The organism is Micromonospora sp. NPDC050397 (assembly GCF_044901685.1).
Lineage (GTDB): Bacteria > Actinomycetota > Actinomycetes > Mycobacteriales > Micromonosporaceae > Micromonospora_G.
In genome coordinates, this window is sequence record NZ_JBJDPS010000001.1 from 1,362,544 (window position 1) to 1,416,930 (window position 54,387).

At 71.4% G+C, this 54,387-nt stretch carries 60 protein-coding genes (1 of these 60 only partly in view); 28 read left to right on the forward strand and 32 right to left on the reverse strand.

The features are described 5' to 3' along the window. A protein-coding gene (locus tag ACI2K4_RS05445) for an NAD(P)/FAD-dependent oxidoreductase (protein ID WP_404508984.1) crosses the window boundary here: on the forward strand, positions 1–892 show its 3' portion. Its footprint begins 416 nt before the window's first position; only the last 892 of its 1,308 coding nucleotides appear in the window; its start codon lies beyond the left edge, outside the window; the stop codon is at positions 890–892. Positions 893–955: 63 nt separating this feature from the next. Here the strand turns inward: ACI2K4_RS05445 and ACI2K4_RS05450 are convergent, their stop codons facing one another. After that, on the reverse strand, positions 956–1,774 hold the full coding sequence (locus tag ACI2K4_RS05450) for a spermidine synthase (protein WP_404509202.1): 819 nt from the start codon (positions 1,772–1,774) through the stop codon (positions 956–958). A gap of 231 nt (positions 1,775–2,005) precedes the next feature. On the opposite strand from ACI2K4_RS05450, the gene ACI2K4_RS05455 reads away from it, so the two are divergent. Both ACI2K4_RS05455 and ACI2K4_RS05460 read left to right on the forward strand, forming a co-directional pair. Continuing rightward, a complete protein-coding gene (locus ACI2K4_RS05455) occupies positions 2,006–3,301 on the forward strand; it encodes an ROK family protein (RefSeq protein WP_404508986.1) in 1,296 nt (431 codons plus the stop codon). A 176-nt stretch (positions 3,302–3,477) separates the two neighbouring features. After that, the gene (locus ACI2K4_RS05460; RefSeq protein WP_404508987.1) at positions 3,478–4,656 is read left to right on the forward strand and encodes a ThuA domain-containing protein; all 1,179 of its coding nucleotides are present in this window, start codon (positions 3,478–3,480) and stop codon (positions 4,654–4,656) included. A gap of 47 nt (positions 4,657–4,703) precedes the next feature. On the opposite strand, the gene ACI2K4_RS05465 is transcribed toward ACI2K4_RS05460, so the two are convergent. Beyond that, on the reverse strand, positions 4,704–5,690 hold the full coding sequence (locus ACI2K4_RS05465; RefSeq protein WP_404508988.1) for a DUF2267 domain-containing protein: 987 nt from the start codon (positions 5,688–5,690) through the stop codon (positions 4,704–4,706). 166 nt (positions 5,691–5,856) lie between these two features. Between ACI2K4_RS05465 and ACI2K4_RS05470 the strand changes: the two genes are divergently transcribed. The 3 genes from ACI2K4_RS05470 (at position 5,857) to ACI2K4_RS05480 (ending at position 7,383) form a co-directional block, all read left to right on the forward strand. Continuing rightward, a complete protein-coding gene (locus tag ACI2K4_RS05470) occupies positions 5,857–6,174 on the forward strand; it encodes a hypothetical protein (RefSeq protein ID WP_404508989.1) in 318 nt (105 codons plus the stop codon). Positions 6,175–6,337: 163 nt separating this feature from the next. Continuing rightward, on the forward strand, positions 6,338–6,784 hold the full coding sequence (locus ACI2K4_RS05475; protein WP_404508990.1) for a response regulator: 447 nt from the start codon (positions 6,338–6,340) through the stop codon (positions 6,782–6,784). Positions 6,785–6,921: 137 nt separating this feature from the next. Continuing rightward, a complete protein-coding gene (locus tag ACI2K4_RS05480) occupies positions 6,922–7,383 on the forward strand; it encodes an ATPase (RefSeq protein ID WP_404508991.1) in 462 nt (153 codons plus the stop codon). Positions 7,384–7,413: 30 nt separating this feature from the next. Here the strand turns inward: ACI2K4_RS05480 and ACI2K4_RS05485 are convergent, their stop codons facing one another. The 3 genes from ACI2K4_RS05485 to ACI2K4_RS05495 form a co-directional block, all read right to left on the reverse strand. Beyond that, positions 7,414–8,328, reverse strand: a complete 915-nt coding sequence (locus tag ACI2K4_RS05485) for a hypothetical protein (RefSeq protein WP_404508992.1) — start codon at positions 8,326–8,328, stop codon at positions 7,414–7,416. A gap of 270 nt (positions 8,329–8,598) precedes the next feature. Then, a complete protein-coding gene (locus ACI2K4_RS05490) occupies positions 8,599–9,915 on the reverse strand; it encodes an MFS transporter (RefSeq protein WP_404508993.1) in 1,317 nt (438 codons plus the stop codon). After that, positions 9,912–10,637: a Clp protease N-terminal domain-containing protein gene (locus tag ACI2K4_RS05495; protein WP_404508995.1), complete on the reverse strand. Its 726-nt coding sequence runs from the start codon at positions 10,635–10,637 to the stop codon at positions 9,912–9,914. Before ACI2K4_RS05495 ends, ACI2K4_RS05490 begins: the two co-directional genes overlap by 4 nt. A gap of 106 nt (positions 10,638–10,743) precedes the next feature. Between ACI2K4_RS05495 and ACI2K4_RS05500 the strand changes: the two genes are divergently transcribed. Then, a complete protein-coding gene (locus ACI2K4_RS05500; RefSeq protein WP_404508997.1) occupies positions 10,744–11,694 on the forward strand; it encodes an endonuclease/exonuclease/phosphatase family protein in 951 nt (316 codons plus the stop codon). Positions 11,695–11,813: 119 nt separating this feature from the next. On the opposite strand, the gene ACI2K4_RS05505 is transcribed toward ACI2K4_RS05500, so the two are convergent. Further along, entirely contained in the window at positions 11,814–12,233 is a 420-nt protein-coding gene (locus tag ACI2K4_RS05505; RefSeq protein ID WP_404508999.1) for an OsmC family protein, read from the reverse strand. A 142-nt stretch (positions 12,234–12,375) separates the two neighbouring features. Between ACI2K4_RS05505 and ACI2K4_RS05510 the strand changes: the two genes are divergently transcribed. From ACI2K4_RS05510 to ACI2K4_RS05540, 7 genes are all read left to right on the forward strand, one after another. Next, the gene (locus tag ACI2K4_RS05510) at positions 12,376–13,032 is read left to right on the forward strand and encodes a copper resistance CopC family protein (RefSeq protein WP_404509001.1); all 657 of its coding nucleotides are present in this window, start codon (positions 12,376–12,378) and stop codon (positions 13,030–13,032) included. A 288-nt stretch (positions 13,033–13,320) separates the two neighbouring features. Then, on the forward strand, positions 13,321–13,410 hold the full coding sequence (gene kdpF / locus ACI2K4_RS05515; RefSeq protein ID WP_404509002.1) for a K(+)-transporting ATPase subunit F: 90 nt from the start codon (positions 13,321–13,323) through the stop codon (positions 13,408–13,410). Next, entirely contained in the window at positions 13,411–15,066 is a 1,656-nt protein-coding gene (kdpA, locus tag ACI2K4_RS05520) for a potassium-transporting ATPase subunit KdpA (protein ID WP_404509003.1), read from the forward strand. It abuts the gene before it with no gap. 131 nt (positions 15,067–15,197) lie between these two features. Next, positions 15,198–17,288 carry a potassium-transporting ATPase subunit KdpB gene (kdpB, locus tag ACI2K4_RS05525; protein WP_404509204.1) on the forward strand — a complete coding sequence of 697 codons (2,091 nt, stop codon included), beginning with the start codon at positions 15,198–15,200 and terminating at the stop codon, positions 17,286–17,288. Then, complete coding sequence (locus ACI2K4_RS05530) at positions 17,288–18,169, forward strand: potassium-transporting ATPase subunit C (protein WP_404509004.1); 882 nt, start codon at positions 17,288–17,290, stop codon at positions 18,167–18,169. Before kdpB ends, ACI2K4_RS05530 begins: the two co-directional genes overlap by 1 nt. Positions 18,170–18,215: 46 nt before the next feature. Next, positions 18,216–20,759, forward strand: coding sequence for a DUF4118 domain-containing protein (locus tag ACI2K4_RS05535; RefSeq protein ID WP_404509005.1), 2,544 nt, complete (start codon positions 18,216–18,218; stop codon positions 20,757–20,759). A 49-nt stretch (positions 20,760–20,808) separates the two neighbouring features. After that, on the forward strand, positions 20,809–21,492 hold the full coding sequence (locus ACI2K4_RS05540) for a response regulator (RefSeq protein ID WP_404509007.1): 684 nt from the start codon (positions 20,809–20,811) through the stop codon (positions 21,490–21,492). A gap of 54 nt (positions 21,493–21,546) precedes the next feature. Here the strand turns inward: ACI2K4_RS05540 and ACI2K4_RS05545 are convergent, their stop codons facing one another. The 8 genes from ACI2K4_RS05545 to ACI2K4_RS05580 all read right to left on the reverse strand — a co-directional run bounded on the left by ACI2K4_RS05545 (position 21,547) and on the right by ACI2K4_RS05580 (position 27,879). Then, entirely contained in the window at positions 21,547–22,152 is a 606-nt protein-coding gene (locus ACI2K4_RS05545) for a hypothetical protein (RefSeq protein WP_404509009.1), read from the reverse strand. Further along, positions 22,149–22,673 carry a DUF6286 domain-containing protein gene (locus ACI2K4_RS05550; protein ID WP_404509011.1) on the reverse strand — a complete coding sequence of 175 codons (525 nt, stop codon included), beginning with the start codon at positions 22,671–22,673 and terminating at the stop codon, positions 22,149–22,151. Before ACI2K4_RS05550 ends, ACI2K4_RS05545 begins: the two co-directional genes overlap by 4 nt. Positions 22,674–22,677: 4 nt before the next feature. Further along, positions 22,678–23,157 (reverse strand): hypothetical protein, encoded by a 480-nt coding sequence (locus ACI2K4_RS05555; RefSeq protein WP_404509013.1) that lies wholly within the window; start codon positions 23,155–23,157, stop codon positions 22,678–22,680. Further along, positions 23,154–23,657: an Asp23/Gls24 family envelope stress response protein gene (locus ACI2K4_RS05560; RefSeq protein WP_404509014.1), complete on the reverse strand. Its 504-nt coding sequence runs from the start codon at positions 23,655–23,657 to the stop codon at positions 23,154–23,156. Before ACI2K4_RS05560 ends, ACI2K4_RS05555 begins: the two co-directional genes overlap by 4 nt. Positions 23,658–23,772: 115 nt before the next feature. Then, the gene (locus ACI2K4_RS05565) at positions 23,773–23,973 is read right to left on the reverse strand and encodes a hypothetical protein (protein ID WP_404509015.1); all 201 of its coding nucleotides are present in this window, start codon (positions 23,971–23,973) and stop codon (positions 23,773–23,775) included. A 124-nt stretch (positions 23,974–24,097) separates the two neighbouring features. Continuing rightward, positions 24,098–25,543 carry an MFS transporter gene (locus ACI2K4_RS05570; protein WP_404509205.1) on the reverse strand — a complete coding sequence of 482 codons (1,446 nt, stop codon included), beginning with the start codon at positions 25,541–25,543 and terminating at the stop codon, positions 24,098–24,100. Next, positions 25,530–25,766 carry a hypothetical protein gene (locus ACI2K4_RS05575; protein ID WP_404509016.1) on the reverse strand — a complete coding sequence of 79 codons (237 nt, stop codon included), beginning with the start codon at positions 25,764–25,766 and terminating at the stop codon, positions 25,530–25,532. Before ACI2K4_RS05575 ends, ACI2K4_RS05570 begins: the two co-directional genes overlap by 14 nt. A gap of 238 nt (positions 25,767–26,004) precedes the next feature. Continuing rightward, the gene (locus ACI2K4_RS05580; RefSeq protein WP_404509018.1) at positions 26,005–27,879 is read right to left on the reverse strand and encodes a S8 family peptidase; all 1,875 of its coding nucleotides are present in this window, start codon (positions 27,877–27,879) and stop codon (positions 26,005–26,007) included. Between the two features lie 452 nt (positions 27,880–28,331). Between ACI2K4_RS05580 and ACI2K4_RS05585 the strand changes: the two genes are divergently transcribed. Beyond that, positions 28,332–29,447 (forward strand): geranylgeranyl reductase family protein, encoded by a 1,116-nt coding sequence (locus tag ACI2K4_RS05585; RefSeq protein WP_404509019.1) that lies wholly within the window; start codon positions 28,332–28,334, stop codon positions 29,445–29,447. Positions 29,448–29,572: 125 nt separating this feature from the next. Next, entirely contained in the window at positions 29,573–29,770 is a 198-nt protein-coding gene (locus ACI2K4_RS05590; RefSeq protein WP_404509021.1) for a hypothetical protein, read from the forward strand. Between the two features lie 24 nt (positions 29,771–29,794). Here ACI2K4_RS05590 and ACI2K4_RS05595 read toward each other — a convergent pair whose 3' ends face one another. Next, positions 29,795–30,571 (reverse strand): alpha/beta fold hydrolase, encoded by a 777-nt coding sequence (locus ACI2K4_RS05595; RefSeq protein ID WP_404509022.1) that lies wholly within the window; start codon positions 30,569–30,571, stop codon positions 29,795–29,797. Between the two features lie 105 nt (positions 30,572–30,676). Further along, positions 30,677–32,476, reverse strand: a complete 1,800-nt coding sequence (locus ACI2K4_RS05600; protein WP_404509023.1) for a bifunctional metallophosphatase/5'-nucleotidase — start codon at positions 32,474–32,476, stop codon at positions 30,677–30,679. Positions 32,477–32,671: 195 nt separating this feature from the next. On the opposite strand from ACI2K4_RS05600, the gene ACI2K4_RS05605 reads away from it, so the two are divergent. The 3 genes from ACI2K4_RS05605 to ACI2K4_RS05615 all read left to right on the forward strand — a co-directional run bounded on the left by ACI2K4_RS05605 (position 32,672) and on the right by ACI2K4_RS05615 (position 35,301). Continuing rightward, positions 32,672–33,259 (forward strand): biotin/lipoyl-containing protein, encoded by a 588-nt coding sequence (locus tag ACI2K4_RS05605; protein WP_404509024.1) that lies wholly within the window; start codon positions 32,672–32,674, stop codon positions 33,257–33,259. A 249-nt stretch (positions 33,260–33,508) separates the two neighbouring features. After that, positions 33,509–34,138 carry a hypothetical protein gene (locus tag ACI2K4_RS05610; protein WP_404509206.1) on the forward strand — a complete coding sequence of 210 codons (630 nt, stop codon included), beginning with the start codon at positions 33,509–33,511 and terminating at the stop codon, positions 34,136–34,138. 176 nt (positions 34,139–34,314) lie between these two features. Then, positions 34,315–35,301 (forward strand): HIRAN domain-containing protein, encoded by a 987-nt coding sequence (locus ACI2K4_RS05615; protein ID WP_404509025.1) that lies wholly within the window; start codon positions 34,315–34,317, stop codon positions 35,299–35,301. 198 nt (positions 35,302–35,499) lie between these two features. On the opposite strand, the gene ACI2K4_RS05620 is transcribed toward ACI2K4_RS05615, so the two are convergent. After that, positions 35,500–36,117, reverse strand: a complete 618-nt coding sequence (locus ACI2K4_RS05620) for an SRPBCC domain-containing protein (protein WP_404509026.1) — start codon at positions 36,115–36,117, stop codon at positions 35,500–35,502. 145 nt (positions 36,118–36,262) lie between these two features. After that, positions 36,263–36,772 carry an LURP-one-related/scramblase family protein gene (locus tag ACI2K4_RS05625; RefSeq protein ID WP_404509027.1) on the reverse strand — a complete coding sequence of 170 codons (510 nt, stop codon included), beginning with the start codon at positions 36,770–36,772 and terminating at the stop codon, positions 36,263–36,265. A 343-nt stretch (positions 36,773–37,115) separates the two neighbouring features. Between ACI2K4_RS05625 and ACI2K4_RS05630 the strand changes: the two genes are divergently transcribed. Further along, entirely contained in the window at positions 37,116–37,745 is a 630-nt protein-coding gene (locus ACI2K4_RS05630; protein ID WP_404509207.1) for a hypothetical protein, read from the forward strand. A 68-nt stretch (positions 37,746–37,813) separates the two neighbouring features. On the opposite strand, the gene ACI2K4_RS05635 is transcribed toward ACI2K4_RS05630, so the two are convergent. Together ACI2K4_RS05635 and ACI2K4_RS05640 are read right to left on the reverse strand one after the other, a co-directional pair. Continuing rightward, positions 37,814–38,473 (reverse strand): nucleotidyl transferase AbiEii/AbiGii toxin family protein, encoded by a 660-nt coding sequence (locus tag ACI2K4_RS05635; RefSeq protein ID WP_404509028.1) that lies wholly within the window; start codon positions 38,471–38,473, stop codon positions 37,814–37,816. Beyond that, positions 38,470–38,814, reverse strand: coding sequence for a hypothetical protein (locus tag ACI2K4_RS05640; RefSeq protein WP_404509029.1), 345 nt, complete (start codon positions 38,812–38,814; stop codon positions 38,470–38,472). The genes ACI2K4_RS05635 and ACI2K4_RS05640 overlap by 4 nt, the downstream gene beginning before the upstream one ends. A gap of 293 nt (positions 38,815–39,107) precedes the next feature. Here ACI2K4_RS05640 and ACI2K4_RS05645 point away from each other — a divergent pair, with 293 nt between their 5' ends. Then, positions 39,108–40,040 carry a hypothetical protein gene (locus ACI2K4_RS05645; RefSeq protein ID WP_404509030.1) on the forward strand — a complete coding sequence of 311 codons (933 nt, stop codon included), beginning with the start codon at positions 39,108–39,110 and terminating at the stop codon, positions 40,038–40,040. A 64-nt stretch (positions 40,041–40,104) separates the two neighbouring features. Here the strand turns inward: ACI2K4_RS05645 and ACI2K4_RS05650 are convergent, their stop codons facing one another. Genes ACI2K4_RS05650 through ACI2K4_RS05660 form a run of 3 tightly spaced genes read right to left on the reverse strand, consistent with a single transcriptional unit; the run spans position 40,105 to position 42,007 of the window. Next, positions 40,105–41,082, reverse strand: coding sequence for a magnesium transporter CorA family protein (locus ACI2K4_RS05650; protein WP_404509031.1), 978 nt, complete (start codon positions 41,080–41,082; stop codon positions 40,105–40,107). Continuing rightward, positions 41,079–41,234, reverse strand: a complete 156-nt coding sequence (locus tag ACI2K4_RS05655) for a hypothetical protein (protein ID WP_404509032.1) — start codon at positions 41,232–41,234, stop codon at positions 41,079–41,081. The genes ACI2K4_RS05650 and ACI2K4_RS05655 overlap by 4 nt, the downstream gene beginning before the upstream one ends. Then, positions 41,231–42,007, reverse strand: coding sequence for a DUF2064 domain-containing protein (locus ACI2K4_RS05660; RefSeq protein ID WP_404509034.1), 777 nt, complete (start codon positions 42,005–42,007; stop codon positions 41,231–41,233). The genes ACI2K4_RS05655 and ACI2K4_RS05660 overlap by 4 nt, the downstream gene beginning before the upstream one ends. 353 nt (positions 42,008–42,360) lie before the next feature. Between ACI2K4_RS05660 and ACI2K4_RS05665 the strand changes: the two genes are divergently transcribed. Both ACI2K4_RS05665 and ACI2K4_RS05670 read left to right on the forward strand, forming a co-directional pair. Beyond that, complete coding sequence (locus tag ACI2K4_RS05665; RefSeq protein WP_404509036.1) at positions 42,361–42,987, forward strand: carbonic anhydrase; 627 nt, start codon at positions 42,361–42,363, stop codon at positions 42,985–42,987. 6 nt (positions 42,988–42,993) lie between these two features. Further along, positions 42,994–43,191, forward strand: a complete 198-nt coding sequence (locus ACI2K4_RS05670; protein WP_404509038.1) for a hypothetical protein — start codon at positions 42,994–42,996, stop codon at positions 43,189–43,191. Between the two features lie 90 nt (positions 43,192–43,281). On the opposite strand, the gene ACI2K4_RS05675 is transcribed toward ACI2K4_RS05670, so the two are convergent. Beyond that, positions 43,282–44,427, reverse strand: coding sequence for an SRPBCC domain-containing protein (locus ACI2K4_RS05675; RefSeq protein WP_404509039.1), 1,146 nt, complete (start codon positions 44,425–44,427; stop codon positions 43,282–43,284). Between the two features lie 196 nt (positions 44,428–44,623). Here ACI2K4_RS05675 and ACI2K4_RS05680 point away from each other — a divergent pair, with 196 nt between their 5' ends. Continuing rightward, positions 44,624–44,779 carry an amidophosphoribosyltransferase gene (locus ACI2K4_RS05680; protein WP_404509208.1) on the forward strand — a complete coding sequence of 52 codons (156 nt, stop codon included), beginning with the start codon at positions 44,624–44,626 and terminating at the stop codon, positions 44,777–44,779. 54 nt (positions 44,780–44,833) lie between these two features. Here ACI2K4_RS05680 and ACI2K4_RS05685 read toward each other — a convergent pair whose 3' ends face one another. Next, positions 44,834–45,505, reverse strand: coding sequence for a hypothetical protein (locus ACI2K4_RS05685; protein ID WP_404509040.1), 672 nt, complete (start codon positions 45,503–45,505; stop codon positions 44,834–44,836). Between the two features lie 133 nt (positions 45,506–45,638). Between ACI2K4_RS05685 and ACI2K4_RS05690 the strand changes: the two genes are divergently transcribed. Continuing rightward, positions 45,639–45,836, forward strand: a complete 198-nt coding sequence (locus tag ACI2K4_RS05690) for a hypothetical protein (protein WP_404509042.1) — start codon at positions 45,639–45,641, stop codon at positions 45,834–45,836. A gap of 57 nt (positions 45,837–45,893) precedes the next feature. Here the strand turns inward: ACI2K4_RS05690 and ACI2K4_RS05695 are convergent, their stop codons facing one another. From ACI2K4_RS05695 to ACI2K4_RS05710, 4 genes are all read right to left on the reverse strand, one after another. Next, positions 45,894–46,394 carry a hypothetical protein gene (locus tag ACI2K4_RS05695; RefSeq protein ID WP_404509043.1) on the reverse strand — a complete coding sequence of 167 codons (501 nt, stop codon included), beginning with the start codon at positions 46,392–46,394 and terminating at the stop codon, positions 45,894–45,896. A gap of 2 nt (positions 46,395–46,396) precedes the next feature. Next, positions 46,397–46,606, reverse strand: coding sequence for a phosphatidylethanolamine-binding protein (locus ACI2K4_RS05700; protein WP_404509044.1), 210 nt, complete (start codon positions 46,604–46,606; stop codon positions 46,397–46,399). A 112-nt stretch (positions 46,607–46,718) separates the two neighbouring features. After that, a complete protein-coding gene (locus ACI2K4_RS05705; protein ID WP_404509045.1) occupies positions 46,719–47,663 on the reverse strand; it encodes a universal stress protein in 945 nt (314 codons plus the stop codon). A gap of 121 nt (positions 47,664–47,784) precedes the next feature. Next, positions 47,785–48,678, reverse strand: coding sequence for an alpha/beta hydrolase family esterase (locus tag ACI2K4_RS05710; RefSeq protein WP_404509047.1), 894 nt, complete (start codon positions 48,676–48,678; stop codon positions 47,785–47,787). Positions 48,679–48,887: 209 nt separating this feature from the next. Here ACI2K4_RS05710 and ACI2K4_RS05715 point away from each other — a divergent pair, with 209 nt between their 5' ends. The 3 genes from ACI2K4_RS05715 to ACI2K4_RS05725 all read left to right on the forward strand — a co-directional run bounded on the left by ACI2K4_RS05715 (position 48,888) and on the right by ACI2K4_RS05725 (position 50,744). Beyond that, positions 48,888–49,178, forward strand: a complete 291-nt coding sequence (locus tag ACI2K4_RS05715) for a hypothetical protein (protein ID WP_404509048.1) — start codon at positions 48,888–48,890, stop codon at positions 49,176–49,178. A gap of 150 nt (positions 49,179–49,328) precedes the next feature. Beyond that, positions 49,329–50,069 (forward strand): SAM-dependent methyltransferase, encoded by a 741-nt coding sequence (locus ACI2K4_RS05720; RefSeq protein ID WP_404509049.1) that lies wholly within the window; start codon positions 49,329–49,331, stop codon positions 50,067–50,069. A 108-nt stretch (positions 50,070–50,177) separates the two neighbouring features. Then, positions 50,178–50,744 carry a GNAT family N-acetyltransferase gene (locus ACI2K4_RS05725; RefSeq protein WP_404509050.1) on the forward strand — a complete coding sequence of 189 codons (567 nt, stop codon included), beginning with the start codon at positions 50,178–50,180 and terminating at the stop codon, positions 50,742–50,744. A gap of 53 nt (positions 50,745–50,797) precedes the next feature. Here ACI2K4_RS05725 and ACI2K4_RS05730 read toward each other — a convergent pair whose 3' ends face one another. From ACI2K4_RS05730 to ACI2K4_RS05740, 3 genes are all read right to left on the reverse strand, one after another. Continuing rightward, the gene (locus ACI2K4_RS05730; RefSeq protein WP_404509052.1) at positions 50,798–53,188 is read right to left on the reverse strand and encodes an ATP-binding cassette domain-containing protein; all 2,391 of its coding nucleotides are present in this window, start codon (positions 53,186–53,188) and stop codon (positions 50,798–50,800) included. Between the two features lie 146 nt (positions 53,189–53,334). Continuing rightward, the gene (locus tag ACI2K4_RS05735; RefSeq protein ID WP_404509053.1) at positions 53,335–53,745 is read right to left on the reverse strand and encodes a VOC family protein; all 411 of its coding nucleotides are present in this window, start codon (positions 53,743–53,745) and stop codon (positions 53,335–53,337) included. A gap of 5 nt (positions 53,746–53,750) precedes the next feature. After that, positions 53,751–54,200 carry a helix-turn-helix transcriptional regulator gene (locus tag ACI2K4_RS05740; RefSeq protein WP_404509054.1) on the reverse strand — a complete coding sequence of 150 codons (450 nt, stop codon included), beginning with the start codon at positions 54,198–54,200 and terminating at the stop codon, positions 53,751–53,753. Between the last annotated feature and the right edge of the window lie 187 nt (positions 54,201–54,387).

Genomic DNA, 54,387 nt, shown 5'->3' on the forward strand with positions numbered 1-54,387 from the left:
CCACGTGGTCCGCCAGGTCGAACTGGCCGACACCGCCACCGACCAGCGGGAACGGGCGGCTCGCAGCACCTTCGTGGTGGTCGGTGCCGGCTACACCGGCACCGAGGTCGCCGCCCACGGACAGCTCTTCACCGACCGGCTGGCCGCCCAACGCCCGGGGTTCGACATCCGTCCGCGCTGGATGCTGCTCGACGTCGCCGACCGGGTCCTGCCCGAACTAGCCGAGCGGATGTCCGTGACCGCGCAACGGGTGCTCGACGAACGCGGGGTCGACGTCCGGATGGGCACCTCGGTCAAGGAGGCGACCGCCGACGGCGTCCGCCTCAGCGACGGCGAGTACGTGCCCACCCGGTCGTTGATCTGGTGCGTCGGGGTACGCCCCGACCCGCTCGTCGCCGACCTCGGCCTGCCCACCGAGCGGGGCCGGCTCACCGTGGACGAGTTCCTCGGCGTACCGGGCTTTCCCGAGGTGTACGCCTGCGGCGACGCCGCCGCCGTGCCGGACCTGACCCGGCCCGGTCAGGTGACGCCGATGACCGCCCAGCACGCCGAGCGCCAGGGCAAGCTCGTCGCGCACAACATCGCCGCCTCGTACGGGCAGGGCCGACGCCGGCCGTACCGGCACCACGACCTCGGGTTCGTGGTGGACCTCGGCGGCCGGGACGCGGCGGCGAACCCGCTCCAGGTGCCGCTGTCCGGGCTGCTGGCGAAGGCGGTCACCCGCGGCTACCACCTGTTCGCGCTGCCGAGCAACCGGGCCCGGGTGGGGGTCGACTGGCTGCTCGACGCGGTGCTGTCCCGCCCGGCGGTGCAACTCGGCCTGGTCCCGGCCAACGCGGTGCCGCTGGAGAGCGAGTCGCCGGAGGTGCCCACCCGGGTCGGCGTCCGCTGACCCGGTCACCGGCCGCGACGCGGTCCCGCCCCGGTCGCTCACCGCGTCGGCCGTCGACGCGGCTCAGCCCCGGTCGGTCACCGCGCCGGTCGTCGGTTCGCCGTCCCGGCCACGCGCCGGGTCGGTCGCCGGTCTGCTGTCGGCGACGAAGCGGTCCAGTGCCGCGCCGTGCAGCACGGCGCCCGGGACCTTGTCCCTGGCCGCCAGGTTCACCAGCCGGGACACCGGCAGTCGCCGTGGCGCGCGGGCGGCGGCCAGCACGACGTTGCCGTAGCGCCGGCCGCGTAGCATCGCCCGGCTGGCGACCACCACCACCTCGGCGAAGCTCGCCCGCAGGGTCGCCGCCTGGACCCGGGAGAACGCCAGCAGCGGCAGGTCGGTCAGATTGAGCACGTACACCCCGTCCGGCCGGAGCACCCGGGCCGCCTCGGCGGCGAACTCCACACTGGCGACGTGTTCGGGCATCCGCGCCGCCTGGTAGACGTCGGCGAGCACCAGGTCGTAGGCGCCGTCCGGCTCGGACTCCAGGGCCGCCCGCGCGTCGGCGACCCGTACCTCGATGTCGTCGGTGGGTAGCGGCAACTCCCGCCGGACCAGGGTGACCAGGGCGGCGTCGCGCTCCACCACGGTCTGGGTCGACCCGGGACGGGTGGCGGCCACGTAGCGGGGCAGGGTGAAGCCGCCGCCGCCCAGGTGCAGTACGCGCAGCGCGGCCCCCCTGGGCGCCGCCGCGTCCACCACCGAGGCCATCCGCCGTACGTAGTCGAAGTGCAGGTACGTCGGGTCGCCCAGGTCGACGTACGACTGCGGCACCCCCTCGACCAGCAGGATCCGGCCGCTCGGACGGAACCGGTCGATCAGGAGTTCCGTCGTCCCGGCCAGGGAACCGCCCCGGGGGCGGGCCCCGGTGTCGGCCGGTGTCGGAGGTCGCGTCGCCACCGCTGCACGCTAACCGGTGGCCGCCCCGGGACTCGCGCCGACGCCGGTGAGGTCCCCCGGACGACTGGTTGTCGCCGGGTTTCGAAATAGTGGGGAATCCATGTCGTCCCCCCTTGATATCGATCTATGTCGCATGGTTGGTTAGTCGGACCAACCGACGAATCAGGGGGCGCGATGTCCACCTCGCCGCGCTCCGGTCAGGTCCGACCGGCGAACGCACCCACCGACCAACTGTCGTTGCGCCGCGCCAACCTGTCCCGAACCCTCGGCCACCTGCGGGTACACGGCCCCCGCTCGCGTGCCGCCATCGCCGCCGGCACCGGTCTGCACAAGGCGACGGTCTCCAGCCTGGTCGACGAGCTGCTGGCCCGGGAACTGGTCCGGGAGACCGGACTCGAATACTCGGGCAGCGCCGGCCGACCGGGCCGGGCGGTGGCGCTGCACGGGGCCGGCGTGGGTGCCCTCGGAGTGGCGATCAACGTCGACTACATCGGCGTACACGGGACCGACCTGGCCGGTCGGGTGCTGGTCGAGCGACGGATCCCGTTCGACGCCACCGAGGGCGGTCCGGACCGGTGCGTCGACGCGCTGACCGAGGTGATCCGGCGGGCACTGGACGACCTGGGAGACGCCGGCGCCGTGCCGGTCGGGGTGACCGTCGCGGTGCCGGGCCTCGTCGACATCGCCCGTGGCACGGTCGTGCTCGCGCCCAACCTCGGCTGGCACGACCTGTCGCTCGGGCCACGGCTGACCGCGGCCCTCCCGGCCGGGCTGCGCGTCGTGGTCGACAACGACGCCAACCTCGCCGCGCTGGCCGAGCACACCTACGGCGTCGCCGCCGGCAGCCGCGACCTGGTCTACCTGACCGGCGAGGTGGGTGTCGGCGGCGGGGTGATCTCCGACGGCCGGCTGCTGCGCGGCAACGACGGCTTCTCCGGCGAGGTGGGCCACCTCCCCGTCGACCCGGCCGGTCGGCGCTGCGGCTGCGGCCGTACCGGCTGCTGGGAGACGAAGGTCGGGCTCGCCGAGCTGATCCGCGCGGTCACCCCCGACCGGGCGTACGGGCTCGACCCGGAACCGCTGCGGGTGCCCGAGGAGCGGGTCGCCGAACTGCGCCGACGGCTGGACGACGGCGACCCGGTCGTCTCCGCCGCCGTGGCCGAGGTCGGCCGGTGGCTCGGACTCGGCGGCGCCATCCTGGTCAACCTGGTCAACCCCCGGGTGATCGTGCTCGGCGGCTACTTCGCCACGCTGGCGCAGTGGCTGGTCCCGGCCGCCCGACCCGAACTGGACCGGCTGGTCGTCGCCGGCCGGGCCGCGCACTGCCGGTTCGTCGCCTCCGACCTCGGCTTCACCGCCGCCGCCCGGGGGGCGGCGGGCGTGGTCGTCGACCGGGTGATCGCCGACCCCACGTCGGTGGGTAACCCCACCCACGCGGTCCTGCCCACCACCCCGGCGGGCAGCCCCTGAACCCTCCCCACCCGTCCCCGATCCCTGCGACCCACCCGTCCACCCGACAGGCGGTCCATCGGCAACCGACCTGACCCGACCCCCCCACCGCATCGCCCGACCGGGCGGTCAACGCGGCGGCGCGCGCCCCGCCCGGTCGTACCCACCCCACCCCGTTCCGACCAGAAAGGCCGATCATGAAACTCCCGATCCGTCGCGCGCTGGCGGTCGCCGCCTCCGGCGTGCTGCTCGCCGGTACGGCCGTCGCCGCCACCGCCGGCCCGGCCCAGGCCGACGACCCGTACCAGGTGCTGGTCTTCTCCAAGACCGCCGGGTTCCGGCACGACGCCATCCCGGTCGGCATCCAGGCGATTCGTGACCTCGGCGCGGCGAACAACTTCACCGTCACCGCGACCGAGGACGCCGCCCAGTTCACCACCACCAGCCTGGCCCGGTTCCGTACCGTGGTCTTCCTCAACACCACCGGCGACGTGCTCAACGCCAGCCAGCAGACGGCCTTCGAGACGTACGTCAACGGCGGCGGCGGCTTCGTCGGGGTGCACTCGGCCGCCGACACCGAGTACGACTGGCCCTACTACGGCCGGCTCGTCGGCGCCTGGTTCGCCTCGCACCCGGCGATCCAGCAGGCCACCGTCAACGTCGAGGACCGTACCCACGCCGCCACCGCGCACCTGGCGGCGACCTGGACCCGGACCGACGAGTGGTACAACTACCGGACCAACCCGCGCTCCCAGGTGCGGGTGCTGGCCAGCCTCAACGAGTCCAGCTACTCCGGCGGCAGCATGGGCGACCACCCGATCGCCTGGTGCCACCCGCAGTCCAGCGGCCGGGCGTTCTACACCGGCTTCGGGCACACTCAGGCCTCCTACGCCGACCCCGCGTTCCGCGCCCACCTGCTCGGCGGCATCCGGTACGCGGCCGGCTGGGCCCCGGCCGCCTGCACTCCCGGCGGTGGCGGCGGCGGTGGTTCGGTGACCGTGGAGGCCGAGTCGTACAGCTCGCAGTCCGGGGTGCAGATCGTCGGCAAGGGCGCGGCGAGCGGCGGGGCGACCGTCGGCTACATCGAGAACAACGACTGGACCGGGTACGCCTCGGTGAGCACCGCCGGGCGTACCGGCTTCTCGGCCCGGATCTCCTCGGCCGGTGCCGGTGGCACCATCCAGATCCGCGCCGGCTCCGCCACCGGGACACTGCTCGGTTCCGCCGCGGTGCCCAACACCGGCGGGTGGGAGACGTTCCGTACCGTCACCACCACCCTGACCGGTACCGCCTCCGGGTCGTTGTTCCTGCGTTACACCGGCGGCTCCGGTTCACTGTTCGACGTGGACACGGTGACCCTCACCGGCGGTAGCTGACCATCCGGTCCGGTTGGCCGGTCGGCTCGACCAGCCAACCGGACCGCTCAGCTCAGGCCCGCGCCGGCCTGCTCGATCGCGTCGTCGACCTGCCGGGCGAGGTCGATGTCGAGCGCCGTGACCGCGTCGACCCGGGCCGTGCGCACCTCGATCAGCGCGGTGTCCGGGCTCGGCCGACCGATCCGTGGCCCCCGGCCGTTGCGTGGTCGCAGCGTCGCCAGCAGTCCGAGCACCCGGTCGAGATTCTCCGGCGGCAGCTCGATGGTCCGGGTCAGCGACCGCCGGTCACCGGACCAGTAGGGCAGGTCGGCCAGGGCGGCGCGCAGTTCCTCCTCGGTGAGCGGGGCGGTCTCGCCCTGTGCGCTGACCACCCCGCCGCCGGCCGGCGGCGGACCGAGCAGGTCACGCAGGTCGATCGGCAGGTCCAGGGAGTCGACCAGTTCCCGGTCCCGGTCGGCCAGCGCGCTCAACGTCGCCTGGGCCTGGTAGCGCGCCTGCTCCGGGGTGCGTCGGCTGATCCGGGCGACCTCCGCGAGGAACCCGCCGAGGTCGAGTCGGCGGGCCGCCGTGCCGGACGCCCCGTTGTGCAACTCGTTCGGCAGCGCGGCCAGCAGCCGTTCGCGGTCGGCGTCGCCCAGTGCCTCGGCCAGCGCCAGTACCGTCGCCTCGGCGGCGGCACGGGCCTGGTCGAAGTCGACCCCGGCCCGACGTCCGACGTCGCTCACCAGGTCCCGGTACCGGATGACGGCGACACCCGTACCGGTGTCCGCGCCACCCTGGTCCGGGTCGGGCAGCGGCCAGGCCGGTGGTGCCGGCGACGGCACCGAGGCGGGTTCCAGCCCGGCCCGGTCGGCGGCCGGTTTGCGCGGGCCCGCCTCCGGCGGACCGTCCCGGCGGGCCTGGTCCAGGCTCTCGAGCTGCTTGGAGGAGCCGAGCGTGGCGCCGGCGCCACTCGGCCGCTGCCCGCGCTGGCGCGCCTGCCGGGCCAGGGCGCGGCGCCGCTGGTTGTCACCCTCCATCTGCTTTCCGCTCATGCCCTGCGCCTTCCCGGCGCGCGGACCGCACAAACGAGTCCGCGTGGGGGCCGCTCGGTCCGGCCCGCTCGCCTCACCCGGGCGGGGTGAGGGGGCCTCACCCGATGCCGGCCCATGATCGAGCTGGACCGTCAGACTTCCGAACGCTCGCGGAAGGAAGGTCGTCATGAAGCGGATCATCGAGATCGTCCCCGCCCGTCCCGGATGGTATTCCCGCTGGCGGGTGGCCCCGGACGTCACGCGTTCCTATCCGGTCACCGTCTGGGCTCTGGTGGAGGATGCGGACGAGGCGAGCCGGGAGGTGATCGGTGTCGACTCGGTGGGGCAGTGGCCGGGCGCGGACGACAACGAGGCCGGTGCCGACTTCGTCCGCTATCTCTTCCAACCGCCGGACAGCGGTGAGCCGGACGACGCGGACCAGGCGCGCAGCACCTCGGGTAGCGGGGTACCGGCCGAGTTGCTCCAGCCCGCCACCTCCGGCTGAGCATGGCCTTCGCCCGACCCGTGTTCCAGTGACCGGAACCGGGTCGGGCGAAAGCGCTTTTCCCGTCTTCGACGCGTACGCTGACCGGAAGGGCAGATCGTCCGATGCTCGAGGGGCGGCGGCACAAGCCCCACCCCTCCCGCCAACCCCGAGGCAGGTACGCATGGACGCTGATTCCTCCGCTCCGGTCCGTATTCTCGTCGTGGACGACGACCCCGGCGACGTGCTGATGATCGAAGAGGCCCTCGGCGACTCCGACGTGCACAAGGCCATCGACGTGGTCAGCGACGGGCAGGAGGCGATGGAGTTCCTGCGTCAGCAGGGTCGGCACGCCACCGCCGTACGACCGGACGTCATCCTGCTCGACCTGAACATGCCGAGAATGGACGGCCGCCAGGTGCTCAGCGCGGTCAAGGGCGACGACGACCTGCGTACGATCCCGGTCGTGGTGCTGACCACGTCCAACGCGGACACCGACATCATCGGCAGCTACACCCTCCAGGCCAACGCGTACGTCGCGAAACCGATCGACCTGGACGACTTCAACGACGCGGTGCGCCGCATCGACCAGTTCTTCGGTCGGGTCGCGGTGCTGCCCCGGCGGCACTGAACCGTCGACCCCGTCGACCCGTCGCCACCGCCCCCGGGCTCGCCGGATGGTGAATAATTTTGCGATTCCGCTTCGTGTGGTCGGGCCGCTGACGAGGATTCAGGTGGGGAGAGGACACGCTGCCTGGGGGGCAAGGCATGGACTTCACCATCGCGGAGATGGGCTATGACCGTGACCAGGTCGACTCGTGCCTGGCGGAGCTGCGCGAGGGGCTGGCCCGGTTGGCGACGCCGGCCGAGGCCGCGTCCGCGCCGGACGACGAACTCCTCCGGGTACGCCGGGAGGCGGCCCGGCTGCACCTCGTGCTGACCGGGGGATCGGTGGCCGAACGGGCGCCGGAACGGATGCGCGAGCTGCTCGCGGTCGTCGAGCGGGAGGCGGCCCAACTCCTCGCCCGGGCGCGGGGGGAACTGACCGCGGCCAAGGAAGAGGCGCGGCAGGTGCGCGACCGGGCCTACGCCGAGGCGCTCCAGGCCCGGCGTGACTTCGAGGCCGCCCTGCACGCCCGACGGGTGCGCGAGCAGCGGGTGGACCACATCCTGCGGGACGTGACCGTGGGCAGCGCCCCGGTCGACGGCCGGGACCGGGCCCAGGTCTGACGGCAGCGCCCGCCCCGACCCGGGTGCTGGTCAGACCAGCGCGGCGACGATCGTGGTGGCCCGCTCCTCGTGCTGGGCGTACGCGTCGGGGAACGCCGAGACCTGGACCGCCTGGGCGGCTCCGCTGATGCTCATCTGCTCCCAGCCGGGGATCTGCACCAGCGCGTCGAAGAACGCCTCGGCGGCGTACGCCGGACGCATCAGGTCCGTGACCGCACCCCAGCCGCTGCTGGTGCGCTGCTGGAACAGTCCGACCGAGTCGAAGTCGTACCCGGTGCCCTGGTTGGGCAGCTCCAGCGACTCCGGCAGGGCGGGGTTGGCCAGGTTGTAGAGGTTGCTCTCCTGCATCGCGGTCGCGATGGCGACGATCAGGCCGCGCCGGGGGATGCCGAGTCTGATCCCGACCTTGACGATGGCGGCGGCGTTGTCCATCTGGGCCTGGTCGAGGCCGGCGACCGGCTTGGGCTTCGGCGGCTTGGTCGGCTTCCGGGTGGCCTTGGGCGACGCCTTCTTCGACGGCGAGGCACTCGGCGTCGGGCTGGCCGGGGTGGTCGGGACCGCGACCCGTTCGAACGCCCGTGAGGCGGCCTGCTCCTGAGCCAGCACGTCGCGCTCGCTCAGCGCGGTCGAGTCGGCCAGCACGGCACGTACGGGTTCGCCGGGTGTGGTCGCCGCCTGCGACTCGGTGAACGCGACAAATCCCAGGCAGCAGGTGACCCCGGTGGCGAGGGAGAGGCGTACCGGGGTGGAGGTGAGCAGGGACCGGATCGGGGACTGCCGCGCCGCCCGACGGCCGGCACCGCGGGTTGCCGCCCCGAGCAGCCTGACCCGTCGGTCCGGGGAGCGGTGGCGTCCGGTCACCTGGCCGCCCGATGGCGGCTCAGCCGAACGGATAGGTCCGGTGTTGCTGGCTGACTCACGCTTCACCTCGTCGTTGGGATGCACCCGCCGAGGCTAGGTAATGCCGGAGCGTCATGGGAAGCTCCAGGCGGTGGCATGGGACACAGTTTTGCCTGGTCAGCCGGTCATCGGGCGGCAGCGGGGTGCGCCCGTGCGTCGATGTCTCGAATCCGTAATATCCGAAATGCCAGGCCCAGTGGGCTGACCGTACGCATCCTCCCGCCCGCGCCCGACCCGCGACGCCGGCCGAGCCGACTCGGGCGAACGGGGGAGCCGCCCGCGGCCGTTCGCCCCACCGGGGCGGGCCCGTCCGGGTCAGTCGACCGCGGTGGCGGTGACGTCGGCCGGCCGTCGCGCCGCCGAGCCACCGGCCCACCGCCCGGCCCGACCGATCGGCGAGAAGAGCGCGCTCGCGGCCACCAGCAGACAACCACCGCCGATGATCAGAAAGACCACGGGCGCACCCCAGCGGGCGGCCGTGGCGGTGAGCAGCGCCGCGCCGAGCGGACCCGGCGCGGTGTGGATGGTCCAGAACGCCGAGGTGACCCGGCCCAGCAGCGGATCCGGGGTGATCTCCTGCCGCAGCGACACCGAGCAGATGCCGGCCACGCTCGTGCCGAACACCACCAGCGCGGCGAGTGCCGCCACCGTACCGGCGTCGCCGGCCGCGCCGAGCAGCGCGATCGCCGTCCCGGCCAGCGTGAACGAGCCGATCCAGCAGACGCCGAAGCCGAGCCGCCGCCGGGCCGGTGCGACCAGCAACGAGGCCACGACGGTGCCCAGCGTGGCGGCGGCCAGCACGTGGCCCACCGTCGCCTCGGACCCGCCGAGGCCGTGCCTCAGGTGGTAGACGTACAGGTCGGTCAGGCCGAAGGTGAGGAAGGTGAGCAGCGCCAACCGGCCGGTCAGCGCCCGCAGCAGCGGCTGCCGCCCGAGGAACCGGGCGCCGACCAGCAACTCCGTCGGGACGAGTCGAGCCCACCGCCCCCGCGACCTCGACGCTACGGGTGTTGGCTCCGGCGCGGGCACCCGCTCGCCGGCGCGGGGACGGAGCCGGACCAGGCACAGCCCGGCGGCGGAGACCGCGAAGGTGACCGCGTCGACCCCGATCGCGACCGCCGGGCCGAGCAGGGCGCAGAGGCCGCCGGCGAGCATCGGCCCGACCACCCCGGCGGCGGCGTAGCTGGCGTAGAGCCGGCCGTTGGCCTGGGTTATCCGGTCGGCCGGCACCAGGCTGGGCAGCACGCTGACGTACCCGACCTGGAACACCATCGCCAGCGCGCTGCCCAGCGGCATCACCAGGTACAGCAGCCACAGTCGCGGGGAGGCCAGCCACACCAGCGGGACCAGCGCGTAGAGCAGCGCGCGGACGGCGTCGCACCAGATCAGCAGCGCCCGCCGGTCGACCCGGTCGACCAGCACCCCGGCGAAGACCCCCGCGACCAGCGCACCGACCCCGGAGGCGCCGGTGATCAGGCCCATCTGGCCGACCGACCCGGTCACGTCGAGGACCAGCAGCGGGATGGCCACGTACGAGAACGAGGCACCGCCCACGGAGAGGGTCTGCACCGCCCAGAAGATGGCGAAGTCCCGCCCGGACGGAGCTGACCCGGGCGGTGCGGTGCGGTTCACCCCTCCGCGCCGGCCCGGTCGTACGCCTCGACCACCCACGCCTCGACCGTGTCCCGGTCGAGTCCGAGTGCCACCAGCACCCGGGCGCCCGGCTCCTCCGGGTGCCGCAGCAGCCCGAGCAGCAGGTGTTCGGTGCCGACGTAGTTGTGTCCCAGGCGCAGCGCCTCCTGGAAGGTCAGGTCCCGGACCCGGCGGGCACCGGGGGAGAGGGCGAGCGGCCCGGGGTGGGGCTCCCGGGGCGGGTCGAGCGTGGCCCGGGTCGCCGCCCGTACGGTCTCCGGCGCCGCGCCCAGACCCACCAGCGCCCGTACGGCCAGGCCGTCGGGTTCGTGCAGCAGCCCGAGGAGCAGGTGTCCACCGTTGACCTCGTCGTGCCCGGCCCGGCGCGCCTCCTCCTCCGCCCGCCGGACCACGTTGCGGGCGCGGTCGGTGAACCGGGCGAGGACCCCCGGCGGCAGGATCTCCCCGGTCTCCGCCCGGCGGGCCACAAAACGTTTCTGCACCGCTTGCTTGCTCACGCCGAGTCGCTGACCGATCTCGGCCCAGGAGGCCCCGTCCCGGCGCGCCTGGTCGACGAAGTGACCGACGAGGTGGTCGGCGACCTCGCCGAGGTATTCGGCGAGCAGGCTGGCGTCGGCCAGTCGCCCCAGTGCCGGCCCGTCGGCGTGCCGACCGTCGACGTACGCGACCAGGTCGTCGAGTCGTACCGGAGGTCCCACCATGCCGTCAACCTTAGGTTGACCCTGGCTCCCTGGTCAACCTGAAGTTGACGACCGCATCCGTGGAGTGGTTGATCCGCCAGGAGCCGGCGGCGATACGATACGCACGGTGACCGCGAGCGAGACCAACCCCGCCGACCCGGGACCGGCCCGGCCGGCGCGCGGCCGGCGTGGCCTGCTCGTCGCCATCGCCGCGCTCGTGCTGGCGGCGATCATCGCCGGTCACCGGCTGATACCCAACGTGGCCGGTATCGGCAGCATGGTCGACAGCGGCGTCCCCTTCCTCGGCGTCGGCATCCCGCTGCTGGCGCTCGCCGCCCTGCTGCGCCGGTCCCGGCTGGCACTGCTCGCCGTGCTGGTACCGACGCTGGTCTGGGCCGGCCTGTTCGGCACCGCCTGGCTCCCCTCCGGTGCCGGCGGCGACCCCACGTTCCGGGTCGCCAGCCAGAACCTCCGGGTCGACAACCCAGCCCCGGTCGCCACGGTCACCACGCTTGCCGGCACCGACCCCGACCTGATCGGGTTGCAGGAGGTCGGCGGGGACAGCCGGGAGTCGGTCGCCAGGGCACTGCGGGACCGGTACCCGTACCAGGTGGCCGAGTCGACGGTCGCGCTCTGGAGCCGGTTTCCGGTCCGGGAGCACGTCGGCGTCGACACCGGCCTGGGCTGGAACCGGGCCCTGCGCGCGGTGGTGGAGACCCCTCGGGGGGACGTCGCCGTCTACGTCGTACACCTCGGCTCGGCTCGGGCCGGTGACACCGCCACCCGTGACCGTACGGTCGCGGCGCTCGCCGCCACGCTGCGGCGGGAGCCGGCACCCCGGCTGATCGTGCTCGGCGACCTCAACACCGCCAGTACGGACCGGGCCATGGCGCCCCTGACCGACCTGCTCTCCGACGCCCAGGCCGACGCCGGACGGGGGCTCGGTTTCACCTGGCCGGCGTCGATGCCGGTGACCCGACCCGACCACGTGCTGTACCGGGGGCTCACCGCGGCGTCGGCCAACGTGCTGCGTACCCCGGCCAGCGACCACCGCGCGGTGACCGCCGGATTCCGCTGACCCCTCCGGCGCCGCCGACCAACCACCCCATCAAACCTAGCGTCCTAGGATGCGGTAGAGCGTGTGGCGCCCGCACCACACAAGAAGCAAGGCGAGGGGACCGAGCGACCGCGTCCGGATCAGCGGTCGCCGGAGTTCGCTGGGGTGACGGTGAACGTGTGCCGTCCGCCGCCGTTGCTGGAGAAGGGCCAGAGCCGGTCGGCCGAGTCCGCCAGCCTCGCCAACTGCTGCCGGGTCAACCCCACCGCGGCGATGCTGGCCCGTACGTCCGCGTGGTAGCACCCGTCCGGGTCGCGGCCGAGCCGTGCCTCGGCCCGGACCTGGACCGTGTGCGCCTCGTCGCTGACCGTCGTCGCCGCCTCGACGGCGGCGTGGTGCAGGCAGGCGGCGAAGGCGGCGGCCAGCAACTGCTCCGGCGACAGGCCGTCGCAGTGCGGCGCCAACGGCGAGGCGAGCGTCGTCGACAGCTCCCCGTCACCGGTACGCAGTCGTCCGCCCGCCGCGGTGGCGGTGGCCTCACGGACCCACGAATCCGGCATCGCGTACCCCCTGTCGCTCCTGGCCGGGCTACCCGGCCGACCCGCCGTGAAACACCGACCGCCGCAAACGCCGGGCGGCTGGTCACCGGCGGCCGGATTTCCGCACTGGCTCCGGCATCGGTGGATGACTATGGTGTGGCGCATGCGCAGCACGCCCGCGCGGCTGTCGGCCGCCCTCGCCGCGACCCTGCTCGGGTTGACTCTGTCGTTGCTCGGCACGGCACCGGCCGGGGCGGCGCGGGCGGCGACGCTGCGGGAGAGCGATCCCGGGGCGAACCAGACGGTGGAACGGCTGCCCGAGGTGATCACCCTGGTCTTCGACGAGTCGCCGGCCTCGACGAGGATCTCCGTGAAGGGGCCGGACGGCACCGACGTGGTGTCGTCCCCGCCGAACATCCGGGGCGTCGGCGTACGTCAGCCGGTCCGCCCCGGCGCCGCCGGCACCTACACCGTCAGCTACGAGATGTCGCCGGTCACCGGTCCGCCCGCCGTGGGCAGCTTCAGCTTCACCGTGCGCCAGGCCGGTCCGGCCCCCGCGCCCTCCGGTGCCGCCCCGCCCACCGCCCCGTCCGTCCCGGTCGGCTCTCCCAGCGGTGGCGGTGTGACGCCGCCCGCCACTCCCGCCGCGAGCGGCACCGCCGGCACCGACCCGGCCGGCTCGACTCCGTCCGCCCGTGCCGGCCGTGACTCCGCCGAGGGCGGGTCCGGGCCGTTGGTGGCCGTCCTGGTCCTGCTCGGCCTGGCCTCGGTCGCGACCGTGGTGGTGCTGGTGCTCCGGGCGCGGCGCGGCACCGCCTGACCCGAACCCTCGCCCCTTTTCCGGGGCCGTACCTCTTCGCCACCCGTTCCCGGCCGCTCGGCGGTGCCCGCGTCAAGGGAGTGTCAAGAAGGCCGGGCGGGGCGTAGCGGGGCCGTCAGAGACGGCCGTCCCTCGGCGCGGACCGCGCTTCGATGGTTCGGTGCGGCCACCGATGGCCGCGATGAACCCGCGATGGAGGAGACGTTCGGTGATCGACGTCGTGTTCGTGCTGCTGACAGTGGGACTGTTCGCGGCCCTTGCCCTGGTGGTCCGGGCGGTGGAGCGGCTGTGAACGCCGTCAACCTCGTCGGTCTGATCCTGTCGGCCGCGCTGGCTGTCTTCCTGGTGATTGCCCTCCTGTTCCCGGAGCGTTTCTAGATGAGTACGACAACCGCGGGCGTGATCTTCATCGTCGTGCTCGCCGCCGCACTGGTCGTGGCCTACCGCCCGTTCGGCGACTACCTGTACAACGTGGTCGCCGGCACCAGGCACTCGCGGGTGGAGCGGGGCATCTACCGGCTGATCGGCGCCGATCGGCGGGCCGAGCAGTCCTGGGGCGTGTACGCCCGCAGCGTGCTCGCCTTCTCGCTGGTCTCGCTGCTGTTCCTGTACGCGTTCCTGCGTCTGCAGGACAAGCTCTGGCTCTCGCTCGGCCTCGACCCGGTGACCGACCACGTCGCCTGGAACACCGCGGTCTCGTTTGTCACGAACACGAACTGGCAGGCGTACTCGGGTGAGTCGACCATGGGTCACCTGGTGCAGATGGCCGGCCTCGCGGTGCAGAACTTCGTCTCCGCCTCGGTGGGCATCGCGGTGGCGGTCGCGCTGGTACGCGGCTTCGCCCGCAGCCGCACCGACAAGCTGGGCAACTTCTGGATCGACCTGACCCGGATCACGCTGCGGGTGCTGCTGCCGATCGCGGTGCTCGGCTCGATCGTCTTCATCGCGGCCGGCATGGTGCAGAACCTGCACGGCGGCACCGACGTGACCACCCTGACCGGCGGCACGCAGACGATCACCGGCGGCCCGGTGGCCAGCCAGGAGGTGATCAAGGAGCTCGGCACCAACGGTGGTGGCTTCTACAACACCAACAGCGCCCACCCGTTCGAGAACCCGACCACTTGGACCAACTGGCTGGAACTCTTCCTGATCTTCCTGATTCCGTTCAGCCTGCCCCGGGTCTTCGGCCGGCTGGTCGGCCAGAACCGGCAGGGGTACGCGATCGTGGCGGTGATGGCGATCCTCGCCATCGCCAGCATCGCGCTGACCAACGCGTTCGAACTGGCCGGTGACGGCACCGTGCCGCAGGCGGTCGGTGCGGCGATGGAGGGCAAGGACGTCCGGTTCGGCATCTCGAACTCGGCCACCTTCGCGGCCGGCACCACGCTCACCTCGACCGGCGCGGTGAACTCGTTCCACGACTCCTTCACGGCGCTCGGCGGGATGATGCCGATGGTCAACATGATGCTCGGCGAGGTCGCGCCGGGTGGGGTCGGCGCCGGCCTGTACGGGCTGCTGATCCTCGCCGTGATCACGGTCTTCGTGGCCGGTCTGATGGTCGGCCGGACGCCGGAGTACCTGGGCAAGAAGATCGGTGCCCGCGAGATCAAGTTCGCCTCGCTCTACTTCCTGGTCACGCCGACGCTGGTGCTGGCCGGCACCGCGCTGGCCTTCGGTACGGGCAACAACTCCACCGCGCTCAACGTGGGCCCGCACGGTCTTTCCGAGGTCCTGTACGCCTTCACCTCGGCGGCGAACAACAACGGGTCGGCGTTCGGCGGCATCACCGTCAACACCGGCTGGTGGGACACCGCGCTCGGGTTGGCGATGCTGCTCGGCCGCTTCCTGCCGATCGTCTTCGTGCTCGGCCTGGCCGGGTCGTTGGCCCGGCAGAAACCCGTACCCGCTTCCGAGGGCACGCTGCCGACCCACCGCCCGCTCTTCGTCGGCATGGTTGTCGGCGTGACGGTGATCCTCGTGGCGCTGACCTTCCTGCCCGCGCTCGCGCTCGGCCCGCTGGCCGAGGGCCTGTGACCGACATGCTGAGGAAAGAGAACATGACTACCACTCCGCTGGCTCCCGCCCCGTCGGGTGGGCGCCCCCCGTCGGGCGGGTCCGGCGATCCGAGCAGTCGGATCGGCGGTGGCCTGCTGGACCCGAGGCAGATGATCCGTTCGCTGCCGGAGGCCGTACGCAAGCTCAATCCGGGCACGCTGTGGCGCAACCCGGTGATGTTGATCGTCGAGGTCGGCGCCGTGTTCACCACGGTGCTCGCGATCGCCGACCCGACGGTCTTCGCCTGGCTCATCACCGGTTGGCTCTGGCTGACCGTGCTCTTCGCCAACGTGGCCGAGGCGGTCGCCGAGGGGCGGGGCAAGGCGCAGGCCGCGACCCTGCGGCAGGCGAAGCGGGACACCGTCGCCACCCGGCTCGTCGGCTGGTCGCCGAACACCCCGGTCAGCCGGTACCGGGAGGAGGCGGTCGCCGCCACCGAGCTGCGCCTGGGCGACGTGGTGCTGGTCGACGCCGGGCAGATCATTCCCGGTGACGGCGACGTGGTGGAGGGGATCGCCAGCGTCGACGAGTCGGCGATCACCGGTGAGTCGGCGCCGGTGATCCGGGAGTCCGGTGGTGACCGCAGCGCGGTGACCGGCGGTACGAAGGTCCTCTCCGACCGGATCGTCGTGCGGATCACGCAGAAGCCGGGGGAGAGCTTCGTCGACCGGATGATCGCCCTGGTCGAGGGGGCGAACCGGCAGAAGACGCCGAACGAGATCGCGCTCAACATCCTGCTCTCCGCGCTGACCGTCATCTTCCTGCTCTCGGTGGTCACGCTTCAGCCGTTGGCGATCTTCTCCAAGGCGTTCCAGGGCGCGGCGCCGGACACCGCGGCGGTCGACGCCCACGGTGTCACCGGCATCGTGCTGGTGTCGCTGCTGGTCTGTCTGATCCCGACCACGATCGGGGCGCTGCTCTCCGCGATCGGTATCGCCGGGATGGACCGGCTGGTGCAGCGCAACGTGTTGGCGATGAGTGGCCGGGCGGTCGAGGCGGCCGGCGACGTGGACACCCTGCTGCTGGACAAGACCGGCACGATCACGCTGGGCAACCGGCAGGCGGCCGAGTTCCTGCCGGTCGAGGGGGTGTCGGCGGAGCAGGTGGCGGATGCCGCGCAGTTGTCGAGTCTGGCCGACGAGACGCCGGAGGGGCGTTCGGTGGTCGTCCTGGCGAAGAACGAGTACGGCCTGCGGGAGCGGGAGGCCGGCGTCGTACCGCACGCCACCTTCGTGCCGTTCACGGCACAGACCCGGATGAGCGGTGTCGACCTGGGTGCCGAGGGCGGCGTCGACGGTGGGGTCCGGCGGATCCGCAAGGGTGCCGCCGCGGCGGTGATGAAATGGGTACGCGACAACGGTGGTCACCCGACCGAGCAGGTCGGGGAGATCGTCGACGGGATCAGCGGCAGCGGCGGGACCCCGCTGGTGGTCGCCGAACTCGTCGAGGGGCAGCCGGCCCGGGCGCTCGGGGTGATCCACCTGAAGGACGTGGTCAAGAGCGGTATGCGGGAGCGGTTCGACGAGATGCGTCGGATGGGCATCCGGACCGTGATGATCACCGGTGACAACCCGCGTACGGCGAAGGCGATCGCGGACGAGGCCGGGGTGGACGACTTCCTGGCCGAGGCGACGCCGGAGGAGAAGCTCGCGTTGATCAAGCGGGAGCAGGAGGGTGGTCGGCTGGTCGCGATGACCGGTGACGGCACCAACGACGCCCCGGCGCTGGCCCAGGCGGATGTCGGTGTGGCGATGAACACCGGCACGTCGGCCGCGAAGGAGGCCGGCAACATGGTCGACCTCGACTCGGACCCGACCAAGCTGATCGAGATCGTGGAGATCGGCAAGCAGTTGCTGATCACGCGGGGCGCGTTGACCACGTTCTCCATCGCCAACGACATCGCGAAGTACTTCGCGATCATTCCGGCCATGTTCGCCGGGATCTACCCCAGCCTGGACACCCTCAACATCATGCGGCTGTCCAGTCCGACCTCGGCGATCCTCGCCGCGGTCATCTTCAACGCGATCGTCATCATCGCCCTGGTGCCGCTGGCGCTGCGCGGGGTGCGTTACCGGCCGAGCAGCGCCTCGGCCCTGCTCGCCCGCAACCTGTGGCTGTACGGACTCGGTGGGATCGTGGCCCCGTTCGTCGGTATCAAGATCATCGACCTCGTCATCCAGTTCATCCCGGGGATTTCGTGATGCGCCTACCTTCCTGGATCGCCCAACACCTCGCCGCGTTCCGCGCGGTGCTGGTCTTCACCGCCCTGCTCGGGCTCGCCTACCCGCTCGCCATGGTCGGGGTCGGGCAGCTTCCCGGCCTGCGTGACCGGGCCGAGGGCTCGCTGGTCCGGACCGCCGACGGCAACCCGGTCGGCAGCCGCCTGATCGGGCAGCTCTTCACCGACGCCGACGGCAACCCGGTGGCCCGTTACTTCCAGAGCCGCCCGTCGGCCGCCGGTGACGGCTACGACCCGACCTCCACCAGCGCCAGCAACCTCGGCCCGGAGAGCGTCGTCGACACCCTCGCCGACAACCCGGACGACGCATCGCCGAGCCTGCTCACCCAGGTCTGTGAGCGCAGCCGGGCGATCGGCGACTTCGAGGGGGTGAGCGGCGCCCGGCCGTACTGCACCGCCGACGGCGTCGGAGCCGTCCTGGTGGTCTTCCACCGGGACGGGCTGACCGGGCCGGTGACCCGGGCGGTCAGCGTCAACCAGGCCTGCCCGGCCACCCCGTTCGTCACCACCTACCAGGGGGTGACCGTGGAGTGCGCCCAGATCGGCCAGGACTACAGCGGCGGGATCGTCACCCCGGTCCGGGGCACCGCCCCGGCCGACCCGGTGGTGCCGGCCGACGCCGTCACCGCCAGCGGCAGCGGCCTCGATCCGCACATCAGCGAGGCGTACGCCCGGCTCCAGGCGCCCCGGGTGGCGCGGGAGCGGGGCACCGACGTCGCCACGGTACGGGGCCTGATCGGGAAGTACACCACCGAACGGGCCCTGGGCTTCATGGGCGAGCCGGCGGTGAACGTACTCGAACTCAACCTCGCCCTGGACCGGCAGTTCCCCGGCAACCGCTGACCCCCAACGTGGGCGGCCCCGAACAGAGATGCGGCAGGATCGACTGGTGGCACGTGGACAACTGCGCATCCATCTCGGGGCCGCCCCCGGAGTGGGCAAGACGTACGCGATGTTGGAGGAGGCGCACCGCCGGGCCGAGCGGGGCACCGACGTGGTGGTCGGTTTCGCCGAGACCCACGGGCGCAAGCACACCGCGGCGATGCTCGGTGACCTGGAGATCGTGCCGCGCCGGACGATGACCTACCGGGGTGTCGAGTTCACCGAGATGGACGTCGACGCGGTGCTCGCCCGCCGGCCGGAGATCGCCGTGGTCGACGAGCTCGCCCACACCAACGTTCCCGGCTCGCGCAACGCCAAGCGTTGGCAGGACGTCCAGGAGCTGCTCGACGCCGGCATCGACGTGCTCTCCACGGTGAACATCCAGCACCTGGAGTCGCTCAACGACGTGGTCGAGCAGATCACCGGGATCACCCAGCGGGAGACCCTGCCCGACGACGTGGTCCGCTCGGCGGAGCAGGTCGAGCTGGTCGACATGACCCCGGAGGCGCTGCGTCGCCGGATGGCGCACGGCAACATCTACCGCGCCGACAAGATCGACGCCGCGCTCGGCAACTACTTCCGGGTCGGCAACCTCACCGCGCTGCGCGAGCTGGCGCTGCTCTGGCTCGCCGACAAGGTCGACGACCAACTCGACCGCTACCGGGCCGAGAACCACATCGGGGCCCGGTGGGAGGCGCGTGAACGGGTGGTGGTCGCGCTCACCGGCGGCCCCGAGGGTGAAACCCTGATCCGCCGCGCCGCCCGGGTCGCCGCCCGTACGCCGACCGGCGCCGACCTGCTCGCCGTACACGTCAGCCGCAGCGACGGGCTGACCGGTGTCGACCCGACCCAGCTCGCCCGGCAGCGAGTGCTGGTAGAGAGCCTCGGCGGCACCTACCACCAGGTGGTGGGGTCCGAGATCGCGACAGCGCTGCTGGACTTCGCCCGGGGCGTCAACGCCAGCCAGATCGTGCTCGGCGCCAGCCGACGCGGACGGCTGGCGCAGATCTTCTCCCGGGGCGTCGGGGTCACCACCGTCGCGCTCTCCGGCTCGATCGACGTACACCTGGTCACCCACGAACAGATCGGGCACGGCCGGCGGGTGCCCTCGGTGACCAGCGCCCTGTCCCGGCGTCGTCGGCTGGCCGGGTTCGGGCTGGCCGCGATCGGCATCCCGGTGCTGACCGTGCTGCTCCGGCTGGTGGCCGATGACCTCTCCCTGGCCAGTGACATCCTGCTCTTCCTCGGGCTGGTGATCGCGGTGGCCCTGGTCGGCGGGCTCTGGCCGGCGACCCTCGCCGCGCTCGCCGCCTCACTGGTGATCAACTTCTTCTTCACCCCGCCGCTGCACGCGTTCACCATCTCGCAACGGGAGAACCTGCTCGCCCTGGTGGTGTTCCTGCTGGTCGCGGCGGCGGTCAGCGCGGTGGTCGACCTGGCCGCCCGGCGGACCCGGGAGGCGGCCCGGGCCAGCACCGACGCCCAGACCCTCGCCATGGTCGCCGGCAGCGTGCTGCGCGGTGCCCGGCCACTGACCGCGCTGCTGGAACGGCTGCGGGAGACCTTCAGCCTGACCTCGGTCACCCTGCTCGAACGCGCGCCGGAGGTGGCCGCCGGTCCGGACCGGCAGCGCGACCCGCGTGCCTGGCAGGTCGCGGCGACCGTCGGCGCCACCCCGTGTCTCACCCCGGCCGGTGGGGACGTCGAGGTGCGGGCGGCCGAGAACCTCTCGCTGGTGCTCTGCGGCCGGGTGCTCGACGCGGCCGACCGTCGGGTGGTGGAGGCGTTCGCCGCGCAGGCCGCGCTCGCGCTGCGCCAGGAGCGGCTGGCCGAGGAGGCGGCGACGGCCAAGCCGCTGGCCGAGGCCGACCGGATGCGTACGGCACTGCTCGCCGCGGTCAGCCACGACCTGCGTACGCCGCTGGCGTCGGCGAAGGCGGCGGTGAACAGCCTGCGCAGTTCCGAGGTCGAGTTCGACCAGTCCGACCGGGAGGAACTGCTCGCCACCGCCGACGAGTCGCTGGACCGGCTGACCCGCCTGGTGACGAACCTGCTGGACATGAGCCGGTTGCAGGCCGGGGTGCTCGGGCTGTCGCTGGCCCCGATCGGGCTCGAGGACGCCGTCCCGCCGGTGCTGGACGAGATGGGGGAGCCGGCCCGGCGGGTCGGGGTGAGCCTGCCCGCCCACCTGCCGGCCGTCCGGGCCGACCCGGGCCTGTTGGAACGGGTCCTGGTGAACCTGGTCGCCAACGCGCTGCGGTTCAGCCCGGCCGACCGGCCACCGTCGATCTCGGCCAGCGAGCACGGCGGGCTGGTCGAGCTACGGGTCGCCGACTACGGACCCGGGCTGCCGCACGACCAGTGGGAGCAGGCGTTCCTGCCCTTCCAGCGGCACGGTGACCGGGACAACCACGCGGGCGTCGGGCTCGGTCTGGCCCTGTCCCGTGGTCTGGCCGAGGCGATGGGCGGCACACTTGTCCCGGAGGACACCCCGGGTGGAGGGCTGACCATGGTGCTCAGCCTGCCGGCGGCCGAAGGAGAACGCGGATGACCCAACCAGCCGGCGGACGGCCCGCCACACCCCGCCGGGACGGCCGCTCGTGACCCGGGTCCTGGTCGTCGACGACGAGCCGCAGATCCTGCGCGCCCTCCGGATCAACCTGCGGGCCCGGCGGTACGAGGTCGCGGTGGCCGCCGACGGGGCGGACGCGCTGCGGCTGGCCGCCAGCCAGCACCCGGATCTGGTCGTGCTCGACCTGGGGCTGCCGGACATGGACGGGGTGGACGTGATCCGTGGGCTGCGCGGCTGGACCAACATCCCGATCATCGTGCTCTCCGGCCGGGCCGGCAGCCAGGACAAGGTGCTCGCCCTCGACGCCGGGGCCGACGACTACGTGACCAAGCCGTTCGGGGTGGACGAACTGCTCGCCCGGGTGCGGGCGGTGACGCGCCGTACCGCCGGGGCGGGGGAGACGGTCTCCAGCGCCGTCGTCGGCCGGTACGTGGTCGACCTGGCCGCCCGTACGGTCCGTTCCGACGACGGGCGGGAGGTGCGGCTCACCCCGACCGAGTGGCACCTGCTGGAGATCCTGGTCCGCAACCCGGGCCGGCTGGTCAGCCAACGCCAGTTGCTGCACGACGTCTGGGGGCCGCAGTACCAGTCGGAGACCAACTACCTGCGCCAGTACATGGCCCAGTTGCGGCGCAAGCTGGAGGACGACCCGGCCCGGCCCCGGCACCTGCTGACCGAACCGGGCATGGGCTACCGGTTCCAGCCGGAATGACCTCCGGCGGTCCGTATATCGCCCGCCCACGGCCGGCGAGACGTAGGTGCGGTCTCAGCGCACCCGGGCCGCGCCGCCCGCGTCGACCCGGGCGGTGATGTCCAGGTGGCGCGGGCGCAGGCCGGAGGTGGTGGCGAACCGGTCCACCGCCGCGTGCACGTACTCTCGTAGCGCGCCGAGCGGGGCCTGCGGGGCGACGTAGAGCTTGATCCTGACCTCCGGGCTGGGCGGGTCACCGGTCAGCCACACCGAGGCCCGGCGGATCCGCGGGTCACGGGTGAGGTCGCGTTCCAACCCGTCCGCCAGGGACGAACCCTGCACGACGGTGATCCCCGGCCCGGTGCCCTCGTGCTCGGCCCGGTGGTCCCCGGCGACCGCCCGTACGTCGTACTCGTCCATCTCCGGCCTGCCGGCCGGGCGTAGCTGCCGGCGCAGCAGCGACCAGCCGGCCCAGGCCAGCAGGAGGCCCAGGGCGATGGTGACGATCGGTCCCCACGGGGAGATGTCCCGGTAGAGGCCCCGGAACGCGGTCCAGATCAGCGGCGCCCGTTTGTCGATTCCCGGCAGGTGCCCGAGGTTCGCCACCGCCGAGGCCGCCCCGAGGGCGGTCAGCAGCAGGCCGATCACGGTCCAGAGGACCCGGTTGCCGGCGTGGCTCATGTGGCCCTCCCCGAGCGGGCGAGTCGGATGTCGAGCCGGTCGACCCGAGGGGCGGCGAGCCGGTCGAGTTCCTGCCGGACCGCGTTCTCGACCTGCGGGCGGGCCGACGGGTCGCCGTTGGCCCGGATCCGCGACGACCAGGAGTTGCCGCGCCGACGTACCCGGGCCCGCGCGTCCCGTACGCCGGGAACCCGGTCGGCCGCGCTGGCCAGTCGCTTCTCGACCGAGCGGCGGTGCAGGTGCCAACCGTCGGCGAGCGGCACCGCGAGCCGTTGCGGGGTCCACGGGCGCAGTTGGGTGAGCAGGATCAGCAGGCCGACCACGCCGACCGCGATCGCGACCGCGAAGACCACCGGGTCGTCGACGGTGGTGCCGGTCAGCGCGTCGAACCAGGCCGCCCGGTCGATCAGCAGCGACGGCAGGTCCAGCGCGACCGCCGCCGCCTCGGCGGCCAGCAGCAGCCCGCCGCCGATCAGGATGATGGCCAGCAGCAGTGACGCCAGCCGGTTGACCACCCGCATCAGCTCACCTCCCGGATGGCGCGGTCAGCGCCGCCAGGTCGACGTCGTCGACCACGACCTCCACCGGGCGCCCGGCCCCGGCTCGCTCCAGTACGTCCCGTACGGCCGTGTGGATCCGTTCCGCCAACGGCATCATCGGCACGGCGTCGACCCGTACGTGCACCTCGACCAGATCGTCACCGAGCCGGACCCCGGGGATCTTGCCGCCCGCGTACAGGGTGGCGATCTCCACCGGGCCACCGGTCGCCAGCCCCGCCACCCCGTCGACGGCGAGTACGGCGTCGCGGATGGCCGTGGCCAGGGCGACCCGGTCGGTTCCCGGACCGGCGGCGGTCGCCGGGTGCCGCGCGGTCCGCGCCTGCCCCTCGCCTCGTGGCTGCCCCTTGCCCCGTGCCTGCTGCTCGGCCGGCGCCTGCTGCTGCTCGGCCGGCGGCTGCTGCTCGCTCGGTGGCTGCTGCGCGGTCCGCGCCTTCTGGGCGGTCATTGCGCCCGCGAGCCCGAGCCGTTGCCGCCGGCCCCGCCGCCGCTGGAGTCACCGTCGACGAAGACGTCGTCGACGTTGATGTTCACCTCGATCACGTTGAGTCCGGTCATCGCCTGGACCCGGTCGATCACGTTGCGTCGTACCGCGTCGGAGACGTCGACGATGCTCTGGCCGTACCAGGTGACGATGTCCAGGTCGACCGCGGCCTCCCGCTCGCCGACCTCCACCGACACGCCCTGGGTCGACGCCTCGGAGCCACCCGGGACGAGATTGCGTAGCTGGCCGACCCGCCGGGCCATGCCCGAGCCCATCGAGTGCACCCCGGGAATCTCCCGGGCGGCGAACCCGGAGATCTTCGCGACCACACCCTCGGCGATCCGGGTCTTGCCCGAGTCGGTCGTCAGCTGGGCCCGCGCCGGTTGCCCGCCGCCGGACTGCAGCAACTGGGCCGGGGACTTGATCTTGTCTCGGCCGTCGGTCCGGGTGTCGGTGTCAGCCATACCTGCCGCCTCCTGAACTCGTTCCTGGTCCGCTGCTGCCACCCGCGTGGTACGGCGGTGGCGCGGATGATCGAACCCGCCGGGCGTTGTCCGTGCTCCTACCGCCGGTCAAGGGTCACGAGGTGGGCGATCGACGGCGGTTCGCGTTGGCCCGATCGGTCAGACCGGCGATCGAGAGGTCACCGTCGAGCACCCGTACCGCGATCCAGCCCACCAGCCCGGCGAGGACCGCGCCCGCCGCCGCGCCGAAACCGGCGACGGCCCACACCGCCGCGATGAGAAAGCCGATCACGAAACCGAACTGCTGGCGGGACATGGTTACCTCCCCGATGACGACGGACGCGCGATTCGCCCGTTGCATACACCCCAGGCGCGGATACGAACCCGGTCGCCCGTCACAATTACGTGAGCCAGGTCACATCGCGGGGCGGGTTTAACGGTCATCGCCCCGCCCCGGCCGCATGCCGCCGGGCCTCCCTGCGCCCGGCGAGGATGTCGACCACGGCGGCGGCGAGCGCGATCAGGACGAAGCCGAGCGTGATGAGCAGCGCGTCCCGGAACGCCCTCGACCACCCGCCGTGGGTGGCGGCGAGCGCGGAGAAGAAGACCGTACCGACACCGGCGATTCCGGCCGCCGAACCGATCCGCTGTCCGGTCTGCAACATGCCCGCCGCCGACCCGCCCCGCTCGACCGGCACCTCGGCGAGGGTCAGTGTCTGGTTCGGTGTGATCACCAGGCCGCTGCCGACACCGGCGAGGAGGATCGGGATCGCGGTCGCGTACGGGGCGCCCCGACCGGGCACGAAGTGCAGGGCGACCATGATGCCGACCACCCCGATCGCGACCAGGACCAGCCCGATCGCGACCAGCGGCCGACCGTACCGGTTGACCAGCCGGCCGCCGAGGATCGCCGAGAGCGCGGAGCCGAGGGCGAACGGGGTCACCGAGATGCCGGCGGCGAGCGCGCTGTAGCGCAGCCCGTTCTGCAGGAACAGGGTGAAGACGAAGAACAGCGCGGTGAAGCCGGCGAAGAAGAGCAGCGCGAGCAGGCAGCCGAGGGTGTACGACCGGTGCCGGAACAGGGCGAGGTCGAACAGCGGCTCGCCGCGTCGCCGGTAGCGCCGTTCCCAGTGCACGAACCCGGCCAGCACCAGCCCGGCCGCCGGCACCAGCAGCCACTTCAGCCAGCCCTGCCACTGCCGCTCTTCGATCAGCGGCAGCAGCAACAGGGTGACCCCGATCCCGAGCAGCAGCACCGCGACCGGGTCGAGGCTCTGGCGTGGGCCGGGTCGGTGCGCGGGCAGCACCCGCCAGCCGAAGACGATCGCCGCGATCCCCACCGGTACGTTGACGAAGAAGACCAGCCGCCAGCCCTCGTGCGTACCGATCAGCGCGATCAGCAGCCCACCCAGCAGTGGCCCGACCGCGGTCGAGATGCCGATGACCGAACCGAGCAGCCCGAACGGGCGCCCCCGCTCCGGCCCCTGGAACATCTGCTCGATCATGCCGACGACCTGCGGGTTGACGATCCCGGCGGCGGCCCCCTGGATCAGCCGGGCGATGATCAGCCACTCCGGTGAGGTGGCCAGCCCGGCGGCGGCGCTGGCGAGGGTGAACAGCGCGAGTCCGGCGATGAAGACGTTGCGCCGGCCCCGGATGTCGCCGAACCGGCCGGCGGCCACGAGCACCAGGCCGAAGGTCAACGCGTAGCCGGAGAGCACCCACTGCAACTCGCTCGGTGACGCCTTCAGTGCCCGTTGGATCGAGGGCACCGCGACGTTCACGATGCTCACGTCGAGCAGGGTCATGAAGGCCGCGATGAGACCTACCGCGAGTGCCAGGTTGCGCTGGCGGTCCCCGGTACGCCCGCCGCTACGCGGCCTGATGCGCGCACCACCGGGGACCGAAGTCCAGACCGGCCAGCGGGGAGTCCTCCCGGTGCAGCAGGTTCTTCACCGACAGGTCGTGCAACGGTGCGGTCAGCTGCTCCTCGGGCAGCCCCGACTCGTCGGCGATCGCGGACGGGTTCGGCACCTGCCCCTTCGCCTCGAGCGCGGTCACCGCGGCGTACACGCGTTCCTCAAGGTCCGATAGCTGCACTTGGCGCATGGAAAGCTCCTCCGCTCGACCACACTGTCGGGCACCTCACGACCGGGCGGATACCCCGCTCCCTGCCGATGATTCCCGACCGGCGGGGCGTACATGAGAGGTTTGCCGTCCTTGCCTGACGCGCGAGATCCCGGGCTCGCTCCCAGGCGCCGCGACGCCCGCGCGACCCGACAACGACGGACCGGAGCCCCGGCGTTCGCCGGGGCTCCGGTGCTGGAGGTACGCGGGACCGCCGGTGTTACACGGCCAGGGTCCAACTGTTGAGGTAACCGGTGTCGAGGCTGGCCGCGTCCTGCACCCGCAGCTTCCAGGTGCCGTTGGCCGGCTCGCTGGAGAGGTTGACGGTGAAGGTCTGGTTGATGTTGTCGGCGCTGCCGCCGGCCCGGTTGTGCAGCACGTAGGCGCTGCCGTCCGGGGCGACCAGGGAGACGACCAGGTCACCCTTGTACGTGTGCACGATGTCCACCGCGACGGTGGCGTTGGTCCGGCCGTTACGGGCGCAGCCGGAGATGGTGATCGAGCTTTCCACCGTGCTGTTGTCCGGGACCGTCAGGTCGTTGCCGTTGGTCTGGGTGCAACCCGGCGGCCCGTTCACCGTCAGCGTGTACGTGGTCGCCTGGGTGGTGACCGGTCCGGTGCCGGTGATGGCGATCGGGTAGGTGCCCGACGGGGTGCTGGCGGTGGTGGCGACGGTCAGGCCGGCCGAGCCGCCCGAGGTGACCGAGGCCGGGCTGAAGCTCGCGGTCGCCCCGGCGGGGAGACCGGTCGCGCTCAGCGCCACCGTCTGCGGGGCGCCGACGGTGGTGGTGGTGCTGACCGTGGCGGTCGCCGACTGGCCCGGGTTGACCGTGCCGGCGGCGGGGGAGACCGCGATCGAGAAGTCCTGGGTCGGCGGGACCACGTTGCCCATGTAGAGCAGCTTGTTCGGCGACCCGGTGCCCGGGTTGCCGACCACGCCGTTGGTGGCGTCGTTGACCAGCTTGTCGCGCACCTGCTGCGGTGTGTAGGTGGGGCTGGCCGACAGCACCAGGGCGGCGGCGCCGACCACGTGCGGGGTCGCCATCGAGGTGCCGCTGATGGTGTTGGTCGCGGTGTTGCTGGTGAACCAGGCCGAGGTGATGCCGCTGCCCGGGGCGAAGATGTCCAGGCAGGTGCCGATGTTGGAGTAGGTCGCCCGGGCGTCGTTGGACTCGGTGGCGCCGACCGTGATCCCGTTCGGGGTGCTGGCGGGGGAGACGTTGCAGGCGTTGGAGCTGTACTCGTTGCCGGCCGCGAGTCCGTAGACCACCCCGTCGGCGATGGACCGGGTGACGGCGTCGTTGACGCCCTGGTCGAGCGGTCCGCCGAGGCTCATGTTGGCGACCGCGCGCTCACCCGGGTCGTGGTCGCCGGTCACCCAGTCGATTCCGGCGATGACACCGGCGTACGAGCCGCTGCCGGCGTTGTTGAGCACCCGTACGCCGACCAGGGTGACGCCCTTGGCCACGCCGTACGCGGTGCCGCCGACGGTGCCGGCGACGTGCGTGCCGTGTCCGTTGCCGTCGTCGGCGCTGCCGCCGTCGACCGCGTCGAAGCCGGTGACCGCGCGCCCGCCGAAGTCACTGTGGGCGAACCGGATGCCGGTGTCGATGATGTACGCCCGGACACCGGCGCCGTTGTTCGGGTAGGTGTAGGAGTTGTTCAGCGGCAGGTTGCGCTGGTCGATCCGGTCCAGTCCCCAGGAGGGGGTCGGGGTCTGGGTGGCGGCGAGGCTCACCGTGTGGTTCTGCTGGACGTACTTCACCGACGGGTCGGCGGCGAGCCGCTTGGCCGCCGCCTCGGACAGCCGGACCTCGAAACCGCGCAGCGCGTGCTGGTACGTCCTGGCGACGCTGCCGCCGTGCCGCTTGGCCAGGCTCGCCGCGCTGTCGGAGACCTTGGTCTGCGCCACCGAGGCGTCCTTGAACACCACCACGTACGAGCCGGCGACCGCCGTCGCCCCGCCGGCCCGGAGGATCTGTCCCTCGGCGGGTGCGGCGGCGACGGGGTTGGCGAACGCGACCGCGGCCGTCGCCACGGCGGTGACGGCTGCTCCGATGCGCCAGCGGCGCCCGGGTGACCCTGAGTGTGTCATCCCTCGTGCTCCCCTTCGGATGTTCGACCGGTGGGTTCGTGGTCCGCCGATCGATGGTTCCCGGTAACTGATTGGAGGAAATGCTATGGGCAACACATTGAAATGTGGAGATATTTGATTTGCCCGTCCGCTCACGTATTCTGTGCTGTTCCGGTGTGGACGATCACTAACCGGCTCGAAAGCATCCCGAGGCCAGGGCGGCTCCCGATGTCGACGGGACGAACCTGAGTGGACTCCGGAAATTGTTCATGTTCCTAGGTCGGTAAATGCATTCAGCGGCACAACGGACGCAGGACCTGAAACGTACACCGGTCGAAACAAAGTCCACCGGCAATCACGCCGTAACAAATTCGTGCGTCAGATACCCGACGGCGGGCCGGGGTGGCGGCGGCCCCGAACGTCACGGTCAGCACGAGCGTCTTCAACGCGCCGTGTTCCTCTAGGCTGCTCCCGTGACCGCATGTGACGTCGCCGTCGTCGGCGCCGGGCCGGCCGGGCTCTCCGCCGCCTACGCCGCCGCCCGGGCCGGAGCCCGTACCCTCGTGCTGGAACGGGCCGAACATCCCCGCTACAAGACCTGCGGCGGCGGCCTGATCGGCACCTCGCTGACCGCCCTCGGCGGCCGGATCGAGGTGCCCGCCGACGACCGGGTCCGGACCGTCACCTTCACCCACGACGGTCGGCGCGAGTTCAGCCGCGACCACGACTCACCACTGGTGCTGATGGTGCGCCGCCCCGAGTTCGACCACCGGCTGCGCCAGTCCGCCGTCGACGCGGGCGCCGAGATCCGCGAGCGGGTCACCGTACGCGCCATCGAGCAGGACCCGGACCGGGTACGCCTCCGACTCGCCGACGGGACCGAGGTGAGCGCCGGTGTTGTCGTCGGCGCCGACGGCTCGTCCGGCATCACCGCCCGCCACGTCGGCGTCGAGTACGACCAGGTCGACCTCGGACTGGAACTCGAACTCCCGATCCCGTCCACCCTGCGCGAGCACTGGCAGGGCCGGCTACTGCTCGACTGGGGCCCGATCCCCGGCTCGTACGCCTGGGTCTTCCCGAAGGGCGACGTGCTGACCGTGGGGGTCATCGCCGAGCGTGGCCAGCCCGAGGCCACCCGGCGTTACCTGCGCGACTTCGTCGACCGGCTCGGCCTCGCCGGAATCGAACCGATCCACGACTCGGGCCACCTGACCCGCTGCCGCACCGACCGGTCGCCACTGCGCCGCGACCGGGTGCTGGTCGCCGGTGACGCGGGCGGGCTGCTGGAGCCGTGGACCCGGGAGGGGATCAGCTTCGCGCTGCGCTCCGGCGCGCTCGCCGGCACCGCCGCCGCCAGCGGAGACCTCGACGGTTACGTCCGGGCCGTTCACGAACAACTCGGCCCGCCGATGGCCGCCGGACGGCGACTGCTCGGCGCGTTCACCCGGCACCCCGGCTTCTTCCACGCGATGGTCGCCACCCCGCCCGGGTGGCGGTTGTTCGCCCGCTTCTGCCAGGGCGAGTCGTCCTTCCAACGCACCCTGACCCGCAGACCGGTCCGCGCGGCGCTCGCCCTGCTCGGGTCCTGACCGGCGTCGCGTCCGGGCCGCTCGCGTCGTCGATCCGACCGGATTCACACCCGCTCGTGCCAGCGCGAACGCTGGTCGTCCCGCACCGGCATGGTGGAGGATTGGCGGTGGAGAGGGAGGCCGCCGTGGCGACAGAGGAAGACCCGGGCAAGCGGTTCACCGACGAGGAGCTGGCGTTCCTGCGGCACGCCCGGTTCGGCCAGTTGCCCGAGCGGGTGCGGCCGGAGGACCACGTACAACTCGTCGAGACCGACCACCGCCCGGACCGCCCGGAGTCGACCGGCGGCGAGGACGAGTGGATGCTCCGCTCGTCCGCCGGCTGACCACGCCTGCACCGGGCCCCCGGGTCAGTCGCCGGACAGGAAACCGCCGAGCACCGCACGCCACCGGTCCGGGCTGTCCAGGTGTACGTCGTGCCCGGCACCCGGCACCTCCACCGCGCTGACCATCGGGTGCCGCCGCATCCGCGCGTACTCCGCCACGTCCATGAAGCCCCGCTCCGCCCGGACCACCAGCGTCCGGCAACTCACCCGGTCGAACTCGTCCCACCGGGGACCGATCGCGGCGGCGATCGTGGCGACCATGACGTCCCGGTCGAAGGCCGGATACCAACCGTCGGCCCGTCGGCGCAGCCCGCCGGCCCAGGCCGGGCCGACCAGCCCACCGCCGAGATGATCGGCGGCGACCGCCAGGTCCGGAAACGGCACCGGCCAACCGGCCAGCCACTGCTCGATGCGACCCGGTGTGCCGTCGTCCGGCCCGTCCGGTCCGGCCTCGACCAACACCAACCGGGTCACCAGGTCAGGGTGGCGGGCGGCGGTCAGCAACGCGGTGTGGCCGCCGAGCGACTGGCCGATCACGACCGCCGGCCCGATCTCCGTCAGGGCCGCCACCGCGTCCGACACGTGCGCGGCCCGGGAGACGTCGCCGGGGCGACGCTCGCTCTCCCCGTGCCCGCGCGGGTCGAGGGCGTGGACGTGGTGCGTCCCGGTCAGCCAGGCGGCGGTCGCCGACCACTCACCGGCGTGACCACACAGGCCGGGCAGGAGCAGGACCGCCGGACCGGTGCCGCCGAAGTCGTGCAGCGCCAGCCGCGTGCCGTCCGCACCCCGAAGACCAACCACGGGTACGCACCCTAGCGCCGGCCGGCTCGACCGTCGATGGTGTCTCCCGTCCGCCCGGACCGGAGACACCATCAACCGGCGGTACGCCGGAACACCCGAGCCCGGTCAGGCCGGGAACACCGGCACACCCTCGCGTACGAGACGCCAGTTCGGCACGAAGAAGTCGGCCGGGTCGATCGTGCCCTTCTGCTGCGCCCAGTCGATCAGGAGCTGGCGGATCTCCTGCTGCTGGTTGTACACCTGGGTCTTCACGATGCCGGGGAAGTTACCGCCGCCACTGCGCCGGTAGTTGTTCACCGCGATCACGAACTGGTCGCCGTCGGCGACCGGGGTCTGCGTACCCGGGTGGACCAGGCGGGTGATGCGCGCGCCGATCGGGCGGCTGATGTCGATGTCGTAGTCGACGCCGGAGATCGTGTCGTAGTTGTAGTCCGGCACCGACGGGTCGTTGATCGTCGCCGGGTCCACCGGCGCGCCCGGACCGAGGGTGCGGAAGTACCGGGCCGAGTACTCCAGGTACGCCCGCACCTCGGCACCACTGATCACCACCGCTTCGAGGGTGTTGTCGTAGATGTAGAGCCCCGCCACATCCTTGATCTTCACCTCGCCGGCCGGGAAGACCGCGGTACGGCTGAACGGGGCGGCGATCGACAGCACCGGCAGGCTCGCGTACGTCGTGCCCGCCAGAGCGGCGCTCACCACGTCGGTCTGCACCTTGTTGATGTAGTCGAGGATCGGGGTGTCCCGGTAACGGGACTCCGTCGCCGGCAACTCGACCGCGGAGGTGGCCACCACCTGGTTGACGTACGCGACCGTCTTGTTGTGCTGGGCCCGTACGGCCGCCAGGACCTTGGGGTCCTCGGCCACCGTGTTGGTGTTCAGCATGGTCGCGTGCTTGCTGGTGATCTTCCAGCAGTTGCGCTCCCGGGTCAGCGTGAAGTCCATCCGGGTGAGCCGCTGGCCCCACCGCGACGGTTCCGAGGTCAGCACCCGTACACCCGTGGCGGTGTTGGTGACGAACCGCTCCACCACCTCGTTGTGCGCGTGTCCGAAGAGGATCGCGTCGATGCCGGGAACCTGCTGCGCGATCAACGCCACCGGGTTCTCGTTCGGCAGCTCCGGGCCGTAGCTGGACGTACCGTTGTCACCACCGTGCGCCGAGATCAGCACGATGTCGGCGCCCCGCTGACGCATCACCGGCACCCACTTCGCGGCGGTCGCGATCATGTCCTCGAACCGCAGCTTGCCCTCGACGTTGCCCTTGTCCCAGATCGCCACACCCGGGTTGGTCAGGCCGAGAATGCCGACCCGCAGCGTCGGCGCACCCGCACCGAGATCCACCTTCTTGATGACGTACGGCGTGTACGCCGGCTTCCCGGTACGCGCGTTGACCGCGTTGGCGGCGAGCGCCGGGAAACCGAGCTGCCGGATCCAGAGGTCGAGCAGGGGCAGGCCGTAGTTGAACTCGTGGTTGCCCAGCGTCACCGCGTCGTAGTCGAGCACGTTCATCGCCCGCGCCATTGGGTGCTTCTCACCGGTCGAGGTGATCGGCTCCTGCTTGGCGTAGTACGTCGCCAGCGAGGTCCCCTGGATCGTGTCCCCGGCGTCGAGCACGAGGGTCGCCTTGCCCCGGCGCTCCCGGCGGATCTGGTTGACCAGCGTGGTCAGCTTCGCCACGCCGATATCGTTGTGGGCGCTGTCGTCGTACTCGGCGTCCTTGTAGTAGTCCCAGTTGTAGACGTTACCGTGAGTGTCCGAAGTGCCCAGGACGGTGAGATCCCAGCTCTTCGGCTTCGCGGGCCGGTGCGCCTGCGCCGGGGCGGCGGCGACCAGCGGCGCCGCTGCGGCAGCGGTCGCTGCGGCAACCAGGAGCTGGCGGCGGGACGGGCCGGAAGGAGAGGTCATTACGCGCCTTTCCATGACGGTGGGTGTGCGCCTCGTGGGCGTCGTCGGCACGATAACCACCCGTGGGGACCGGCGCCAGCCTGGGGCGGGAGTCGACACCTGCCGGCCACACGCCGCATACCCGGCCGAAACCGAGCGAGCGCGTTCCTGCTCCGGCGCCGGTGCGAATTGACATCGAGACCTACCTTGTCGATCGTGCTGGACGCCATCGCGTTGACCCTCGTCGTCGCCCTGGCGGCGGCCATCGCGTTCGGCGACCCGATCCGGCTGCGACGACCGCGCCGTCCCGCCACCTGGTCCCGAGCGGCCCGCCGCTGGTGGCCCTACCCGCTGCTCCTGTTCTGGACCGTCGACGCCATCGCACACCGGCACCTCGGTCAACGAACCGTGCTCGCCGCACTCGGACTGCTCGGCGTCGCGACCGCCGTCTCTCTGGTACGCGGCACCCGTCAGCGTCCGGCAGCCGGATCGTCCGTCCGGGAGGTGGAACCAGCCGTGCCGTACCCCATCGTCACGGGATCGGCCGAAGGCGGCACGACCGTGCCCGTGGTCATGCCGTGGCTGGGCGACGGCGTCACCACCGCCACCGTGACGGCCGTCCTGAAGCTGCCGGGTCAGTCCGTACGTGCCGGCGAGGCGGTCTGCGAGGTGTCGACCGACAAGGTCGACACCGAAGTCCCGTCGGAGGTTTCGGGCGTTGTCGCCGCTGTTCTCGTCCGGCCGCCGAGCCGTCTGGCGGTGGGGGAGCCGATCCTGACCGTCGCGCCCCACCCGACATCCTGACCGGTGTCCGAACGCCTCGCCCGTTTGCGAGGTTTTTGGGCTTGATCAACATGGGTTGGGGTCATGATCGGCGGAATGTTGGCTGGCCGGGGGTCGTTATACATCGCGTACGACCGGAGCAGCGCCGAGGCAGTTTCCCCCGCCTCATAGAGCCTGTGGCCTCGTACTTTTTCCCGGGTTGTAGTGCCCACCCCCTTTGGGCGCTCCTCGGAACCCCCGAATGGAAGGTGAACCATCGTGAAGACGACCATGACCCGATGGCTCCCGGCTGTCGCGGAGACCTCGTTCGTTCGTAAGACCGCCCTGGGTGTTGCCGGCCTCGCCTTTGTCGGCGGCGCCGTCGCCGGACCGGCGTCGCATGCGTTCGCGTCCCCGGCGGAGCAGACCGCCCCGGCGATGACCACCGTCGCCGCCGTGAGCGCCGACAGCAAGCCGGCCATGGACAAGCTCTCCCCGCACGGCACGCAGGGTGCCCAGTCGCACATCACCCTGAGTAAGGATCAGCTTGCCAACGCCAAGGCCATCACGGACACGGCGAAGAAGCTGGGCATGGGTGAGCGTGGCGCCGTCATCGCGGTCGCCACCTCGATGCAGGAGTCGAAGTTGGAGAACCTGGGTCACCTCGGTGACATGAACGACCACGACTCGCTGGGTCTGTTCCAGCAGCGCCCCAGCTCCGGTTGGGGTAGCCCCGAGCAGATCACCGACCCGGTGTATGCCTCGACGGCGTTCCTGAAGGGTCTGAAGCAGGTTGACGGTTGGCAGGACATGCCGCTGACCGATGCGGCGCAGAAGGTTCAGGTGTCGGCGTTCCCGGATGCGTACGCGCAGTGGGAGGACCAGGCCGCGCACATCGTGCAGGACGTCTGGACCAAGTAAGCAACACCGCGACACCAGGAAACGATTCGGCGTTGGCCGGGTCCCCACGACGGGGACCCGGCCAACGCCTCTTTGTGGTCCTTGTGGGGAATCAAACGGATCCTGTCAACCTTCGGACATCGCTGGTGTCCATTCAGGGGACCGCCTTCTTGATCCTCAGGGCGTACTTTGCAGCGGTGACTCGACCGTTTGACTTGTGGGGCCAGCAGGGCTGGTGCGGGCAAGAGGTTGCCGGCGAATCAAACTACGCGAAGGACATCAGGGCTCTGTTCGGGCGAGATTTCAAGCCCTACGGCAACGAGATCATGGTGCAGGCCCACCTCATACCGGAACCGACCAACAAGTTCGACCGCAACGCTGTCAAGGTAATGTGCTCGGGTCGCCATGTCGGCTACCTCCCCAAAGAACAGGCAGCCCTGTACTCGCCGGTTCTTACCGCGCTTCTCGACCAGGGCTGGACGCCCCAACTTCTGGCCCGGGTGTGGGCTGAGGAGCGCGAGGACTGGGACAACCCACGTCGTCGGACCTTTGTCGGTTCGGTGCGGCTCGACCTCGCCGAGCCACACATGATCGTACCCACCAACATGCCCCCGCCCGAGCTGCACACCGTGCTGCCAATCGGACGGGCCGTGCAGGTGAGCGGCGAAGAGAAGCACATGGGGCATCTCGCGGCACTGGTCAGCCCGCAGGGTGAATCGTGGGTCTACGTGACGTTGCACCAGGTCGAGATTCAGCGAGCACGATCCACCCGTACCCTCGTCGAGGTTCGGATCAACGGCGCTGTGGCCGGTACGTTGAGCCCGGCGACCTCGGATGAGATCCTGCCGGTGCTGACCCATCTGACCGGCATGGGGCTGACCACGGCGGCTCGCGCGATACTGAAGGGCAATCGGGTCAAGGCCGATGTGTCTGTGCGGATGTCGAAGGCGAGTGAACTCTCTGACGCCTGGCTTGATGCGCCACCCAGCGCCACCGGCGTGGTTCCGGCGGCCAGATCCGAAGCATCGACGGGTCAGGACATCGCGCCGGCACCGACGTGGCAGTTCGTCGTGCCACCGAACTGGCCGGCTCCTCCCGCCGGCTGGGTGCCGCCACAGGGTTGGCGTCCAGATCCGACCTGGCCTCCCGCGCCACACGGATGGCGATTCTGGAAACCGGCATGATGCCTCGGCGCTCGGACGGCCCGAGCCCAAGGTCGGTCGTCAGCGCCTGTCGAACGTGAAGAGTCTGGCTTGCCATAGCCGGCCAGACTCTTCGTGCTGATGGGCGCCAGGGGTCTGGCCCGATCCCTGTTTGAGGCCGAACGGCTCGGCGTGGCCGGGTCCCGTTGTCGGGGACCCGGCCACGTTGTACTCGTGCGCTCAGTAGTTGATTTCGACGTCGTCGGCGACCGAGCGCCACCGGGCGATCCAGTCGTCGCGCAGTTCCGCGAAGGCATCCTCGGGCAGGCCGTAGCACGTAACCATGGCCGTCATCGGCGCGCTTCCCACGTTTCTCAGTGATTGTTTACTGGTCACCCCGACCAGGTTGCCGGCACGGTCGACAACCATCTGCTGGAATCGGCTCCGATGAAAGAGTTCCTGCCCGGCCGAGGCGTCGAGCAGGGCGAGTACCCTCGCGCTGCTCGACGTGCCGGTGAGATAGACCGCTTGCCGTTGTCCGTCGGCGTGCCGCTCGAGGTAGAAGCGAAGCTGCTCGAGGAAGGCGGTCCAGCCCTCTTCGATCACGTCGTAGACGCCCGCCCACCCCTTGTCGTCCGGCGGGGTCGCCAGGACCACCCGAACGATGGTGCGTTGACCGTCGTCCTCGAGCTGGATCTCCTGGCCACCCTCCAGTTCGATCCTGTCCGGTGGCACCGGTCGCGCTCCGTCGACGAAGATCTGTTGAATCTCCTGGTCGAGGCCGTCGTACGGCCAGCCGAACCATTCACGGATTCGGTCGGGCATGGTCAGGGCGCGCCATACCTCGTCGCGCGGCACCTCGATCAGTCGTTGTACGCGAAACGGTTTCTGGTCGGTCATCTCACTGATCGCTCCCTGATCCGCTGGTTGGCGCTGCTCGACAGCGTGCTACGTCGAATTCACTCAGTCACCAACCTCGGCCTGGCGCGTCGCCCCCGATCAGTCAGTCCTTCTTTTCCTTCTCCTCCCGTTCCTTTTCCGCCCGGGACTGCGCGAGGTCCAGGGCGAGGACACCGGCGAGAATCAGCAGATGGTCCTCGTCCTCGACGATGTTCACCGCGTACGTGTCGCGAATCGTGAACCACTTCTTCGACACCGTGGCGACCTCGCGCCCGTCCCGCTCCACCGTGTACTCGTGGTCGAGCAGGTCCCCACGCATCTCCAGGTCATGTGGCCCAGGGATGTCGATCGTGTACTTGTCCCGGAACGGGGTGAACAGCTTCTTGCGCACTTCGGCGGCCTTCTCGCCGCCGATTTTGATGGTGTAGGTGCGCCGTAGCGCGATCAGTTGCCGGTGTACGGACGCGACCTCCTCGCCGGAGGCGTCCTCGATGACAACCTTGTCGCGCAGCGTCAACACCTTGCCGTCGACGTGGTAGACCTTACGTCCGGAATCGTCGGTGATGTCGAAGTCGTCGCCGATGTCGAAGAATCGTTCGCGGATGAGGTACATGCGTGCATCCTCGCATCGGCTCACCCCTGTGGCACTCCGAGGCCGTTCCGCCAAGCGCCTTCGCCGTACCGCCCCGGGCGGGGCACGGCGTCGTCCAACCGTCGGCCGGTCGCGTCGTTTGCGAGGTTTTTGGGCTTGATCGACATGGTTCGGGGTCATGATCGGCGGAATGTTGGCTGGGTCGGGGTCGTTATACATCGCGTACGACCGGAGCAGCGCCGAGGCAGTTTCCCCCGCCTCATAGAGCCTGTGGCCTCGTACTTTTTCCCGGGTTGTAGTGCCCACCCCCTTTGGGCGCTCCTCGGAACCCCCGAATGGAAGGTGAACCATCGTGAAGACGACCATGACCCGATGGCTCCCGGCTGTCGCAGAGACCTCGTTCGTTCGTAGGACCGCCCTGGGTGTTGCCGGCCTCGCCTTTGTCGGCGGCGCCGTCGCCGGACCGGCGTCGCATGCGTTCGCGTCCCCGGCGGAGCAGACCGCCTCGGCCATGACCACCGTCGCCGTCGTGAGCGCCGACAGCAAGCCGGCCATGGACAAGCTCTCCCCGCACGGCACCCAGGGTGCCCAGTCGCACATCACCCTGAGTAAGGACCAGCTTGCCAACGCCAAGGCCATCACGGATACGGCGAAGAAGCTGGGCATGGGTGAGCGTGGCGCCGTGATCGCGGTCGCGACGTCGATGCAGGAGTCGAAGTTGGAGAACCTGGGTCACCTGGGTGACATGAACGACCACGACTCGCTGGGTCTGTTCCAGCAGCGTCCGAGTTCTGGTTGGGGTTCGCCTGAGCAGATCACCGACCCGGTGTACGCCTCGACGGCGTTCCTGAAGGGTCTGAAGCAGGTTGACGGTTGGCAGGACATGCCGCTGACCGATGCCGCGCAGAAGGTTCAGGTGTCGGCGTTCCCGGATGCGTACGCGCAGTGGGAGGACCAGGCCGCGCACATCGTGCAGGACGTCTGGACCAAGTAAGCAACACCGCGAAATCGACAACGTGTCATTGGCCGGGTCCCCGTGTGGGGATCCGGCCAACGGCCGTGTCAACGCGGCCAGTCGGCCAGGCGCTGGTGTACGACCCGTACGTCCTCGGGGCTGAGGCCGTAGCGCGCGAACCGCTGGTCGGGTAGCCGGTCGAGGTAGTGGCCGGCGGCCCGGATGTCGGTGGGGTCGAGTGCCGGGTCGTAGCTGTTCGCCAGCGCGAGCAGTTCGTCGATCCGGTAGACGTCGAGCGCGGCGGCGATGTCGATGTAGTCGCGTACCTCGCGACGGGTGATCAGGGCGACGGTCTTGCTGGCCACCAGATCCTGTACGTGCATGACCGGTCCGAGGTCCATCACGACGGGGCTGCGGTGCCGGTCGAGTCGGCCCAGGGTGAGTCGGAGCTGCCGGCCGCCACGGCTGACCACGAAGTCCTTCATGTCCTGGTCGAATCCGTCGAAGAGGCTGCCCAGATCGTTGGCCGGATCCTCGTCGCGTACGTCGAAGCCGGCGGCCCGCAGGACGGTACGGACCTCGGCCGCGGCGGCACCCGCCGCGCCGTCGACGTCGGCGAACAGGTCGAGGTCCTCGGTGGGCCGGTTGACCAGCCCGTGCGCGGCCCAGGCCACACCGCCGCCGAGGACGAAGCCGTAGCGGTCGGCGACGGAGAGCGCGACCCGGGCCACCTCGCGGTAGAAGTCGCCCAGGTGGGCGGTGCTCACGCCGCCCGGCGCAGCGAGCGGTGTCGGGCCTCCCAGGCCCGTCGCACCCCGTGCGGCAGGTTCAGCTCGGGCCAGAGTCGTCGCAGCAGGGTGCCGTTGAGGTGACGACGTAGGTCGTCGGTCCGGGTCGCCTCGCGCAGCACGTTCTCGTACATCCAGAGAAGTTGGTCCGGGTCGGCCAGGTCGAAGGTCCGGTCCGCGCACCACATCAGCCGTAGCGGCAGTTCGACCACGCCCGTGAGCGGGCCGTTGAGCTCGGCGACGGTCCGGGTCACCACGGCCGGTCGCCCGGGACGGGCCAGGAAGGCGCCACCGGCCGCGGTCGTCTGGGTGCCGAGCATGGGGAGAGCGTAGCCCGTATCCGATCTGATTCGGGTCAGGGCTGTCCTTCGTGTCCGTTATGCCGGATTCGGCGACCGGGGGTGACCGGGCCACGACTGGGCCGAGGCCGAACCCCCGCCGCGGAGCCTGGCATTTCCGGAATGCCGGATGGGCCCGGCCCGTTACATATTGCGTACGCCCGAGCAGCACCTGCCGGGCGTCTTGTTTTGTCCCGGACTGCTCCTCACGGAGTGGGTCATCCCCCCGGGAACGCTCCCCTCGGAGCGCCCACCCCCAACGGAAGGCTCCCATCGTGAAGAACCGTTTCACTCGATGGCTCCCGGCCATCGCACAATCCGATCTCCGCGAGTACGCCCGCACCAAGATCGAGCAGGCCGACCTCGGCCGTCGGCTCGACCGTGCCAAGGCGTTCCAGGCCGACGTGAGTGGCCTGACCCGGCACCAGGTCGGCCGGCTGGACCTCGGCCGTTTCGCCGAGGGTAACCGGCGCAAGGCCGTACTCACCCTGGCCGGTGTGGCGGTTGTCGGCGGTCTGGCCGCCGGCCCGGCACTGGCTTCGGAGGACTCGACCTCGCCGAACGTGAACCCGGCCGCCGCCGCGCAGCTCCGCCAGGCGGCGATGGCGGACAAGACCGAGATCAAGTCGCTCGTCGGGCAGCCGAGCCCGGACGGCGGGCAGCCGGCCACCGGTGCCACCGAGCAGCCGACGGTGGTCGACTCCAAGCCGGTCGACTCCGCCAAGCGGATGCTCGCCGACAAGCCGGCCGAGAAGCCGAGCCTGGGCGACCTGATGCCGTACGGCACGCAGGGACAGCAGGTCTCCACGCCGCTCAACGACGACCAGTGGAGCAACGCGCGGGCGATCGTCCAGACCGCCAAGCGTGAGGGCGTCGGCGAACGGGGCGCGGTGATCGGCGTCGCGACCTCGTTGCAGGAGTCGAAGCTGAACAACTTCGGCCACCTCGGCTACCTCAACGACCACGACTCGCTGGGCCTGTTCCAGCAGCGCCCGTCGTCGGGCTGGGGTACGCCGTCGCAGATTACCGACCCGGACTACGCCTCCTCGGCGTTCTTCAACGGGCTCAAGCGGGTCAACGGCTGGCAGGACATGCCGCTGACCGTGGCGGCGCAGACCGTACAGGTCTCGGCCTTCCCGTTCGCGTACGCGCAGTGGGAGAACCAGGCCGCGCACATCGTCCAGGATCTCTGGTCCGACAACCGCTAACCCGGTAAGGAAGGGCCCCTTGTTATCGCCTAGGCGATAACAAGGGGCCCTTCCTTACCTCTGGTCAGAGCCAGCGGCGTCGCTTGAAGATCACGAAGAGGGCCACCGCGATGGCGATCGTCACGACCGTCGACACGACGAACTCGATGATCGTGTGATTCCACGGGAACGCGACGTTCTGGCCGAAGAAACCGGTGATCGCGGTCGGCACCGCGATGATCGCCGCCCAGCTCGTCACCTGTTTGACGGTCAGGTTCAGGGTGTTGTTCTGCAGCATGAGGTTCGTCTCGAGCATGGCGTTGTTCAGGTCACGCAGCGACTCGGTCCACTCGATCACCCGCAGCACGTGGTCGTAGACATCCTGGAAGTACGGCAGCATCGGCGGGCTGACCAGGTGCATGGTCGGGCGCATCATCGAGTTGATCACCTCGCGCATCGGCAGCGCGACCTGGCGCAGCCGGACCAGGCTGCGCCGCCCCTGGAAGGTCCGCTCCTGCAACTGCGTGTACGTCTCCGAGTGGGGCCTGAACATCGCGCTCTGCAACTCCACCAGCGACTGGTCGAGCTGCTGCACCGACTCGAAGTGGCCGTCGACCAGCGCGTCGACCAGACCGTAGATCAGGAACGCGACGCCGTACCTGGCCAGGTCGGCGTTCTCGTCCCAGCGGATCAGCAACTGGTTGACGTCGAAGCGCTCGTCGTACCGGACGGTGATCAGCACCCGCTGGTTGATGAACGCGGCCACCTCGGACGTACGCAGACCACCGTCCGGGTGCATCTGGGCCATGTACGTGTTCAGGAACAGGTGCGAGTCGTAGCGGTCCAGCTTGGCCCGCTGTGCCTGCTGCACCGCGTCCTCGACCGCGAGCGGGTGCATCCCGAACTCCTCGGTCAGCAGGGCTATCTCCTGCGGCGACGGGCGGCACAGGTCCAGCCAGGCGAACGAGTGCTCGGTCTGGTCCAGCCGGCTGGCGACCTCGGTCGGTGGGAAATCCTCCGCGACCAGCTTGCCGTCCCGGTAGAGCCGGGTCCGGCCGCTCACCGGCCACCCGCCCCGGGCACCGCCGGGCGGCGCCGTTCGATCCGGCCACCCGGGGCGGCGACCGTGCGGCACCGTTCGACCCGGCTACCCGTGCCGGGCACCGCCGGGCGGCGCCGTTCGATCCGGCCGCCCGGGGCGGCGACCGTGCTCACGGCTCCTCCTGGGCCGGGACCAGCCACGACTCGCGTAGATCGAACACGGCGGCGGCGAACCGTCCGCCGGGCACGGTGGCGGCGACGGTGACCGCGTCGGTCATCGTGTCGACGGCCGACATCAGCGGTAGCGAGTCGACCCGCAGGCCGTGCGCGCGCAGTGCCCGGCGGGTTCGCGCGCCCGTGTCCGGGGCCGTCGTGGGCACCGTGAGCAGCGCCCGCGCGTCGGCTGGATTTCGCAGGCCGAGAGCCCACCAGCCGCCGTCGAGTGTCGCGCCGAGCAGCGCTGCCGCCCCGGCGTCGAGCCGGCGGGCGGCGGCGTCCAGCAGGCTCCAGTGCAGGTGCGGCGTGTCGGTGCCGATCTGCAGCACGGGCTGGCCGGGGAAACAGGCGCCGACCTCGGCGTACGCGCCGACGAGACGCTCCGCCGGGGTCGAGCCCCGCTGCTGCGTCACCGTCCACCCGGCCAGCGCCCGTCGAATCTCCTCGCCCCGTGGAGCGTCCGCAAGATCACCGGCGAGGGCGATGACCGGGACGACGCCGGGGGTGGCGGCCACCGCGTCGACGGTGTCGAGCAGCGCGGCGGCCGCGATCCCGGCCGCCTGTTCGGCGGTGGCCGGGGGAGACAGGCGAGTCTGCACCGCTCCGGGCACCGGGGCCCGCGCCAGGAGCAGGAGGACCGGCCCGGCGCCCGGCCCGGCGCTCGCCTCAACACCCGCGCCCGGATCGTCGGGGCGGGGCGGCGTCACGTCCATCCGGTGGGACTGGGTCACGACCACTCCTCGTGCCGCGTCGTCGAGCCGCAGATTGCCATTGTGGGCAGGTTCGGCCGACCGCCGGGCGGCTTCGGCGACGAACACGGCGTGCCGGCACGCCGTACCCGGTCGGCTCCGCCGTTCGGGTGTCCGGCCGACGCGGTCTGGTGACACCCGGGCGACGCGCCCCCGGTGGGCCGGAAAGCTCGCCACCGCCGCGCGACACGCGCGGCGGTGTTACGACCGCCACCTCCGCCGCCGGCCTGCGGCATTCCGACCCCGATCACGAGTACGGTGTGCGGGGCGATTCCAGCAGGTCACTCCTGGGCGTCGCGGTGTGTCGGCGGCCGGGGCGATGGTGGGGGAGACGGATGTCGGAGACGAGTCTGCAGTGGCCGGCCAGCCCGGCGGCGGCGCTGGATCTGCTACTTGAGGGGAACAAGCGCTTCATCAGTGGCAACCGGTTGCACCCGCACCAGGACGCCGACCGGCGTACCGCCCTGGCGCCGGCGCAACGGCCGTTCGCCGTACTGTTCGGCTGCTCCGATTCTCGGCTCGCGGCGGAGATCATTTTCGACCGGGGCCTGGGTGACCTGTTCGTCGTACGGACCGCCGGTCACGTGGTCGGGCCCGAGGTGCTGGGCAGCATCGAGTACGCCATCGCCGCTTTGGACACGCCGCTGATCGCGGTGCTCGGACACGACTCCTGTGGTGCGATCGCCGCCACCCTCGCCGCCATCCAGCACGGGATCACCCCGGGCGGGTTCATGCGTGACGTGGTGGAGCGGGTGATGCTGAGCGTGATGCCGGTGTACGACCAGACCACCAACAACCCGGACCTGGCGGTCGAGGAACACGTCCGGTTCACGGTCGACATGCTGGCGCAGCGCTCCTCGGTGATCGCCGAGCGGCTGGCCGACGGGCGCGTCGGGGTTGTCGGCCTCTCCTACCGACTGGCCGAGGGCAGCGTGCAACGCGTGGGCGGCGTCGGGGTGTAACGGCCTATGGACCCGGTGACGACCTGGCGGGACCGCAACCACCGGTGGCGGATCGAGGCGATCCGTGCCCCGGACCTCAGGTTCGCCGTCTACGCCACCAACGGCACCGCCGAGTCCGCCCCGCTCTGGCTGTTCGGCATGACCGGGCTGGCCCGGTGGCTGATGATCCAGGGCTTGGAGCTCGACGACCTCGAAGAGATGTGACGGTTCGACCGGATCGGTGCTCCACCGCCGGCCTCGGAGCGGATCGCCGAGGCTCGTGGCAGGTGCCGGGTCAGCGGTGGAGCACCGGGTTCACAACCCGCTACAGGGCCGGTCGCCGACCCGGCAGCTTTCCGGTTGCCGCTCGCTCAGCGCCGCGTTGACCTGGAAGGTGAACCGGGCGGCGGCGCCGGCGGCGACCGTACCGCCGGTGAACGTGACGGTCCGCCCCTTCTGCTGGTGGTTGGCACCGGATACGTCGGCCACGGTGGCGCCGCCGTGCAGCACGACGGTGACGACCCACTGTCCCGCGGCGGCGCTGCCCGAGTTGCTGACCACGATCTCGCCGGTGTAGCCGAGCAGCTCACTGGAGGCCCGGGTGTAACGGGCCTCCAGGTTCGGCTGGGCCGGCGGAGCCGCCGCGCCCCCGGCCGGTGGCCCGGCCGGAGCCTGCGGGGGCGGGGGCGAACCCGGCGACGCCGTCACCGACGGGTTCGCCGACACGGTGGCGGACGCCGACGGCGGCGGGGCGCCGGTCCGCGACGGTGGGGCCGCAGTGCCGCTCGTCGCCGGGGTCCCGGACGGGGCGGCGTCGGCGGGACCCGACGTCACCACGCCAGGCTCCTGCGCGGCGGTCGTTGTCGTGTCGTGCGACGGTCGGGCGAGCGCGACCACCACCAGGGCGCCCCCCAGCACGATCGCGGCGGCGATCAGCCCGCCGACCAGCCGGCGTCGCACCGGCCGACCCCGCTCGGTGGCGCCCGGCTCGACTCCGGTGGCCGCCGCGCCCACGGCCGGGGTTCCGTCCGAGGTGAAGTCGACCTCGCGGAAGGCGAGCCAGTCGAGTACGGCCGGCAGCGGCCCGGCGAGGAGCTGCTCGTACGCCTGCTGCCGCTGCTGCTCCTGCTCGGAGGTCCAGTGACCGTCGGTGCCCGACTGCCGTACGGTGAGCCGGGACCCCTCCTCGGTGTCGACCAGCTCGAACCGCACCAGCACCCGTACGCCGTCCTCGCGCCACCGCACGACCAGCAGGTGGGGTTCGACGATCTCGACCACCGCGCCGTTGACCTCGCCCTCGACCCCGGGTAGGTCGATCGGCGTGAGTTCGAAGGGGGCGCCCGCCTCGGGCTGCAGGTCGGTGGCGCCGAGCCACTGTCCGATCAGCTGCGCGTCGGTCAGCGCGCGCCATACCCGTGGCACGGGATGGCGCAGTTCAGCCTCTGTCCGGATATCGGTCACCGCGTGACTGTACCGACCCACTTGTCCGGGCAAACCGCCCCGCCGGCCGGAAACGCGTCACCCCGGGTGACGACCGGTCGGATCGAGGACAAGAGCGAGTCCGCCGAGACCCGCCGCCCCGATCGGGGCACCCCTCGGCGGACGCCAGACATCACCGATTCACCCCATTACGGTGAGCCGCGTGAAAAATAAGGGATTGCGTACCTTTCTCTCCGTGCTGGCGGGGCTGGCGGTGATCTTCTTCGGCACCAGCGACGGACGCGGCGTCACCAACGCCATCCTGGCCCTGGCCGTGGTGGCGGGCCTGATCGTCTGGCACCTGACCAAGCCGAGCAACACCTCCGTCAGTTGACCGGCGTCAGTTGACCGGTCCGAGCAACACCTCCGTGAGCTGACGGGTGCCGGGTCAGCGGGCCGCGACCGCCCGGGCCAGGTCACCCGAGAGCTCCCGGTCGTCGATCGGCTGCTCCCCGAGCGAGACCCGGACCAGCGCCGATGCCAGCCGGGCGAAGTCGGCGCCCCGGGTCAGGCCACTGAGCTTGTCCGCCGAGGCGGGCAGGCCCAACCGCTGTGCGCCGGTGCCGACCCGCCGGTCGGTGTACGGGCGCAGTCCCGGCCACACCGCCTGCACCTCGCGTAGGAAGATCTCCGCCCCGGTCGGCCCGATACCGGGGAACTCCATCAGCAGCCGACGCAGCGCCGGCGGGTCCCCGTTCGCCTCGTCGTGCAGCCGCCGCAGGTCACCGTGCCAGCGGTCCAGGCAGAGTTTCGCGCCCTCGGCGAGCATGGTGGCCGTCCGTTCGTCGTAGCGCCGGTAGTGCCCCCGGCCGAGCGCGGCCAGCACACTGCGCCGGTTCCCCTCCGCCATCTGCTGCGGTGACCGGAATCCGGCGGCGAAGAGTTCCCGGGCGGCCGCGATCGCCACGTTCGCCCGGATCCGGGTGCTCAGCAGCGTGGTGAGCACCAGCAACCGGTACAGCGGCCCCGGCCGGTCGGCCAGGTCGATGCCGGCCTGTTGGGCGTACGTCTGCCCGTACCGGTCGAGCAGGGCCCTGACCACCTCACGATCGTCGCTCATGCCCTCTGCCTACCCGCTGGCGCCGGTGGTACCCCGGGCCGAGGGCCGGCATGGCGACCGGGCCGCCGGGTAATCCACGGGGTGCGGGCCGGTGCGGACCCCGCACCGGTGCCGAGCGCGGAAGGAGACAGCGATGACGAACGTGCAGCAACCGGAGATGCGTCGCAACGAGAACAACCCGACCGTGCAGGACAGCAAGGGCCCTCGCCCCGGTGAACCGCGTCGCAGTTCCGGCGGCGCCGCCCGACCGGTCCCGCCGGACCAGGTGTCACCGTACGGGCCGTCGTCCCGCCCGGTCGCCGACGCCGGTGAAGACCACCACCGCGACTGACCCACCGTCGCGCGGAGGCTGCGTAGCGCCCCGGCGCCCGTACGTCGGCGTGCACGGTCATCGTGACCGGCGCGACCGACCCAGCCGGTGCCACGCGGCGGCCGAGGCGAGGCCGTACACCAGGTGCGGCACCGCGTCGGACAACCAGTCCGACCGGCTCCAGCGTCGCGGATCGGTGACGCCGAGGGCGGTCAGGGACGCGTCGGTGGCGAACATGGCACCGACACCGAGCACCACGCTGGCCACCGGTAACGGCAGTCGCCGCCTGGCGTCCAGCACAGCGACCAGCACGGCGGCGCCGATCCCGGTGCCGTAACCGAGCAGCGCCCCGAGGGCCGAGCGGCGGTTCGCCGCCTGGCCCTCGGGTCCGAGACTCAGGTGTACGGCTCCGGCGAGGTGCCCGGCGGCCTGGTCGGGCGTACTGCTCGCCGGACGGGCCCGGATGGTCATGTCCAGGTACGTGACCGCGTTGAGGGCCATCGTTCCCACCGCTCCGGCGATCGCGCCGTCCAGCGCGGACTGCCCGTGGTCCACCCGTGAGGTGCCGTACGACCCCATCGTCAGCCCCGCTCGCCGCGTCCGCGTTCGCCCTTCGGGCCCCGCCCGCGTTCGCTGCGCAGCACGCCGCGCTGCCCCCGGTCGTCCTGTAGGACCTGGTTCGCGACGGTGTTGGCGCCCTTGTCCACGGCGCGTCCGGAATCCTCGATCAGCTTGCGCAGCCGCGCGCGTTCGACGTCGTACGCGTTGCTGCCCGGTCGTGGTCCTGGCATGGGGTGCCCCCCGTTCCGTTGTGGTCCGACGGCGTACCCGAGGTGTCTACCCGCCCAGGTGGGGCGCATTCGTGATTCCGTCCCGACGAGCCGCCCCGCCCGGCGGGCACCCTCAACCGTCCGGGTGGGCCGGCCGACCGGGGTCCGCGACCGTACGGGTGTGCTGACCGGGTCGGCCGACAACGGCGTGCGGTACGACGGCCACCGGACTCTGCGCGTGGTGCAGGACGTGCTGGCTCACCGAACCGAGCAGCAACCCGGTCAGGGCACCTCGGCCGTGCCCGCCGACCACCACGAGCTGGGCGTAGTGCGAGAGCTCGACCAGCGCCGGGGCGGCCCGGCCGGGCATGAGCTGGCGGTTGATCTCCACCTGTGGGTAGCGCTCCCGCCAGCCGGCGACCGACTCGGCGAGGACCCGCCCCTCGTCGTCGCGGAGCGCGTCGCGATCGTGCACCGTCGGCAGCACGTCCCCGGCCTGGGTCGACACCGGGTGCCGGTAGGCGTGCACCGCCACCACGTGGGTACGTCGAAGTGCCGCCTCCTGGACCGCGAACGCGACCGCCTCGGTGGACAGGTGCGTCCCGTCGATGCCGACGACGACCGGCCCGGTCGGGTTCGGCCTGCCCCGGGCGACGAGCACCGGGCAGGCCGCGTGCGAGGTGACCTGCACCGCCACCGAGCCGATCAGCAGGCTGGTCAGCCCACCGAGCCCGTGGTCCCCGATCACCACCAGGGGGGCCCGGGTGGACTCGCCGACCAGGACGGCGGTGGCGAATCCCGGCACCACCTCGCCGGTGACGGCCACGCCGGGCGCGACGGCGCGTGCCTCGGTGAGCGCCTCGTCGACGACCCGTTCGGCCTGCTGGCGCAGGCCGCCGTCGGCCGGCCCGGCCGGTGACGGTTTGCCGGAGACGCGCAGCTTCGGCCAGACGAAGGCGTGCACCACGCGGAGCGGACGCTGGCGCCTGTTCGCCTCGTCGGCGGCGAGCCGCACCGCCGCCAGGCCGGTCGTGGACCCGTCGACGCCGACCACCACCGCGTCGTTGTTCGCGTCCATCGTTCCGCTCCTCCGGGCTGCTGTCCGGGCACGGCGCCGATCCCAGTATGGGCAGGTGACGGGCTGGCCGGGGCGATAAGTGACGTACCGGCGGCGGTTCGCCGACGTCGCGACCCGGCGGTCAGGTACGGCGCGGACGGGCGGCGAAGAACGCCCAGATCAGTTCGGTGGCCGCCACCCCGGCTCCGGGCGCGGCCACCGGGCCGACCTTCGCCCCGGGCCAGGAATGCCCCATGTTCGCCAACCGGTACTCCTCCACGTCGCTGCCGTCGGCGCAGCGGGCCCGGTCGAGGGTGACCGCCTCGGCCGGCGCCGACGCGGGCCCCGCCGGGACACAGCGCAGCCGTTGCCGCCACGCCCGCATCCCGGCCTGGAACTGCTCGGCGTACCGGTCCTGCCCGCCGATGAAGGTGATGACCGAGACCGGGCTCTTCGGGACGTAGTCCGCGGCGGCGGCCGGGGGACCGATGAACCCGCCGCTGGCCACACCGATGGCGGCGAACACGCCGGTCGCCTCGACGGCGGCCCGGAAACTCAGGTCGCCGCCGTTGGAGATGCCGGTCAGGTAGACCCGGTCCGGGTCGACCCGCCAGCCTCCGGTCAGGTGCGCGGCGAGGGCCTTCAGGAACCCGACGTCGTCGGCCGTGCCGCAGCAGACCAGGGCGTTGAACCCACCGTTGATCCCGTCGGGGTACGCGACCAGGAAGTTCTCCCGCTCGGCCACCGCGTCGAACTCCACCATCTCGCTCATTCCGAGTCCTTCGCCCGGAAAGGGGTGCAGCGCGATCACCAGCGGGACGGGCACGGCCGGGTCGTAGTTCGCCGGCGCGTGCAACCGGTACCGGCGGGCGACCCCGTCGTGGTCCAGGGTGAGTTGGTGCCGTCCGGGCGCGGGCGCGACGACGGCACTGCTCGGCGAGGGGGAGGGCGCGGTTCCCGTTCCCTCGTCCGTGTCGCAGCCAGCCGCGCCGAGCAGGACGCTCACCGCCGCGAAGAACACCGTCAACCGCCGCATGTCGTACCCCTTCCGCTCCCCGTGGGCCTTCAACCTCGGTGTCGGGGTACGGCAGGGTCAACCCTTTCGGCGTACGCCGAAGACATCGGGGCGGTACGTCGGGTAGCTGAAGGTGGTGCGGTTCGCCCCATCAGTCGGGGCTGGTGCCGATAGTCTGCCAGCACCGCCTTTCTGCTTGATGATCGCCACGGGGGGCTGAGTTGGTAGCCGTGGAACTCACCCGGTTCCGGGTCTCCTCGGACCGGACGGAGCAACTGCTCGCGGCGCGTCCGGCCATGTTGCGCGACTTCGAGGCCGACCGGGCCGGGTTCATCGACGCCCGCCTGGTCCGGTTGCCCGACGACGAGTGGCTCGACATCGTCTTCTGGCGGTCAGCGAAGGATCTGGCCGCGTCCCGCGCCAAGGGCGGCAACCTCCCGTACATCCGGGTGTTCCTGGATCTGATCGACGAGACGGTCAGCTCGGAAGAGGGCACCATGCACGACGTACGTCTGCGCTGAGTCGCCGCGCGGGCCGGTCAGCTCAGGTCGGTGACCGGATCGATGACCCAGTGGTGCGACCGGAGCGGCCGGTCGGCGAAGGCGACGTCGCGCTCACCCCTCCACTGTGTACGCTGTACGCCCGGCGGGGCTGAGCGAAGGATTCTGTCGATGACCCAGGACCCGGTGGTGCCGAGCACCGCCCGCATGATCGACTACTGGCTCGGGGGCCGGCACCACTTCCCGGTCGACGTCACCGCCGCACAGGCGTTCGAGGGCGCGTACGGACCCTGCGCGGCGATCTTCCGTTCACTGCGCGACTTCTCCGGACGGGCCGTGGCCCACCTGGTCGACCACGGCATCGACAACTTCCTGGTCTTCGGCGCGGGAGTGCCCAGCCAGGGCAACGTGCACGAGGTCGCCAGCGGCTCGCACGTGCTCTACACCGACATCGACCCGGTCACCATCGCACTCGGCCAGGAGATCCTCGCCGACCACCAGCGCGCCGGGTACGCCTTCGGCGACGCGACCGACCTGTCGAGCATCGAGCCGGAGGCGCTGACCCGGTTCCTTCCCGGCTGGGGGCGGGAGCCGATCGGGGTCGTCTTCCTCGGCCTGGCCGCCTTCCTCGACGACCCGACGCTGGCCCGTACCCTCGCGCGGTTGCACCGGGCGGTGCCTCCCGGCAGCATGCTGGCCTTCGACTTCGACGGCGAGGAACTCGCCGACCACCCGGTGGCGCTGGCGATGATGGGGGACGGCTTCCACATGCGTGCCCCGGCCGGTTTCCCGGACCTGCTCGGCGACTGGCGGCTGACCCCCGACGGCATCGTGCCGGTGGCCCGGTGGCGCGCGGAGGACCCGCCGGCCGACGTGCCGGACGCGTTCCACGGCGGCGTCGCGCTCCACTAGCCACCCCACCGCCCCTCCGGCCGCTCGCCGTCCACGCTCCGCGCACCCCGGTCCGGGACGCGCGGAACCGGGGTGCGCCCGGGACCGGCGGCGGCATAACATCGGCCGGTGCTGCGCCCCGCCTATCCGATCGAGACCGAGCGGCTGCTGCTGCGCCCGTTCCAGGACGGCGACTTCACCGACCTGCACGCACTGACCTCGCATCCGGAGGTGGTCCGGTACCTCTACTGGGAGGTGCACGACGAGGCCGCCACCCGGGACGCGCTCACCCGCCGGATCAGCCAGGCGGAGCTGCGGGAGGAGGGGCAGTGGCTGGCCCTGGCCGTGCAGTTGCCGACCACCGGGCGGGTGATCGGCCAGGTGGTCCTCAAGTGGGTCAGCGTCGCCAACCGGCAGGGTGAGCTGGGGTTCGCCGTCAACCCCGAGTTCCAGGGCATGGGGTACGCGACGGAGGCGGCCGAGGTCGGGCTCCGGCTCGGATTCGAGCAGCTCGGACTGCACCGGATCACCGGCGCGTGCGACGTACTCAACGAGCCGTCCTGGCGGCTGATGGAGCGGCTCGGAATGCGCCGGGAGGCCCACTTCGTCGAGGACGAGATCTTCAAGGGGCAGTGGGGCGAGCAGTTCGTCTACGCGATCCTGGACCGGGAGTGGCGCGACCGGCACGGCGCCTGAGCGGGCCCGTACCGGTCGCGCGCACGTCGGGAAAGGTGTTCCCGCGGCTCGGGTCAGGCGCCGACGTAGGCGGCGAGATGCTCGCCGGTGAGGGTGGAGCGGGCGGCGACGAGGTCGGCGGGGGTGCCCTCGAAGACGATCCGCCCACCGTCGTGCCCCGCTCCGGGGCCGAGGTCGATGATCCAGTCGGCGTGCGCCATGACCGCCTGGTGGTGCTCGACCACGATCACCGACTTGCCGGCGTCGACGAGCCGGTCGAGCAGACCCAGCAGGTGCTCGACGTCGGCGAGGTGCAGGCCGGTGGTCGGCTCGTCCAGGACGTAGACGCCGCCCTGCTCCGCCATGTGGGTGGCGAGCTTCAGCCGCTGCCGCTCACCACCGGAGAGGGTGGTCAGCGGCTGACCGAGGCTGAGGTAGCCGAGCCCCACGTCGGCGAGCCGGGTGAGGATGGCGTGCGCCGCGGGCGTCCGCGCCTCGCCCGCGCCGAAGAACTCCTCGGCCTCGGTCACCGACATCGCGAGCACCTCGCTGATGTCGAGACCGCCGAGGTGGTACTCCAGCACCGACGCCTCGAACCGTTTCCCCTCGCACTCGTCGCAGACGCTGGTGATACCGGCCATCATCGCCAGGTCGGTGTAGACGACGCCGGCCCCGTTGCAGTTGGGGCAGGCACCCTCGGAGTTGGCGCTGAACAACGCCGGCTTCACCCCGTTGGCCTTCGCGAACGCCTTACGGATCGGGTCGAGCAGCCCGGTGTACGTCGCCGGGTTGCTCCGTCGCGAGCCACGGATCGCACCCTGGTCGATCGAGACCACACCGGCCCGGGCGGGAATCGACCCGTGCACGAGCGAACTCTTGCCGGAGCCGGCGACACCGGTGACGACGACGAGCATCCCGAGCGGGATGTCGACGTCGACGTCGCGCAGGTTGTGCGTCGCGGCGCCACGGATCTCGAGCGTGCCGGTGGGCGTACGCACGGTCTTCTTCAGCGCGGCCCGGTCGTCGAGGTGGCGACCGGTGAGGGTGCCGCTGGTCCGCAGCCCCTCGACGGTGCCCTCGAAGCAGATGGTGCCGCCGTCCGTACCGGCCCCGGGGCCGAGGTCGACGACGTGGTCGGCGATCGCGATCGTCTCCGGTTTGTGCTCCACCACGAGCACCGTGTTGCCCTTGTCCCGCAGCCGCAGCAGCAGGTCGTTCATCCGCTGGATGTCGTGCGGGTGCAACCCGATGGTGGGCTCGTCGAAGACGTAGGTGACGTCGGTCAGCGACGAGCCGAGGTGGCGGATCATCTTGGTGCGCTGAGCCTCGCCGCCCGACAGTGTGCCCGACGGCCGGTCCAGCGAGAGGTAGCCCAGCCCGATCTCCACGAACGAGTCGAGGGTCTGGCGCAGGGTGGCCAGCAGCGGCGCGACCGACGGCTGGTCCAGCTCCCCGACCCACTTGGCCAGGTCGCTGATCTGCATCGCGCAGGCGTCGGCGATGTTGATCCCGTCGATCCGCGACGAGCGGGCCGCCGCGCTGAGCCGGGTCCCGTCGCACTCGGGACAGGTGGTGAAGGTGACCGCCCGGTCGACGAACGCCCGGATGTGCGGCTGCATCGCCTCCCGGTCCTTGGCCAGGAACGACTTCTGGACCTTCGGGACCAGTCCCTCGTAGGTGAGGTTGATGCCCTCGACCTTCACCTTCGTCGGCTCGCGGTGCAGGAAGTCGTGCATCTCCTTCTTGGTGAAGTCACGGATCGGCTTGTTCGGGTCGAGGAAGCCCGACTCGGCGTAGATCCGTACCGTCCACCAGCTGTCAGCCTTCCAGCCGGGAATGGTGATCGCGCCCTCGGCGATCGACTTGGAGTCGTCGAAGAGCTGGCCGAGGTCGATGTCGGAGACCGCGCCCCGGCCCTCGCAGCGGGGACACATGCCGCCGGTACGGGTGAAGGTCTGCCGTACGGTCCTGCCGGCACCGCGTTCGACCGTGATCGCGCCGGTCGCCCGTACCGAGGGGACGTTGAAGGAGAACGCGTTCGGCGACCCGACGTGCGGTTGACCGAGTCGGCTGAACAGGATGCGCAGCATCGCGTTGGCGTCGGTGGCGGTGCCGACGGTGGACCGGGGGTCGGCACCCATCCGCTGCTGGTCGACGATGATCGCGGTGGTCAACCCCTCGAGTACGTCGACCTCGGGTCGGGCCAGCGTCGGCATGAAGCCCTGCACGAAGGCGCTGTAGGTCTCGTTGATCAACCGTTGCGAGTCGGCGGCGATCGTGCCGAACACCAGCGAGCTCTTGCCCGATCCGGAGACGCCGGTGAAGACGGTCAGCCGCCGCTTCGGGATCTCGACGGTGACGTCCTTGAGGTTGTTCACGCGTGCGCCGTGCACGCGGATCAGGTCGTGGCTGTCGGCGACGTGCGGTACGGGCGCCCCGGTCCTCGTCGAAGTGGCCTTGCTCATCGTGTCTCCATCTGTCGGGCGGGCCGTCTGTCCGGCCGCCGCGCGTTACCGTCGCCGGTGAGTGGCTCGGGGACGTCGCCGGCGGGATCGGTGACGGTGTGGTGGGCGGCCTGCGCCGCGACGGTTCCGGTCGAGCCGGACGGGGTTCAGCGGATCTGCTGGATCCGGACCAGGTTGCCGGCGGGATCGCGGACGGCACAGTCGCGGATGCCGTACGGCTGTTCGGCCGGCTCCTGGACGACCTCCGCACCGCTGGCCAGCACCCGCTCGAAGGTGCCGTCGAGGTCGGCGGTGGCCAGGACGACACCGGCGTAGGTGCCCTTGGCCATCATCTCGACGATGGCCCGGCGTTCGTCGTCGGTGATTCCCGGGTCGGCGGCCGGCGGCTCCAGCACGATGGAGGTGCCGGGCTGCCCGGCGGGACCGACGGTGATCCACCGCATGCCCCCGTGGTCGACGTCGCCACGGACCTCGAAGCCGAGGGTGTCGCGGTAGAAGGCCAGGGAGGCGTCCGGGTTGTCGTGGGGGAGGAAGGAGGCATAGATCGCGATGTCCATGGCGGTCACGCTAGCCGCGCCCGCGCCGGCCGCGCTTCTCGATTCCTGATCGGTCTGGTCACCTGTTTGGCCAGGCAGGGTGGCATCCCGACGGTCGCCTGCGCGGCCCGTTGCCGGTAGGTGCTCGGCGGCATGCCGACCAGTTCCGTGAAGCGGGTGCTGAAGGTGCCCAACGACGAGCAGCCGACGGCGAAGCAGACCTCGGTGACGCTGAGGTCGCCGCGCCGCAGCAGCGCCATCGCGCGCTCGACGCGTCGCGTCATGAGGTACCCGTACGGGGACTCACCGTAGGCGAGGCGGAACTCGCGGCTCAGGTGCCCGGCGGACATGTGCGCGCCGCGGGCGAGCGCCTCGACGTCGAGCGGCTGGGCGTACTCCCGGTCGATCCGGTCCCGGACGCGGCGCAGCCGGGCGAGGTCGCGCAGTCGTCGCGACTCGGCGTTGCTGCTGTTCACCTGCGAGATCGTGCCACATCGGCGGGGTCGCGGCGAGCGCCGACAGGCCCGGTGCCGGCCCCGAACCTCGCCATCGGGCCGTTCCCGCCCGAACCGTTCCACCAACAGAACTAGCGTCCTAGGACGACTTACGGGTTGTGGTCCTCGTCACCGACCAGACGACCCGCATCGGCAGCCGACGGCCCCC

Coding starts and splice junctions, on each gene's coding strand:
- ACI2K4_RS05610 (WP_404509206.1), top strand. CDS start 33,509: ATGACCCGATGGCTCCCGGCTGTCGCGGAGACCTCGTTCGTTCGTAAG.
- ACI2K4_RS05480 (WP_404508991.1), top strand. CDS start 6,922: ATGGACTTCACCATCGCGGAGATGGGCTATGACCGTGACCAGGTCGAC.
- ACI2K4_RS05670 (WP_404509038.1), top strand. CDS start 42,994: ATGGACCCGGTGACGACCTGGCGGGACCGCAACCACCGGTGGCGGATC.
- ACI2K4_RS05475 (WP_404508990.1), top strand. CDS start 6,338: ATGGACGCTGATTCCTCCGCTCCGGTCCGTATTCTCGTCGTGGACGAC.
- ACI2K4_RS05625 (WP_404509027.1), bottom strand. CDS start 36,772: ATGTACCTCATCCGCGAACGATTCTTCGACATCGGCGACGACTTCGAC.
- ACI2K4_RS05555 (WP_404509013.1), bottom strand. CDS start 23,157: ATGACCGCCCAGAAGGCGCGGACCGCGCAGCAGCCACCGAGCGAGCAG.
- ACI2K4_RS05700 (WP_404509044.1), bottom strand. CDS start 46,606: ATGCCAGGACCACGACCGGGCAGCAACGCGTACGACGTCGAACGCGCG.
- ACI2K4_RS05710 (WP_404509047.1), bottom strand. CDS start 48,678: ATGCGGCGGTTGACGGTGTTCTTCGCGGCGGTGAGCGTCCTGCTCGGC.
- ACI2K4_RS05690 (WP_404509042.1), top strand. CDS start 45,639: ATGACGAACGTGCAGCAACCGGAGATGCGTCGCAACGAGAACAACCCG.
- ACI2K4_RS05510 (WP_404509001.1), top strand. CDS start 12,376: ATGCGCAGCACGCCCGCGCGGCTGTCGGCCGCCCTCGCCGCGACCCTG.
- ACI2K4_RS05575 (WP_404509016.1), bottom strand. CDS start 25,766: ATGCGCCAAGTGCAGCTATCGGACCTTGAGGAACGCGTGTACGCCGCG.
- ACI2K4_RS05545 (WP_404509009.1), bottom strand. CDS start 22,152: ATGAGCCACGCCGGCAACCGGGTCCTCTGGACCGTGATCGGCCTGCTG.
- kdpA (WP_404509003.1), top strand. CDS start 13,411: ATGAGTACGACAACCGCGGGCGTGATCTTCATCGTCGTGCTCGCCGCC.
- ACI2K4_RS05735 (WP_404509053.1), bottom strand. CDS start 53,745: ATGGACATCGCGATCTATGCCTCCTTCCTCCCCCACGACAACCCGGAC.
- ACI2K4_RS05580 (WP_404509018.1), bottom strand. CDS start 27,879: ATGACACACTCAGGGTCACCCGGGCGCCGCTGGCGCATCGGAGCAGCC.
- ACI2K4_RS05455 (WP_404508986.1), top strand. CDS start 2,006: ATGTCCACCTCGCCGCGCTCCGGTCAGGTCCGACCGGCGAACGCACCC.
- ACI2K4_RS05560 (WP_404509014.1), bottom strand. CDS start 23,657: ATGGCTGACACCGACACCCGGACCGACGGCCGAGACAAGATCAAGTCC.
- ACI2K4_RS05530 (WP_404509004.1), top strand. CDS start 17,288: ATGCGCCTACCTTCCTGGATCGCCCAACACCTCGCCGCGTTCCGCGCG.
- kdpB (WP_404509204.1), top strand. CDS start 15,198: ATGATCCGTTCGCTGCCGGAGGCCGTACGCAAGCTCAATCCGGGCACG.
- ACI2K4_RS05720 (WP_404509049.1), top strand. CDS start 49,329: ATGACCCAGGACCCGGTGGTGCCGAGCACCGCCCGCATGATCGACTAC.
- ACI2K4_RS05565 (WP_404509015.1), bottom strand. CDS start 23,973: ATGTCCCGCCAGCAGTTCGGTTTCGTGATCGGCTTTCTCATCGCGGCG.
- ACI2K4_RS05470 (WP_404508989.1), top strand. CDS start 5,857: ATGAAGCGGATCATCGAGATCGTCCCCGCCCGTCCCGGATGGTATTCC.
- ACI2K4_RS05460 (WP_404508987.1), top strand. CDS start 3,478: ATGAAACTCCCGATCCGTCGCGCGCTGGCGGTCGCCGCCTCCGGCGTG.
- ACI2K4_RS05685 (WP_404509040.1), bottom strand. CDS start 45,505: ATGAGCGACGATCGTGAGGTGGTCAGGGCCCTGCTCGACCGGTACGGG.
- ACI2K4_RS05600 (WP_404509023.1), bottom strand. CDS start 32,476: ATGACCTCTCCTTCCGGCCCGTCCCGCCGCCAGCTCCTGGTTGCCGCA.
- ACI2K4_RS05640 (WP_404509029.1), bottom strand. CDS start 38,814: ATGCTCGGCACCCAGACGACCGCGGCCGGTGGCGCCTTCCTGGCCCGT.
- ACI2K4_RS05550 (WP_404509011.1), bottom strand. CDS start 22,673: ATGCGGGTGGTCAACCGGCTGGCGTCACTGCTGCTGGCCATCATCCTG.
- ACI2K4_RS05665 (WP_404509036.1), top strand. CDS start 42,361: ATGTCGGAGACGAGTCTGCAGTGGCCGGCCAGCCCGGCGGCGGCGCTG.
- ACI2K4_RS05705 (WP_404509045.1), bottom strand. CDS start 47,663: ATGGACGCGAACAACGACGCGGTGGTGGTCGGCGTCGACGGGTCCACG.
- ACI2K4_RS05505 (WP_404508999.1), bottom strand. CDS start 12,233: ATGCCGGATTCGTGGGTCCGTGAGGCCACCGCCACCGCGGCGGGCGGA.
- ACI2K4_RS05630 (WP_404509207.1), top strand. CDS start 37,116: ATGACCCGATGGCTCCCGGCTGTCGCAGAGACCTCGTTCGTTCGTAGG.
- ACI2K4_RS05465 (WP_404508988.1), bottom strand. CDS start 5,690: ATGAGCGGAAAGCAGATGGAGGGTGACAACCAGCGGCGCCGCGCCCTG.
- ACI2K4_RS05695 (WP_404509043.1), bottom strand. CDS start 46,394: ATGGGGTCGTACGGCACCTCACGGGTGGACCACGGGCAGTCCGCGCTG.
- ACI2K4_RS05495 (WP_404508995.1), bottom strand. CDS start 10,637: ATGGTGGGACCTCCGGTACGACTCGACGACCTGGTCGCGTACGTCGAC.
- ACI2K4_RS05730 (WP_404509052.1), bottom strand. CDS start 53,188: ATGAGCAAGGCCACTTCGACGAGGACCGGGGCGCCCGTACCGCACGTC.